48 protein-coding genes (2 of these 48 cut by a window edge) are annotated in these 54,150 nt (G+C 73.6%); 28 read left to right on the top strand and 20 right to left on the bottom strand.

Annotation, left to right across the window (positions count from 1 at the left end):
* Window positions 1–176 carry the 3' portion of a hypothetical protein gene (locus tag ACLBXP_RS06770; protein WP_447666829.1) on the top strand. 73 nt of this gene lie to the left of the window's left edge, so only the last 176 of its 249 coding nucleotides appear in the window; its start codon lies off the left edge, out of view; the stop codon is at window positions 174–176.
* A 53-nt stretch (window positions 177–229) separates the two neighbouring features.
* Window positions 230–427, top strand: a complete 198-nt coding sequence (locus ACLBXP_RS06765) for a hypothetical protein (RefSeq protein WP_447666828.1) — start codon at window positions 230–232, stop codon at window positions 425–427.
* A 36-nt stretch (window positions 428–463) separates the two neighbouring features.
* On the opposite strand, the gene ACLBXP_RS06760 is transcribed toward ACLBXP_RS06765, so the two are convergent.
* Complete coding sequence (locus ACLBXP_RS06760; RefSeq protein WP_447666827.1) at window positions 464–1,684, bottom strand: acyl-CoA dehydrogenase family protein; 1,221 nt, start codon at window positions 1,682–1,684, stop codon at window positions 464–466.
* 334 nt (window positions 1,685–2,018) lie between these two features.
* Between ACLBXP_RS06760 and ACLBXP_RS06755 the strand changes: the two genes are divergently transcribed.
* Entirely contained in the window at window positions 2,019–3,440 is a 1,422-nt protein-coding gene (locus ACLBXP_RS06755; protein ID WP_447666826.1) for an LLM class flavin-dependent oxidoreductase, read from the top strand.
* Window positions 3,441–3,472: 32 nt separating this feature from the next.
* The gene (locus tag ACLBXP_RS06750) at window positions 3,473–4,273 is read left to right on the top strand and encodes a MetQ/NlpA family ABC transporter substrate-binding protein (RefSeq protein WP_447666825.1); all 801 of its coding nucleotides are present in this window, start codon (window positions 3,473–3,475) and stop codon (window positions 4,271–4,273) included.
* Window positions 4,274–4,291: 18 nt separating this feature from the next.
* On the opposite strand, the gene ACLBXP_RS06745 is transcribed toward ACLBXP_RS06750, so the two are convergent.
* The 3 genes from ACLBXP_RS06745 to ACLBXP_RS06735 are packed head-to-tail and all read right to left on the bottom strand — an operon-like array spanning window position 4,292 to window position 6,887.
* Window positions 4,292–5,071 carry a MetQ/NlpA family ABC transporter substrate-binding protein gene (locus ACLBXP_RS06745; protein ID WP_447666824.1) on the bottom strand — a complete coding sequence of 260 codons (780 nt, stop codon included), beginning with the start codon at window positions 5,069–5,071 and terminating at the stop codon, window positions 4,292–4,294.
* A 27-nt stretch (window positions 5,072–5,098) separates the two neighbouring features.
* Window positions 5,099–5,764 carry a methionine ABC transporter permease gene (locus tag ACLBXP_RS06740; RefSeq protein WP_447666823.1) on the bottom strand — a complete coding sequence of 222 codons (666 nt, stop codon included), beginning with the start codon at window positions 5,762–5,764 and terminating at the stop codon, window positions 5,099–5,101.
* A complete protein-coding gene (locus tag ACLBXP_RS06735; protein WP_447666822.1) occupies window positions 5,754–6,887 on the bottom strand; it encodes a methionine ABC transporter ATP-binding protein in 1,134 nt (377 codons plus the stop codon). The genes ACLBXP_RS06740 and ACLBXP_RS06735 overlap by 11 nt, the downstream gene beginning before the upstream one ends.
* A gap of 536 nt (window positions 6,888–7,423) precedes the next feature.
* Here ACLBXP_RS06735 and ACLBXP_RS06730 point away from each other — a divergent pair.
* Genes ACLBXP_RS06730 through ACLBXP_RS06720 form a run of 3 tightly spaced genes read left to right on the top strand, consistent with a single transcriptional unit; the run spans window position 7,424 to window position 10,536 of the window.
* Entirely contained in the window at window positions 7,424–8,413 is a 990-nt protein-coding gene (locus tag ACLBXP_RS06730; RefSeq protein WP_447666821.1) for an aliphatic sulfonate ABC transporter substrate-binding protein, read from the top strand.
* Window positions 8,414–8,417: 4 nt separating this feature from the next.
* Window positions 8,418–9,461 (top strand): LLM class flavin-dependent oxidoreductase, encoded by a 1,044-nt coding sequence (locus ACLBXP_RS06725; protein ID WP_447666820.1) that lies wholly within the window; start codon window positions 8,418–8,420, stop codon window positions 9,459–9,461.
* Between the two features lie 58 nt (window positions 9,462–9,519).
* Complete coding sequence (locus ACLBXP_RS06720; RefSeq protein WP_447666819.1) at window positions 9,520–10,536, top strand: aliphatic sulfonate ABC transporter substrate-binding protein; 1,017 nt, start codon at window positions 9,520–9,522, stop codon at window positions 10,534–10,536.
* A gap of 60 nt (window positions 10,537–10,596) precedes the next feature.
* Here the strand turns inward: ACLBXP_RS06720 and ACLBXP_RS06715 are convergent, their stop codons facing one another.
* The 4 genes from ACLBXP_RS06715 to ACLBXP_RS06700 form a co-directional block, all read right to left on the bottom strand.
* On the bottom strand, window positions 10,597–12,522 hold the full coding sequence (locus tag ACLBXP_RS06715) for a family 2A encapsulin nanocompartment cargo protein cysteine desulfurase (RefSeq protein WP_447666818.1): 1,926 nt from the start codon (window positions 12,520–12,522) through the stop codon (window positions 10,597–10,599).
* A complete protein-coding gene (locus ACLBXP_RS06710) occupies window positions 12,509–13,900 on the bottom strand; it encodes a family 2B encapsulin nanocompartment shell protein (RefSeq protein ID WP_447666817.1) in 1,392 nt (463 codons plus the stop codon). Before ACLBXP_RS06710 ends, ACLBXP_RS06715 begins: the two co-directional genes overlap by 14 nt.
* Before the next feature lie 403 nt (window positions 13,901–14,303).
* Window positions 14,304–15,146, bottom strand: a complete 843-nt coding sequence (gene cysE / locus ACLBXP_RS06705; RefSeq protein WP_447666816.1) for a serine O-acetyltransferase — start codon at window positions 15,144–15,146, stop codon at window positions 14,304–14,306.
* Window positions 15,147–15,225: 79 nt separating this feature from the next.
* Entirely contained in the window at window positions 15,226–15,432 is a 207-nt protein-coding gene (locus tag ACLBXP_RS06700) for a hypothetical protein (RefSeq protein WP_447666815.1), read from the bottom strand.
* Between the two features lie 312 nt (window positions 15,433–15,744).
* Between ACLBXP_RS06700 and ACLBXP_RS06695 the strand changes: the two genes are divergently transcribed.
* The 5 genes from ACLBXP_RS06695 (at window position 15,745) to ACLBXP_RS06675 (ending at window position 18,866) form a co-directional block, all read left to right on the top strand.
* The gene (locus ACLBXP_RS06695; RefSeq protein WP_447667106.1) at window positions 15,745–16,191 is read left to right on the top strand and encodes a YeeE/YedE family protein; all 447 of its coding nucleotides are present in this window, start codon (window positions 15,745–15,747) and stop codon (window positions 16,189–16,191) included.
* Entirely contained in the window at window positions 16,188–16,685 is a 498-nt protein-coding gene (locus ACLBXP_RS06690) for a DUF6691 family protein (protein ID WP_447666814.1), read from the top strand. The genes ACLBXP_RS06695 and ACLBXP_RS06690 overlap by 4 nt, the downstream gene beginning before the upstream one ends.
* Before the next feature lie 87 nt (window positions 16,686–16,772).
* A complete protein-coding gene (locus ACLBXP_RS06685; RefSeq protein ID WP_447666813.1) occupies window positions 16,773–18,239 on the top strand; it encodes a DUF2252 domain-containing protein in 1,467 nt (488 codons plus the stop codon).
* A 235-nt stretch (window positions 18,240–18,474) separates the two neighbouring features.
* On the top strand, window positions 18,475–18,726 hold the full coding sequence (locus ACLBXP_RS06680) for a hypothetical protein (protein WP_447666812.1): 252 nt from the start codon (window positions 18,475–18,477) through the stop codon (window positions 18,724–18,726).
* Window positions 18,726–18,866, top strand: a complete 141-nt coding sequence (locus ACLBXP_RS06675) for a hypothetical protein (protein ID WP_447666811.1) — start codon at window positions 18,726–18,728, stop codon at window positions 18,864–18,866. The genes ACLBXP_RS06680 and ACLBXP_RS06675 overlap by 1 nt, the downstream gene beginning before the upstream one ends.
* 137 nt (window positions 18,867–19,003) lie before the next feature.
* Here the strand turns inward: ACLBXP_RS06675 and ACLBXP_RS06670 are convergent, their stop codons facing one another.
* Both ACLBXP_RS06670 and ACLBXP_RS06665 read right to left on the bottom strand, forming a co-directional pair.
* Window positions 19,004–20,479: a glycosyltransferase family 2 protein gene (locus ACLBXP_RS06670; RefSeq protein WP_447666810.1), complete on the bottom strand. Its 1,476-nt coding sequence runs from the start codon at window positions 20,477–20,479 to the stop codon at window positions 19,004–19,006.
* A complete protein-coding gene (locus ACLBXP_RS06665) occupies window positions 20,479–23,109 on the bottom strand; it encodes a rhamnan synthesis F family protein (protein ID WP_447666809.1) in 2,631 nt (876 codons plus the stop codon). The genes ACLBXP_RS06670 and ACLBXP_RS06665 overlap by 1 nt, the downstream gene beginning before the upstream one ends.
* Before the next feature lie 195 nt (window positions 23,110–23,304).
* Between ACLBXP_RS06665 and ACLBXP_RS06660 the strand changes: the two genes are divergently transcribed.
* The gene (locus ACLBXP_RS06660) at window positions 23,305–24,261 is read left to right on the top strand and encodes a class I SAM-dependent methyltransferase (protein ID WP_447666808.1); all 957 of its coding nucleotides are present in this window, start codon (window positions 23,305–23,307) and stop codon (window positions 24,259–24,261) included.
* 254 nt (window positions 24,262–24,515) lie between these two features.
* Window positions 24,516–25,424, top strand: coding sequence for a calcium-binding protein (locus tag ACLBXP_RS06655; protein ID WP_447666807.1), 909 nt, complete (start codon window positions 24,516–24,518; stop codon window positions 25,422–25,424).
* A gap of 324 nt (window positions 25,425–25,748) precedes the next feature.
* On the opposite strand, the gene ACLBXP_RS06650 is transcribed toward ACLBXP_RS06655, so the two are convergent.
* Window positions 25,749–26,462 carry a DJ-1/PfpI family protein gene (locus ACLBXP_RS06650; protein WP_447666806.1) on the bottom strand — a complete coding sequence of 238 codons (714 nt, stop codon included), beginning with the start codon at window positions 26,460–26,462 and terminating at the stop codon, window positions 25,749–25,751.
* A gap of 105 nt (window positions 26,463–26,567) precedes the next feature.
* Here ACLBXP_RS06650 and ACLBXP_RS06645 point away from each other — a divergent pair, with 105 nt between their 5' ends.
* From ACLBXP_RS06645 to bla, 3 genes are all read left to right on the top strand, one after another.
* On the top strand, window positions 26,568–27,629 hold the full coding sequence (locus tag ACLBXP_RS06645; RefSeq protein ID WP_447666805.1) for a GlxA family transcriptional regulator: 1,062 nt from the start codon (window positions 26,568–26,570) through the stop codon (window positions 27,627–27,629).
* Between the two features lie 159 nt (window positions 27,630–27,788).
* Window positions 27,789–28,889, top strand: coding sequence for a helix-turn-helix transcriptional regulator (locus ACLBXP_RS06640; protein WP_447666804.1), 1,101 nt, complete (start codon window positions 27,789–27,791; stop codon window positions 28,887–28,889).
* A gap of 323 nt (window positions 28,890–29,212) precedes the next feature.
* A complete protein-coding gene (gene bla, locus ACLBXP_RS06635; protein ID WP_447666803.1) occupies window positions 29,213–30,121 on the top strand; it encodes a class A beta-lactamase in 909 nt (302 codons plus the stop codon).
* Between the two features lie 51 nt (window positions 30,122–30,172).
* On the opposite strand, the gene ACLBXP_RS06630 is transcribed toward bla, so the two are convergent.
* Complete coding sequence (locus ACLBXP_RS06630) at window positions 30,173–30,394, bottom strand: hypothetical protein (protein WP_447666802.1); 222 nt, start codon at window positions 30,392–30,394, stop codon at window positions 30,173–30,175.
* A 241-nt stretch (window positions 30,395–30,635) separates the two neighbouring features.
* On the opposite strand from ACLBXP_RS06630, the gene ACLBXP_RS06625 reads away from it, so the two are divergent.
* The 4 genes from ACLBXP_RS06625 to ACLBXP_RS06610 all read left to right on the top strand — a co-directional run bounded on the left by ACLBXP_RS06625 (window position 30,636) and on the right by ACLBXP_RS06610 (window position 36,945).
* Window positions 30,636–32,087, top strand: a complete 1,452-nt coding sequence (locus tag ACLBXP_RS06625) for a TAXI family TRAP transporter solute-binding subunit (RefSeq protein ID WP_447666801.1) — start codon at window positions 30,636–30,638, stop codon at window positions 32,085–32,087.
* A 145-nt stretch (window positions 32,088–32,232) separates the two neighbouring features.
* Window positions 32,233–33,513 carry a family 16 glycosylhydrolase gene (locus ACLBXP_RS06620; protein ID WP_447666800.1) on the top strand — a complete coding sequence of 427 codons (1,281 nt, stop codon included), beginning with the start codon at window positions 32,233–32,235 and terminating at the stop codon, window positions 33,511–33,513.
* A gap of 389 nt (window positions 33,514–33,902) precedes the next feature.
* Window positions 33,903–35,144: an MFS transporter gene (locus ACLBXP_RS06615; RefSeq protein WP_447666799.1), complete on the top strand. Its 1,242-nt coding sequence runs from the start codon at window positions 33,903–33,905 to the stop codon at window positions 35,142–35,144.
* 166 nt (window positions 35,145–35,310) lie between these two features.
* Window positions 35,311–36,945, top strand: a complete 1,635-nt coding sequence (locus ACLBXP_RS06610; protein WP_447666798.1) for an AMP-binding protein — start codon at window positions 35,311–35,313, stop codon at window positions 36,943–36,945.
* Window positions 36,946–37,356: 411 nt separating this feature from the next.
* Here ACLBXP_RS06610 and ACLBXP_RS06605 read toward each other — a convergent pair whose 3' ends face one another.
* The 3 genes from ACLBXP_RS06605 to ACLBXP_RS06595 form a co-directional block, all read right to left on the bottom strand.
* Entirely contained in the window at window positions 37,357–37,821 is a 465-nt protein-coding gene (locus tag ACLBXP_RS06605) for a hypothetical protein (protein ID WP_447666797.1), read from the bottom strand.
* Window positions 37,822–38,644: 823 nt separating this feature from the next.
* Window positions 38,645–40,744: a methyl-accepting chemotaxis protein gene (locus ACLBXP_RS06600; protein ID WP_447666796.1), complete on the bottom strand. Its 2,100-nt coding sequence runs from the start codon at window positions 40,742–40,744 to the stop codon at window positions 38,645–38,647.
* A 186-nt stretch (window positions 40,745–40,930) separates the two neighbouring features.
* A complete protein-coding gene (locus ACLBXP_RS06595) occupies window positions 40,931–41,602 on the bottom strand; it encodes an RraA family protein (protein ID WP_447666795.1) in 672 nt (223 codons plus the stop codon).
* A gap of 319 nt (window positions 41,603–41,921) precedes the next feature.
* Between ACLBXP_RS06595 and ACLBXP_RS06590 the strand changes: the two genes are divergently transcribed.
* The 7 genes from ACLBXP_RS06590 to ACLBXP_RS06560 all read left to right on the top strand — a co-directional run bounded on the left by ACLBXP_RS06590 (window position 41,922) and on the right by ACLBXP_RS06560 (window position 48,846).
* On the top strand, window positions 41,922–42,677 hold the full coding sequence (locus ACLBXP_RS06590) for an ABC transporter ATP-binding protein (RefSeq protein ID WP_447666794.1): 756 nt from the start codon (window positions 41,922–41,924) through the stop codon (window positions 42,675–42,677).
* Complete coding sequence (locus tag ACLBXP_RS06585; RefSeq protein ID WP_447666793.1) at window positions 42,670–43,410, top strand: ABC transporter ATP-binding protein; 741 nt, start codon at window positions 42,670–42,672, stop codon at window positions 43,408–43,410. Before ACLBXP_RS06590 ends, ACLBXP_RS06585 begins: the two co-directional genes overlap by 8 nt.
* 81 nt (window positions 43,411–43,491) lie before the next feature.
* Window positions 43,492–44,706: an ABC transporter substrate-binding protein gene (locus ACLBXP_RS06580; RefSeq protein WP_447666792.1), complete on the top strand. Its 1,215-nt coding sequence runs from the start codon at window positions 43,492–43,494 to the stop codon at window positions 44,704–44,706.
* Window positions 44,707–44,908: 202 nt separating this feature from the next.
* Window positions 44,909–45,796, top strand: a complete 888-nt coding sequence (locus ACLBXP_RS06575; RefSeq protein WP_447666791.1) for a branched-chain amino acid ABC transporter permease — start codon at window positions 44,909–44,911, stop codon at window positions 45,794–45,796.
* Between the two features lie 28 nt (window positions 45,797–45,824).
* Window positions 45,825–46,814 (top strand): branched-chain amino acid ABC transporter permease, encoded by a 990-nt coding sequence (locus ACLBXP_RS06570; protein ID WP_447666790.1) that lies wholly within the window; start codon window positions 45,825–45,827, stop codon window positions 46,812–46,814.
* Window positions 46,815–46,818: 4 nt separating this feature from the next.
* Window positions 46,819–47,586, top strand: a complete 768-nt coding sequence (locus ACLBXP_RS06565; RefSeq protein WP_447666789.1) for an SDR family NAD(P)-dependent oxidoreductase — start codon at window positions 46,819–46,821, stop codon at window positions 47,584–47,586.
* A gap of 84 nt (window positions 47,587–47,670) precedes the next feature.
* On the top strand, window positions 47,671–48,846 hold the full coding sequence (locus ACLBXP_RS06560) for an acetyl-CoA C-acyltransferase (protein ID WP_447666788.1): 1,176 nt from the start codon (window positions 47,671–47,673) through the stop codon (window positions 48,844–48,846).
* A 41-nt stretch (window positions 48,847–48,887) separates the two neighbouring features.
* Here the strand turns inward: ACLBXP_RS06560 and ACLBXP_RS06555 are convergent, their stop codons facing one another.
* The 5 genes from ACLBXP_RS06555 to ACLBXP_RS06535 all read right to left on the bottom strand — a co-directional run.
* Window positions 48,888–50,615, bottom strand: a complete 1,728-nt coding sequence (locus ACLBXP_RS06555) for an AMP-binding protein (RefSeq protein ID WP_447666787.1) — start codon at window positions 50,613–50,615, stop codon at window positions 48,888–48,890.
* A gap of 98 nt (window positions 50,616–50,713) precedes the next feature.
* Window positions 50,714–51,487, bottom strand: a complete 774-nt coding sequence (locus tag ACLBXP_RS06550; protein WP_447666786.1) for an enoyl-CoA hydratase — start codon at window positions 51,485–51,487, stop codon at window positions 50,714–50,716.
* Window positions 51,484–52,392, bottom strand: a complete 909-nt coding sequence (gene mmsB, locus ACLBXP_RS06545; RefSeq protein ID WP_447666785.1) for a 3-hydroxyisobutyrate dehydrogenase — start codon at window positions 52,390–52,392, stop codon at window positions 51,484–51,486. The genes ACLBXP_RS06550 and mmsB overlap by 4 nt, the downstream gene beginning before the upstream one ends.
* Window positions 52,393–52,477: 85 nt before the next feature.
* A complete protein-coding gene (locus tag ACLBXP_RS06540) occupies window positions 52,478–53,548 on the bottom strand; it encodes an enoyl-CoA hydratase/isomerase family protein (RefSeq protein ID WP_447666784.1) in 1,071 nt (356 codons plus the stop codon).
* Window positions 53,545–54,150, bottom strand: partial view of an acyl-CoA dehydrogenase family protein gene (locus ACLBXP_RS06535; protein ID WP_447666783.1) — the 3' portion only. Its footprint extends 537 nt past the window's final position; only the last 606 of its 1,143 coding nucleotides appear in the window; its start codon lies off the right edge, out of view — the gene reads right to left on this strand; it ends in the stop codon at window positions 53,545–53,547. The genes ACLBXP_RS06540 and ACLBXP_RS06535 overlap by 4 nt, the downstream gene beginning before the upstream one ends.

Genomic DNA, 54,150 nt, shown 5'->3' with positions numbered 1-54,150 from the left:
TGATCGGCATCCTGATCGGCCGGCTGTCCGAGGAGAACCCCGAGATCCGCGAGGACGTCCGGCGCGACGCGTCGGTGATGCTGGCCGACATGGCCGGCGGGACGCCCAGCGAGGAGCTGGTCGTCGCCGAGGTGCGTCGCGGCGTCGAGGCGCTGACGAGCGTCTCCGTCGGGTGAGATCCGCGCGGCGGCGGGTTGGCGATCTCGCATTTCCCTCCCATATGGGGGCCATGACCATCGAGATTCCCGCCCCCTACGACATCGAAGTGCTCCCGCTCGAGCGGCCGGCCGGCCATTACTGCTGGGCCTTGCGGAAGAACGGAAAGCTGATCGAGCGCTCCGATCGCCCGCACCTGACCGAGCAGAAGGCCTGGACCAGCGCCCTCAAGGCGCTGGAGAGCAACCAGCAGCCGGGCGCCCGCTGGTAGCACCGGCCCGGGCCGGCGCGCCGCGGCCCATCGACCTCAGGACGCTCCGACGCGGTACTCGCGCGGCGGCCGCGCGCCGCTGACCGCGAACGCGCCGACGATGCGGTCGCGGTAGATGCGCGGGTTGTGCGAAGCGATCGTGCGGGCGTTGCGCCAGTAGCGGTCGAGGCCGAGGCCCGCCTTCACGGCGGAGGCCCCCAGCGCGTCGAACAGGCTCGTCGTCGCCTCGAGCACGAGGTTCGTCACCACGGTGACGGCCTGGTTGACCTCGACGTCGGCGAGGGCGGCCGCCCGCTCGGCCGCCTCCCCGCCGGCCTGGTGTGCCGCGTGGACCCTCTGCAGGGCCTCGGCCGCCTTCAGCACGGCGGCGCCCGCCACGTAGGCGTTGCCGCGCACGCGGCCGACCACCGCCTGCACCTGCGGGTCGTCGGCGGTGCGGCCGGTATTGCCGTGGCTGTAGACCCGGGTGCGCTCGGCGACGAGCCGGGCCACGTCCTCCGCGGCGGCCCGGCCGATGCCGGCGAGCGTCGCGAGGTGCACGAGCTGGAAGAAGGCCATCGCGTAGGGGAAGCGCGCCGGGTCCGGCTTGATCAGCTCGGGCGCCAGGACGACCCCGGTGAACCGCGCGGTCCCGCTCGCGGTGAGCGCCTGCCCGAACCCGTCCCAGTCGTCGACGATCTCGACGCCCGGCGCCCGCGTCGGCACCGCGGCGACGACGGGCTCGCCCGCCTCGTCCTGCGCCGAGAGGTGGATCCAGTCGGCGAAGAGCGAGCCCGTCGTGTAGAACTTGCGCCCGTCCACCACCGGCTCGGCCCCGCGCCGGCGCACCACCGTGCCGAACTGCCCGACCTTCGCCTCGCCGGTCTCCGAGACGCCGCTGCCCACGGTCTCGCCCGCCGCGATCCGGCCGATCCAGCGCTCCCGCCAGGCGGCCGAGGCCGAGCACAGCACGTCCTCGGTGAAGCCGAAATGGGCGCGCAGCGCGTTGGTGACGTTGGAATCGGCCTGCGACAGCTCGATCAGCAGGTTGAACAACTCGGGCAGGCTCGCCCCGTGGCCGCCCCGGTCGCGCGGCAGGCGCAGGGTGGTGAAGCCCGCCTCCCGCAGCCAGCCGATCTCGGCATGGGGCAGGCCGTGCCCGCGATCCCGCTCCACCGCCGTCGCGCGGATCTCCGCGAAGGCCGGCCGGAAGCGCGCGGCCAGCTCCTCGTAGCGCTCGCTCGGGCCGGAGCCCCAGCCCGCATCCGCCTGTGACATCCCTGCTCATCCCGTTCCAACGGCCGCCGGACCGATGGCCCGGGCGGCAACCGATCTGCCGGAGTGCATGAATCCCGTACTTCCCCACTCGACCTCAAGATGAAATTCGCCGAAAACAGCGCGTGATCGGCAATTTGGAAGAGATGTGCTGTCGGTATCGCAGGACCAGGGCTGAAGTTCTGCCGTTCTGCTTGATATCGGAAGAACGTTCTTGTTGATTCCGGTGCCGCGGCGGATACGCTTCAGGGCCTGCGCATCGCCCCGGCGGCGTGCCGCGGTCGCGGCCGTCCGGCTATCCGGGCCCCTCCCCCCGATCTCCCATGACGGATCCCCCATGACGGCACGCCGCGAACTCAGGCTGAACGCGTTCGAGATGGCGGCGCCCGGCCACACCTGGGCCGGCCTGTGGCGCCATCCCCGCGATGCCAGCGCCGACTACAACCGGCTCGACTACTGGACCGCCCTGGCGCGCACCGCCGAGCGCGGCCTGTTCGACGGCGTCTTCCTCGCCGACGTGATCGGGCTCTACGACGTCTACGGCGGCACCGGCGACGCGGCGCTGGCGCGGGCCGCGCAGGCCCCGAACCTCGATCCGTTCCTGGTGGTGCCGGCCATGGCGCAGGCGACGCGCCACCTCGGCTTCGGCGTCACCGCGAACCTCACCTACGAGCACCCCTTCACGTTCACGCGCCGGGTGACGAGCCTCGACCACCTGACGGAGGGGCGGGTCGGCTGGAACATCGTCACCGGCTACCTGGAGAGCGGCGCCCGCGGCATGGGGCTTCCCGGCGCCCGCGCCCACGACGCGCGCTACGAGGCGGGCGAGGACTTCCTGGCGGCCGCCTACAAGCTCTGGGAGGGCAGCTGGGAGGACGGCGCCGTGCGGCGCGACCGGCGGGCGGGCGTCTTCACCGACCCGGCGCGGGTGCACCGCGTGGAGCATGCCGGGCCCTATTACCGCGTGGCCGGCCGCCACCTCGGCGAGCCCTCGCCCCAGCGCACGCCCGTGCTCTATCAGGCCGGCACCTCCTCCCGCGGGCGCCTGTTCGCCGCGCGGCACGCGGAGGCGATCTTCCTCAACGGCCACACCCGGCCCATCGCGGCCCAGGCCGTACGCAGCATCCGCGAGGCCGCGCGGGAGGCCGGCCGCGACCCCTACGACATCCGGATGTTCCTCGGCGCCACCGTGATCGTCGCCCCGACCCGGGCCGAGGCGCTCGACCTGCGCGACTCGTACGCCCGCTACCTCGACGTCGAGGGCCAGCTCGCCCTGGTGTCCGGCTGGACCGGGATCGACCTCGCGGGCCTGAAGCCCGGCGAGGCGCTGGCCTACGCGAAGACCAATGCCATGCGCTCCCTCGTCGAGAACCTGACGGCGCCGGGCGAGCCGCCCTTCACCCTCGCCGACTTCGCCACCTTCGGGCCGCGCGGGGCCCGGGCGCCCTTCATCGTCGGATCGCCCTCGGAGGTCGCCGACGAGCTCCTCGACTGGGCGGAGGCCACGGACGTCGACGGCTTCAACCTGACCCGCGCGGTGGCGCCCGAGACCCTGGAGGCCTTCGTGGACCTCGTGGTGCCCGAGCTGCAGGCCCGCGGCGCGTTCAAGACGGCCTACCGGGAGGGGACCCTTCGCGAAAAGCTCTTCCCCGGGGCCGGCCCCCACCTGCGGGCCAGCCACCCGGGCGCCGGCTACCGACGGGCCCCGGCCCGGCCCGCGGGCGCCCTGTGCGCCGCCGCCCTGCGCGCCGCCTCCTGACCGCCCCTCCCCCGAACCCCCAGGCCCGACCGATGACCGGATTCCCCACGCGCCGCGCCCTCCTCGGGCTCGGCACCGCCCTCCTGGCCCTCGCCGCGGTGCCGGCCCGGGCGGACAAGCCCCTGCGGATCGGCGCGAGCGCCGGCCCGATCGGCCAGACCCTGGCCTTCGCGGCCGACCTCGCCCGCCGCCAGGGACAGGCCGTCGAGATCGTCGAGTTCACCGACTGGGTGACGCCGAACGAGGCCGTGGCGGCCGGCGACCTCGACGCCAACCTGTTCCAGCACGTCCCCTTCCTGCAGGCCGCCGTGAAGGCGCGGGGCTACCGCCTGGAGCCCGTGGCGGGCGTGATCGTGCTGCCGGTCGGCCTGTTCTCGAAGCGCGTGACGAGCCTCGCGGCGGTGCCGGACGGCGCCACGGTCGCGATCGCCAACGATCCCGTCAACGCGGCGCGGGGCCTGCGCCTCCTGCAGACGGCGGGCCTCCTGACGCTCGCGGCGGGCGCCGGCGACGACGCCTCGGTGGCCGACATCGTCGCGAACCCGAAGCGCCTGCGCATCCTGGAGCTCGAGGCCGCCCAGCTGCCCCGGGCCCTCGAGGACGTGACCCTCGCGCAGGTGAGCTTCACCTACCTGTTCGCCTCCGGCGGCGACCCGCACAGCGCCCTGATCACGGACGGGCGGGGCGACCGGCGCTACACGCTGAGCTTCGTCGCCCGGCCCGAGAACCGCGACGACCCGCGCCTCGGCGCCTTCATCGCGACGTTCCGCTCGCCCGAGGTGCGGCGCTACATCGAGACGACCTTCCACGGCTTCCTGGAGCCGGCCTGGTAGGGCCCCCGCGGGGCCCTCTCACCAGCTCGTCAGCACGGCGCCCCCGAAGGTCTGCTCCACGAAGGCCTTCGTCTCGGGGGTGCGGTAGCTCTCGACGAGGGCCCGGACCCAGGGCTGGTCCCGGTCGGCCTCCCGCACGGCGATCAGGTTCACGTAGGGGCCCTTCGGGTCCTCCCGGAGGATCGCGTCGGCGGGCCGCAGGCCGGCGGGCGTCGCGTAGTTGGTGTTGACGGCCGCCGCGTCCACGTCGTCGAGGATGCGGGGCGTCTGCGCCGCCTCGACCTCGACGAAGCGGAGGCGGCGGGGGTTCGCGACGATGTCGGCCACCGTGGGCCGGAAGCCGACCCCGTCCCGCAGCCGGATCACGCCCTTGTCCTGCAGGAGCAGGAGCGAGCGCCCGCCGTTCGTGGGGTCGTTCTGGATCGCGATCGTGCCGCCCTCCGGCACCGCATCGAAGCTCCGGTGGCGCTTCGAGTAGAGGCCGAGGGGGAAGTTCACCGTCGTCGCGACGCCGACGATCCGGTAGCCGCGGTCGGCCCGCTGGTTGTCGAGGTAGGGCTGGTTCTGGAAGGAGTTCGCCTCGATCTCGCCGGCCGCCAGCGCCTCGTTCGGCACGACGTAGTCCGAGAACTCGACGACCTGCAGGTCGAGGCCGTTGCGGGCCGCGACCGGTCGCACGGCCTCCAAGATCTGGGCGTGCGGCCCCGGCGTCGCGCCGATGCGCACGCGCCGCAGGGGCTCGCCGTGCCCGGCCGCGGGCAGAACGAGGAGGGCGAGGAGAGCGAGGGCGCGCAGCATCGTGAAAGGGTCCCTGTGGGCGGGCGCTCAGGCCCGGCGGATGCGCCGGTTGAGGCGGCGGGCGAGGCCCTCGCCCAGCGTCTGCACGGCCTGCACGAGCACGATCAGCACCACCACGACGGCGAGCATCATCTCGGGGCGGAAGCGCTGGTAGCCGTAGCGGATGCCGAGATCGCCGAGGCCCCCGCCCCCGACCGCGCCGACCATGGCCGAGAAGCCGAGCAGCGACACCACCGCCAGGGTCAGCCCGAGCACGATGCCGGGCAGCGCCTCGGGGATCAGCACCTTGCGGACGATCTGGCCCGGGCTCGCCCCGAAGGCGCGGGCCGCCTCGACGAGGCCGTGGTCGACCTCGCGGATCGCGGCCTCCACCAGGCGGGCGATGAAGGGGGTCGCCGCGACCGTCAGCGGCACCGTGGCGGCCATGGTGCCGATCGAGGTGCCGGCGACGAGCCGGGTGAAGGGGATGATCGCCACCACGAGGATGATGAAGGGCGTCGAGCGCGTGGCGTTGACGACGAAGCCGAGCACGGCGTTCGCGACCGGCGCGGCCAGGAGCTCGCCCCGCCGGCTCGTCGCCAGGAAGACGCCGAGCGGCAGGCCGAGCAGGCTGCCGAGCCCGGCGGCGAGCGCCACCATGGTCAGGGTGTCGCCGGTGGCCTGCACCAGCAGGCGGATCATCTCAGGCGACACGCGCTTCCTCCCGGGCGGCTTCCAGGTAGCCGAGGATGTCGGCCTCGATGCCCTGGCCGGCGAGGTAGGCCCGGGCCCGCGCGGCGACGTCGGGGCCCGGGGGCAGGGCGACCGTCAGGGCGCCGAAGGGCTGGCCGCCGATCTCGTCGACGGTGCCGGCCAGGATCGCGGCCTCGATGCCGGTCTCGCGGGCGAGCCGGGCGAGGATCGCCCCGCCCGGGGCGCCGCCCCCCGGCGCCCCCCGGAACGCGAGGCGCAGCACGAGCGCGCCGCCGGGGAGCGGGGCCGGGCTCAGGCGGGCCGCCAGGGCCGGCGGCAGGGTGAGGCCCATCTCGCCCGCGAGCAGGCTGCGGGTGACCTCGGCCCGGGGCCGGGTGAAGACCTCGAGGACGCTGCCGCGCTCCACGATGGCGCCGCCCTCGATCACCGCGACGTGGTCGGCCACCGCGCGGATCACCGACATCTCGTGGGTGATGAGCACGATGGTGAGGCCGAGCTCCCGGTTGATCCGCTTGAGGAGCGCCAGGATCGAGCGGGTGGTCTCCGGGTCGAGGGCCGAGGTCGCCTCGTCGGACAGGAGCACGTCCGGCCCGGTGGCCAGGGCCCGCGCGATGCCGACGCGCTGCTTCTGCCCGCCGGACAGCTCGGCCGGGTAGCGGCCGGCCTGGCCCTCGAGGTCGACGAGGCGCAGCAGCTCCGCCACGCGCTCGCGGATCGCCGGCCCGCGCCAGCCCGCGATCTCCAGCGGCAGGGCGACGTTCTCCGCCGCCGTGCGGGCGGAGAGCAGGTTGAAGTGCTGGAAGATCATGCCGATGCGGGCGCGCACGGCCCGCAGGCCGCGCTCGTCGAGGCCGGAGACCTCCGCCTCGCCCACCACGACGCGGCCGGCGCTCGGGCGCTCCAGGCCGTTGATCAGGCGGATGAGGGTCGACTTGCCGGCGCCCGAGCGCCCGATCACGCCGAGGACCGAGCCGCCCGGCACGGCGAGGTCGATGCCCGAGAGGGCGGGGACCGGCGCGGCGCCCGCGCGCCCCGCATAGGTCTTCGAGACGCCCTCGAAGCGGATCAGGGGCTTTCCGGCGACGGAGGCGGGGTCATGAGCCGAAACCGGCGGGGCTGTCACGATCTGGCCTTGCTCCTGGATCCCGACCGCGCCGGCCCGGCCCGCCGAACGACGGGCGCCGGGGCGCGGGGGAGCTCGAAAGGTCACGATTTATCGCGTCTCGCCTTCGCGCCGGTCAATGAAACGCCCATGCAAAATTACCGCTCGGGGGAGATCGTCCGGGTCGTACCGGGGCCGCGGGCGAGAAGGCTTTTCCGGTGCGCCGAGTCCGGTGCGTCAGGTCCGGCCCGAAAGGTCCGGTGCCGGGCCCGCACGGTTTCGCGGACCGCCCGCACCGATCGCGCCGGAACGGGATCGCTCCGGAATGCCGGATCGGGAGAACGACCCTCTGATCCGGGCGCGAAAATCGAAAGATGCTTTCATTGATCCACCGCAACGGATCAGCTTTATAGAATATGCCAGCCACCGACAGGCATGAAGGCTGCCGCCGAGGCGTTCCAGGTCGCGCGAAGACTGTCCAACTGCCCCGAGCCATCGGGGCGGTGCTGTCCCGTGCCGATCCGCCGAGGCGCGAGGGCCCGGATCCGGAGACGACGATGACCGACGACACCTGGCGCGGAGGGGCTCCGTCCCGGCGGACGATCCTGCGGGCCGGCCTCGGCGCCGCGGCGCTTCTGCCCCTCGGCCCGCCGGCGGCCCGCGCCGCCGAGCGCACCGTGCGCCTGAGCTACCAGCGCTCCTCGACGCTGCTCACCGTGCTCAAGGCCCGCGGCACCCTGGACGAGCGCCTGCGCCCCCTCGGGTTCACCCCGTCCTGGCACCTCTTCACGAACGTCATCGAGCCCATGAACGCGGGCGTGGTCGATCTCCACGCGGACGTCGCCGACGCGGTGCCGATCTTCACCCAGGCGGCCGGCGCGCCCCTCACGTTCTACGCCCGCGAGGTCGGCGCGCCCGCCGCGGAGGCGATCATCGTGCCGGAGGCCTCGCCGATCCGCGAGGTGGCCGACCTGAAGGGCAGGACCGTCGGGGTCTCCCGGGGCTCCGGCTGCCACTTCGTGCTGGCCGCGGCCCTCAAGCGGGCGGGCCTCAGCTTCGCCGACATCCGGCCCGCCTACCTGCAGGCGCCCGAGGGCCTCGCGGCGTTCGAGCAGGGGGGCCTCGACGCCTGGGTGATCTGGGACCCGTTCCTCGCCATCACGCAGGCGAAGCGGCCCGTGCGGGTCGTGGCGGACGCCACGGGGCTGTCGAGCTACCACCGCTACTACCTCGCCAACGATGCCTTCGTGGCCGCGCATCCGGAGGTGGTGGCGACCGTCTACGAGGCCCTCGCGGAGGCCGGGCGCTGGGTGAAGGCGGAGCCCGATGCGGCGGTGGCCCTCCTCGCGCCGATCTGGGGCGACCTGCCGCCGGCGGTCGTCGCGACGGTCAACCGGCGGCGGACCTACGCGGTGACGCCCGTCGAGCGGGCCGAGCTCGGCGAGCAGCAGGCGATCGCCGACACCTTCCACGAGGCGAAGCTGATCCCCCGCGCCCTCGACGCCGCGGCGGTGCGGATCTGGCAGCCGCCGGCGGGCCGGGGCTGAGCCGATGACGGAGGCACCCCGCTTCGGCATCTGGGCCGCCGTCCACGGCTCCCGCGCGGCCCACCACGACCCCGACGAGCCCGACGATGCGAGCTGGGAGCGCAACCGCGCCCTGGTGCTGGAGGCCGAGGCGCTGGGCTTCGACGCGGTGCTGGTCGCCCAGCACACGATGAACCCCTACGACCCGGACCGCGACCAGCTGGAGGCCTGGACCGCCTCCGCCGCGCTGGCGGCGCTGACCCGGCGCATCGAGATCATCGCGGCCGTCAAGCCGGGGCTCTACCACCCGGTCGTCCTCGCCAAGATGGCGCTCCAGATCGAGCACGTCGCGCGGGGCCGCTTCGCGCTGAACCTCGTGAATGCCTGGAACCGGGCGGAGTTCGAGCAGGCCGGGCTGCCCTTCCCGCCCCACGACGAGCGCTACGCCTACGGGCGGGAGTGGATCGGCCTCGTCGACCGCCTGATGCGGGGCGAGCGGGTCAGCGTCGCGGGCCGGCACTTCCAGGTCGAGGATTACCGCCTGCGGCCGGCCGGCACCTACCGGCCGCGGCCGCGCATCTACCTCGGCGGCGAATCCGAGCCGGCGCGGGCGCTCGCGGCGGACCACGCCGACGTCTGGTTCATCAACGGCCAGCCCCTCGCGGAGGTCGCCGCCCTCATCGCGGACGTGGCCCGCCGGCCGGCCGCGAACGGGCCGCTCCGCTACGGGCTCTCGGCCTTCGTGATCGCCCGCGCCACCGACGCGGAGGCGCAGGCCGAGCACGCGCGCCTCCTCGCCCTCGCGCAGCGCGACGCGGCCCTGCGCGCCGACACCCGCGCCCGCACGGACGCGGCGAGCGCGATGTTCGCCAAGACCGACGCCGCGGCCGCCCGGCACGTCGGCACCAACGGCGGCACCGCGGCCGGCCTGGTCGGCAGCTACGAGACGGTGGCGGCGCGCATCCGCGCCTTCCACGCCGCCGGCATCGGGCTGTTCATGCTGCAGTTCCAGCCCTTCGAGGCGGAGATGCGCCGCTTCGCCGAGCAGGTGCTGCCGCGCCTGCGCTAGAGCACGCTCGCGGATCCCCGATTCCGGGCGGACCCCCTCCCAGCCAGCCAACGGACCCATGACCCAGCACTCTTCCCGGCACTCTTCCCGGCACCCTTCCCATCACCCCTCCCGCCGGACGCTCCTCGCCGCCGCTGCCGGCGCTGCCGCCTTGGCCGCCCCGGCCCTGGTCGGGCTCCCCCGTCCGGCGCTCGCCGCCCGGAGCCTCCGGATCGGCTACCAGCGCTCCTCGACGCTGATCGCGCTGCTGCGCCAGGACGGCAGCCTGGAGGCGGCGCTCGCGCCGCTCGGCGCGAGCCTGTCCTGGCACGAGTTCACCAGCGGCCTGCCGATCATGGAGGCCCTGAACGCCGGGCAGATCGACGTCTCGGCCGACGTGGCGGATACGGTTCCGGTCTTCGCGCAGGCGGCCGGGGCGCGGATCACCTACCTGGCCCAGGAGGCGCCCTCCCCCGAGGCGCAGGCGATCCTGGTGCCGGAGGGCGCGGCGGCCCGCTCGGTCGCCGACCTCAAGGGCCGCCGCGTCGCGGTGACCAAGGGGGCCGGCAGCCACTTCCTGCTGCTCGCGGCGCTCTCCGAGGCCGGCCTGTCCTTCCGGGACATCGCGCCGGCCTACCTCACCCCCGCGGACGGGCGCGCGGCGCTGGCGAGCGGCGGCGTCGAGGCCTGGGTCGCCTGGGACCCCTTCCTGTCCGCCGCCCGGCAGCAATCGGGCGCCCGGGTGCTGCGGGACGGGACCGGCCTGTCGCTCTACAAGCGCTACTACCTCGCCGCCGATTCCTACGTCGCCGAGAACGGCCCCGTGCTCGGCACCCTGTTCGCCAAGCTCGCCGAGACGGGGGCCTGGGTGAAGGCCAACCCGGACGCCGCCGCGGCGCGGCTCGCGCCGCTCTGGAAGATCGAGGCGGACGTGATCGTCCGGGCCAACGCCCGCCGCAGCTACCGGGTGGAGCCCGTGACGCGGGCCGGCCTCGCCGAGCAGCAGACGATCGCCGACACGTTCCGGGCCGAGGGCCTCCTGCCGCGGCCCGTGGACACCGCGGCCCTCGCCCTCTGGGAGCCCCCCTCGCGCTGAGCCCTTCCCCGGATCGCGGGCCGCTCCCCCGCGGCGCCGAGGGGCGCCGCGGGGCTCGTCTCATGAGCGCAGAAGGGTGTGCAGCGCCCGCAGGAAGACGTCGACCTCCGCGCGGGTGTTGTAGAAGGCCAGCGAGGCGCGCACCGACTGGTCGACCCCGAAGCGGCGCAGCGCCGGCAGGGCGCAATGGTGGCCCGAGCGCACCGCGATGCCGTGCGCGTCGAGGTGGTGGGCCACCGCCTCGTTCTCCTGCCCGGCGATCGTGAAGGACATGACGCTCGCCTTCTCCCGCGCCGTGCCGATGAGGCGCAGGCCCTTCACCTCGGAGAGGCCGCCTTGCGCGTATTCGAGGAGGTCGTGCTCGTAGGCCGCGATGGCCGCCAGGCCGACGCCCTCCAGGTAGTCGAGCGCCGCCCCGAGGCCGACCGCCCCGGCGATGTCCGGCGTGCCCGCCTCGAACTTCTCCGGCGCGCCCTTGTAGACGGTCCTCGTGAAGGTGACGTCCTCGATCATGTGGCCGCCGCCCTGCCAGGGCGGCATCGCCGCGAGGAGGTGCGCCTTGCCGTAGAGCGCGCCGATCCCGGTCGGGCCGAACACCTTGTGGCCGGAGAAGACCAGGAAGTCGGCGTCGAGCGCCTGCACGTCCAGCGGCATGTGCGGCGAGGATTGCGCCGCGTCGACCAGCACCGGCACCCCGTAGGCATGGGCGAGCGCGATGATCTCCCGGACCGGGTTCACGGTGCCGAGGGCGTTCGCCACGTGCGTCACCGAGACGATCCGGGTGCGCCCCGACAGGAGCGCGGCGTACTGCTCGAAGATGATCTCGCCCCGGTCGTTGACCGGGATCACCCGGAGCGTCGCGCCCGTGGCCTGGGCGAGCATCTGCCAGGGCACGATGTTGGCGTGGTGCTCGATCGTCGAGACGACGATCTCGTCGCCCGGGCCGATGTTGGCGCGCCCGTAGGAATTGGCGACGAGGTTGATCGCCTCCGTGGTGCCGCGCAGGAAGACGATCTCGTCCTTGGACGGGGCGTTGAGGAAGCGGCGCACCGCCTCGCGGCCGCCCTCGAACAGGTCGGTGGAGCGGGCCGCCAGCGTGTGCGCGGCCCGGTGGATGTTCGAGTTGTGGCGGCCGTAGAACGCGGAGGTGGCGTCGATCACGGCCTGCGGCTTGTGGGTGGTCGCGGCGTTGTCGAGCCAGACCAGCGGGTGCCCGTTGACGCTCTGGTGGAGCGCCGGGAAGTCCCGGCGGACGCGCTCCACGTCGAAGGGCGCCGCCACCGGGCTCGACCCGTGCGCGCCCGCCCGCGGGGCGGGACCGGCGTGCCGCGCCGGCTCGACCCGCGGGGCGGCCGGCGCCTTGCGGGCGGGGGCGGGCCCGAGGTTCAGGAAGTAGTAGTCGGACGCGGGCGCCTCGGGCGCCCGCGACGGGCGGCCGGTCCGGGAGACGCTCTCCTGCGCGGCGTCGACGCCCGCGCGCGACGGGTCGGCCGGCACCAGGGCAGGGCTCAGCGCGTGCGCGAAGGCGTTGGCGCGCGGGTGGTCTGCGGCGACCTGCCGGTGCAGCTCCGGGCCGCCGGGCAGCGCGTGCGCGAGGGCGGGCACGCTTGGTAACGCCAAGTCCGGCAGCGCCAAGTCCGGCAGCGTCGGGCCCGGGAGGCCGGGCAGCCCGACGGGCTGCGCGCCGAAGGACCGCGCGGCGAGGGCGCCCGCGTCCGGCTGCAGGCCGGAGGGCTGCCCCCCGGCCGGCGCCGACGGAATGCCGATCGCGCCGCTCGGGAGCGGCGCCCCGCCGGGCCCCTGGGGCAGGCCGTCCAGGGCCTGCGGCACCTGCGGGCCGGCGGGGAGCGCCGGCGCGAAGGGCTGGCTCGCGGCCTGTCCCAGCCCGTAGATCTCGCGGGCGAGGCGGCCGACGAGGTCGGCGTGAGCGAGGTCCCCGGCGCTGCCCGCCGGGACGCCGGCCGGGAACGCCTCAGGCGTAGTCATGGTAGTTGCCGAGCAGCACGTTATCGAGGCGGGCGATCGCGTCCTCGACCAGCACGGCGGCCGAGAAGTAGCGGGTCACGAGGTGCGAGGCGATCGAGTGGTCGTTGGTGCCCATGTAGCGCACCGACAGGCCGGGCTCGATCTCGCCGGTCACCCCCGATTTCTGCAGGCCGACCACGCCCTGCTCCCCCTCGCCGACGCGCAGCAGCAGGATCGAGGTGGTCTGCGCCCCCGTCACCGGGTCGATGTCGATCGGCAGCTTGTCGCTCGCCACGAGCGGCACGCCGCGCCAGGTCAGGAAGGGCGCGCCGAACAGGTGGACCACCACCGGCGGGACGCCGCGGCGGGTCGCCTCCCGCCCGAAGGCCGCGATGGCGCGGGGGTGGGCCACGAAGAAGGCGGGCTTCTTCCAGACGAGGGTCAGGAGCTCGTCGAGGTCGTCCGGGGTCGGCGGGCCGCCGCGGGTCGGGATGCGCTGGCGCGGCCCGGCCTCGTGCAGCAGGCCGAACTGCGAGTTGTTGAGGAGCTCCCACTCCTCACGCTCCTTCACCGCGTCGACGGTGAGGCGGATCTGCTCGCGCAGCTGGTCGATCTCGTTGGAGTAGAGGTCGGTGACGCGGGTGTGGGTGTTGAGGATCGTCTGGATCGTCGAGAGGTGGTACTCGCGCGGATCGATCTCGTAGTCGACGAAGGTGGTGGGCAGGCGCGGCTCGCCCGCGTGGACCGCCAGCAGCTCGATGCCCTGCTCGCCGTGGGAGTTGGTGTGGCCCTTCAGCCGGTCGCGCTCCTCCTGGTACTGGCCGATGCGCGAGCGGAACGCCTCGTCCTCGATGGCGGCGCGGTCGAGCGTCAGCAGCGTCACCGCCGAGAGGGCCCTCACGGCCGGCGCCGGCGCGGTCTCGCCGAGGAGGTCGCCGTCGCCGAAGTAGTCGCCCCGCGTGGCGAGCCCCTGGCGCAGGCGGCCCTTGTAGGGGCCCGACAGGGTCAGCTCGACGGTCCCGTCCGCGACCACCACCAGGCTGCGGCCGCCCGAGCCCTCCTCCTGGATGACCTCTCCGGCCTTGTGCCGGCTCTCCGTGAACCGGTCGGCGAGGGCCGCGAGCTCGGCGTCGCCGAACCGGCTGAACAGGGGCACCGCGCGCAGGGAGGCGGGCCGGACCGCCCGGCCCTTCTCCTCCGTGGCGAGATCGATGCGGCCGGGCTTGGCCAGCACGACGGCGCGGCGGTTGACGCGGTAGACGCCGCCGGGGACGTCCACGAAGGGCAGGAGCCGCAGGAGCCAGCGCGGCGTGTTGGCCGCATTCTGGACGGAGGTGACGGTCGCCGTCGCAAGATTGCGTGCCGCCGAGGCGCTCACGCTCAGACCCGGTCCGCTCATCGTTGGTCCTCTCCTTCGTCTCTCGTTCGGGGGCGCGATCTGGTTCGGAGCGCGCAAGTCTCCGCGCAAAAGTCTCCGCGGGCCAATCGCAGTCGATCCGACGCGACGAACCGCACGGAACCTTACGGATCCGATCAGTTTGAATTACGAACTCAGTCTCGAGGCAGTTCTGGCGAACTCAAGCCTCGGCGCGGCAGGGATAAGCTTGGACGGTAGCCAGGGTCAACGGAATGATCTTCTGAATTCAGGCCACTCCATAAGAGAACGATCTCCGCCTATCGTCGCGAGGTGGAATCGTCTGCCAAGAATGGGCCGATTCCGAGAACAGAATTCTTCGGATCGGGTCTTTCGGAAAAGCGGGGCGATGGACGTCCTCGGGGGAGGATTTTCCCCGGCGCCGGGCTCAGATGCCTTCGCCGAAGAACTGGTCCATCGTGAGGGCCGGGGCCTCGTCGCGCGGCACGCGCGACACCACCCGGGCGGGGACGCCCGCGACGGTGGTGTGGGGCGGCACCTCGTGCAGCACGACCGCCGCGGCGGCGACCTTCGCGCCCTCCCCCACCCGGATGTTGCCGAGCACCTTGGCACCGACGCTCAGCAGCACCCCGCGCGCGATCTTCGGGTGCCGGTCGCCGCTCTCCTTGCCGTTGCCCCCGAGGGTGACCGACTGGAGAATCGAGACGTCGTCGGCGATCACCGTGGTCTCGCCGATGACGACGCCGGTCGCGTGGTCGATGAACACGCCCGAGCCGATGCGGGCGGCCGGGTGGATGTCGCAGCCGAACACCTCGGAGATCCGGCTCTGGACGTGAAGGGCGAGCGTCGCCCGGCCCTGGTGCCAGAGCCAGTGCGCCACCCGGTAGCCCTCGAGGGCCGCGAGCCCCTTGTAGAACAGGAACGGGTCGAGGTAGCGCCGGCAGGTCGGGTCGCGCTCGCGGATGGCGACGAGGTCGCGCACCGCGTGCGCCCCCGCATGCGGGTCGGCCTCGAAGGCGGACAGGCAGAGGTCGCGCATCGACAGCCGGGCGAGGTCGCCGTCCCCGAGCCTGTGGGCGAGGCGGTAGGCGAAGGCCTGGGCGAGGCTGCGCTGGTCGAGGATGGTCGCCTGGATGATCCCGGCATAGAGGGGCTCCTCGATGAGGGCCGCCTCGGCCTCGGCGCGCAGGGCCGCCCAGACGTCCGCCTCCGCCGTGCTGCGGCTCGTCGCGCGCAGGGGCAACGGGATCGCCACGGAGGCGCCGGTCATGGCTGCGGTTCCGGCCGTCGTTCGGGGCGGCTTGCCCGGCGCATCCCCGGCGGCGTGCGACCGGGCGCGCGGACCGGCATCAGAGGACCCGCCGGAACAGGGCGGGCAGGTAGCGCTGCAGGGTCTCGTGCCCCTCGAACTTGACGTCGATGGTCGGGGAGCGGCTGCCGAGCCCGTGGATCCCGACGATCCGGCCCCGGGCATGGCGCCAGATCCCCAGGACCTCGGCGAGATCCAGGCGCTCGAAGGTCACCTGGTCGCCGGGCGTCATCGACGCTGAAGCCATGGCGTTGTCCTCCGTGAAGGGGCCGGGCGCGGCGGCGCGGCGGCGTGCGGGCGATGTCGGGAAGCGGTCCGCTCCGGGGCTCGGGAAAGCTCTTCCGGGCGGCGGCGGGGATGGGAGAAGGTTTCGGTCGCGGGATGGGTCAAGGGCAGCAAGTTTGTTCGCTAAGGCTTTGTATTTGCTCGATAATTACTGACGAAACGCGATTTGGCAAGGCTTGTTCCGAGGAGCCTCCCGCGCTAGGCCTGCCGGGTCGGACGCCCGGCGTCCGCACAACGCCCGGGATCCTCCATGAGCGCGGACATGAGCGCATACATGAGCGCATACCTGCCACCGCTCGCAGGCGGCGTACTGATCGGCCTCTCGGCCGCGATGCTCCTCATCCTGAACGGCCGCATCGCGGGGATCAGCGGGATCCTCGGCGGCCTCCTCTCGGGCCTCCTCTCGGGCCTCTTCCCGGGTCGCGCGGCGGATCCGGGCCGCCGGCTCGCCGACCTCGCCTTCCTCCTCGGCCTGGTCCTGGGGCCGCCGGTCCTCGCCGTCCTCGCGGGCCGCTGGCCGGAGATGCGGCCGGTGGCGGACCTGCCGGTGCTCGCGCTCGCCGGCCTCCTGGTCGGCTTCGGAACCCGGCTCGGCTCCGGCTGCACCTCCGGGCACGGCGTCTGCGGCCTCGCCCGGCTCTCGCCGCGCTCGCTTGCCGCGGTGCCGGTCTTCCTGGGAAGCGGGATGCTGACGGTCGCCGCCGTCCGCCTGCTGGCGTGAGCGCGGTGCCCCGCGCCCTCGCGGCCCTCGCCGCGGGCCTCCTCTTCGGGATCGGCCTCGCGCTGTCGGGGATGCTCGATCCGGCGCGCGTGCGCGGCTTCCTCGATGTCGCGGGTGCCTGGGACCCGAGCCTCGCCTTCGTGCTCGGGGGCGCCGTCACCGTCTCGGGGCTCGGCTACGCGCTCGCCCGCCGGTCGGCGCGCCCGGTCCTGGCCGCGCGCTTCGACCTGCCGGCCAGGACCCGGATCGACCGGCCGCTGCTCCTCGGGGCCGCGCTGTTCGGGGTCGGCTGGGGCCTGTCGGGCCTCTGCCCCGGGCCCGCCGTCGCGGCGCTCTCGACCGGCTCCACCCCCGTCCTCGTCTTCGCCGGTGCGATGCTCGCCGGCATGGCGATCCACCGGGTTGTCGATCGGGCCGCGGATCAGGCCGTGGATCAGGCGACGAGTTCGCGCGAAGCCGGAGCCCGGCCACCCCGCGTCGGAACGTTGGATTAACGGCACGGCTTTTACGTGTCGGCCGCTCGGGCGCGGATTTCGCGTCGTCCGCAGCGATCAGGCCAGCCGCGTCGAGGATCACCCCACTTGGACCACCCGGATCACCAGCCCGAGGCCCCGGCCGACATCGCCGAGGTCGTGCTCGAACCCCTCGCGGATTTCCCGCACATCAGCCTCCGGGAGTCCGGCGAGCCCTGGGACAAGCGGCGCGCCGCCGGCAAGGCCCTGCGCGAGGCCGTCCCCCACGCGCGCCTCGCCGAGCCGCCCGCGACCGACGGGCGGCCGGACCCGGTCACGCTGATCGAGGGCGCGCATGCGGGGCGCCAGGAGCACCTCGTCCCCTTGCGCGTCGCGCGGATGGCGCGCTCCCCCTTCGCCTTCCTGCGCGGCGCCGCCCACGTCATGGCCTGGGACCTCGCCCAGGTGCCCACCACCGGCATCGAGGTCGTCATCGACGGCGACGCGCACGTGGCGAATTTCGGCCTGTTCGGCACGCCCCAGCAGGACGTGGTGCTCGACCTGAACGACTTCGACGAGGTCACGATCGGCCCCTGGGAATGGGACCTCAAGCGCCTCGTCGCCAGCATCGTGGTGGCCGCGCGCGAGGAGGGGAACGGGCCGGGCGAGCAGCACCGGGCGGTCCTCGCGGCCGTGAGCGGCTACCAGCGCACCGTCGCGGACCTGGCGCCGTGCGGCTCCCTCGACGTGTGGAACCGAGCGACCCGGGCGCACGAGCTCGACTTCGAGGCCATGAAGATCGATCCCGCCTCCCAGGCGATCGTCCGCAAGGCCGTCGAGAAGGCGCGGCGGCGCAACAACCGGAGCCTGCTCGATCAGGTCTGCGAGCGCCGGGTCGACGGCGGCTGGCGCTTCCAGGAGCAGCCGCCGATCCTCACCCGGGTCGACGACGACCTGCGCGAGGCGGTGATCTCCGGCCTCGAGCGCTACGCCGAGACCCTGCCGCGGGAGCGGCGCTTCATGCTGAGCCGCTACCACGTCGTCGACGTCGCCCACCGCGTCGTCGGCGTGGGCAGCGTCGGCACGCGCGCCTACCTCGCCCTGCTCTGCGGCAACTCCGACCAGGACGCCCTCTTCCTCCAGGTCAAGGAAGCGGTGACCCCCGCCCTCGCCCCGTACCTGCCGGGCATGCCGCACCCCTACAGCGCCCACGAGGGCGAGCGGGTCATCTACGGCCAGCGCCTCCTGCAGGGCGTGGGCGATCCCCTCCTCGGCTGGACCACGATCGCGGAGCGCCCCTACTACGTGCGGCAGATGAAGAACATGAAGGGCGACATCCCGTCGAGCTGCATGACGGGCCGGCCCCTGCAGTTCTTCTCCTTCGCCTACGGCGCGCTGCTCGCGCGGGCGCACGCCCGCACGGGCGACGCGGCGGCCATCGCCGGCTATTGCGGGGGCGAGCACAGCACCAGCCTCGGCGAGGCGCTGGCGGCCTGGGCGCAGGCCTACGCGGACCGGAACGCGGCGGACCACGCGGCCTTCGTGGAGGCCATCGGGGCGGGCCGGCTCGCGGCCGCGGAGGATCCGCAGCTCTAGAGCACGATGCGGAAAAGTGGAATCCGGTTTTCCGAAATCATCGTGCGACCATAAAGAGATAGAGCGTGCTGCTGTGTCCGTGGAAAAAGCAGCACGCTCTAGGGGGCCGACGCCCCGCGCCGCGATTGTCACCACCTCAGACGCGATCCGGACGGCCGGGCGGTTGCCAAGCTTGGCCATATGGGCCAGTCTCTACCTAAGTAGTTCGTCCGATGAACCTTGGGCCGGAGGCATGATGCGGGTCAATCACGAGCGACGCCTGCTCCAGAAGGCCGCGGATGCGGTCGATCGGCAGGTTTCGGTGCGGCAGCGGCCGGACAGTTCTTGGCCCGGGGACCACAGCCGGCTCGTCGCCCTCGAGAGCCGGGGGGATGTACGCCTGGTCGGCCAGCAGACCGACCGGAATGCCGGCGAGATCTTCGCCGTCTGGCAGATCACCGAGCGCGGCCTGACCGCGCTCGCGCACCTCTCGGCCCGGGGCGCCTGATGGCCTCGATCAAGGTCCGGGTGGGGACCGACGGCACCTTCGCGGTCTACCAGAACGGACACGCCCTCTGCTCCGGCCTCACCCGCGCGCAGGCGGAGCGCCTCGCCGCGGTGCTGCGCTGGGTCGAGCCCGTCCTGTAGGGGGCGCCAGGCCCCGGTCAGGGGCCTCAGAGCCTGTTTGAGGCGTTGTTCCAACGCGGCACCTCAGGATGAGGGGGATGGGCTGGACAACGGCCACCGGTCCGACAACCCTTTGCTGTCATGAATCAAACAGGCTCTCAGGCGCCGGGCACCGCCCAGGCCGCGACCCCGGGCCTCGGCATCACCGCGTCGGTGTCGTCCCGGAGCTGGGGGCTGAAGCTCGGGTCCTCGGTCAGCACGTCGTCCCAGCGCCGCAGGAAGGCGAGCACCTGGTCGCCAGGCGCGACGTGGGCGTGGCGCGAGGCCTTCTCGTGGTGGATCATCTCGGCATACGGCGTGTAGACGATGCGGTAGCCCAGCATCCGCAGCCGGAAGCACAGGTCCACGTCGTTGAAGTCCAGGCTGAAGCCCTCGTCGAAGCCGTTGGCCGCCTCCAGGACCGACCGGCGCGTGGCGAACACCGCCCCCGTCACCGCCGAGCAGTCGCGCTGCTTCAGGGCCCAGTCGTCGTAGGTCGGCGCGTCGGCCGCCTGCAGGTACCAGGGGTGGGCGCAGACGCCGTAGATGCCCCCGAACATGCCCGCGTGCTGGATGCGCCCGTCCGGGTAGAGCAGGCGGGCCCCGACCCCGCCGACCTCCGGGTCCGTCGCGAAGGTGAGCAGGGCCTCGATCCAGCCGGGGGCCCGCACGACGATGTCGTCGTTCATCAGGATCAGGTGCTCGGTCTCGGCGAGCCGCCAGAGGCGGTTCATCTTGGCGGCGTAGTTGAACCGCTCGCCGGGCGGCAGGGGGGTGTGGACGCGGGCCAGCGCGAAGGGGTCGCGCCGGCCCGCGTAGGCGGCGTCGTCGGCCAGGTCGTCGCCGACGAGGACGCGGATGCGCCCGGGCGGGTAGGTGCTGGCGGCCAGGCTGTCGAGGAACCGGACGATGTGCGGAGGCTCGCCGGCGGCCGGCGCGCTCTGGCGCGTCGGGATCACCAGCGTCACCGGCGGCGGATCGGCCAGCGGGCGGTAGAGCTCGACGCTGTCCCGGGTGCGCCCCGGCCTGTGCCGGAGGGACGGGTCGTTGGCGCGCAGCCAGGCATCGAGGGCGGGGCCGCGGGCCGCCGGGGAGACCCGGGGGCGCGGCGCCGGGGCGGCCGTGAGGGTGTGGGGGATGCGCGCGAGGCCGATCCCGTCCGCCAGCGCGTCGAGGCAGAGGCGGAACCAGCCGGCCTCCTCGGAGGCCTGGAGCCCGTCCGGCCGCAGGCGCCGCAGGGCCGTCGTGCGGATCACGAGCGGGAAGGCGACGTAGTCCGAGGACAGGAGCAGCGCCGGGTTCAGGTCCGGCTTGCAGAAGGGCTCGGGCGCGGCCTCGCCCCGCCCCGTCACCGCGTCGTCGGCGTAGAAGATCCCGGCATCCGGGCGCTGGCTCAGGACCGGCCGGACGAGCGCCGCGACGTCCGGGTGGACCCGGCACCGCGCGGGGGCGACGAAGAGCACGTGGCTGCGGGATTCGAGGAGCCCGGCCGGCAGCGGGCGCACGGGCCGCAGGGCTTCGTCCAGCGGGACGGGCACGATCTCGGCGGGCCAGGCGATCCCCCAGGCCCGGCGCCGCGCATCCTGTCCCGCCATCACGCCGCATCCTCCGCACGATCGGCCGGGCCGGGGGCGGCCTCCAGCGCCCGCAGGGCGGCCTGCATGGACCGGGCGACGGCCTCGGCCGAGAACATCGCCCGGATCCGGGCCCGCGCGGCCTCGGCGAGGCGGGCGCCGTCGGGGCCCGCGACCGTCGCGGCCGCCGCCGCCAGCTGCCGGGCGAGGTCCGCCTCGTCGACCCGGCCCCACAGGGAGCCGCGCAGGTAGGGCCCGTGCGACTGCGCGAGGGCGGCGACCTCGGCCCGGACGGGGAAGCCGCAGCTCGCGTCGAGGAAGTCGCGGCTCCCGCCGAAATCCGTGGCGACGACCGCCTTGCCGAGCTCCATCGCCTCCGCGATGGTCAGGCCGAAGCCCTCCGAGGCGTGCGGCGAGGCGTAGATGTCCGCCATCCGGAAGAGGCCGTCGAGCTCCAGCCGCGCCATCGGCCGGTCGATCAGGACGACATGCTCCGCCGCCGCGGCGAGGGCGGCGAGCTCCCGGCCCGCCTCGCCCGATTCCGACAGGTGCTTGGTCTTGAGGACGAGCTGCCAGCCGGCGCCCGCGAGGCCGGAGGCCGCGAAGGCGCGCACCAGCGCCTCCGGGTTCTTGCGCGCCAGGAAGCTCGATCCGTCGAAGGCGTAGAGGACGATCCGGCGCGCGGGATCGAGGCCGAAGGTCGCGCGCACCCGCCCGGCGAGGCCCGGATCCGCCGGCCCGGGGGCCTCGTTCTCCACCACGTGGGGCACGACCGAGACCGGGATGTCGGTCACCGCGCGGAAGATCTCGGCGCAGAACGCGCTCGGCGTCCAGATGGCGTCCAGGCCGTCGAGGGTCTTCAGCCACCCGTCCGGGACGTGCGAGGTCTCCCAGACGAGGAGGCCGATCCGCCGCCGGGCCGCGGCGATCAGCGCCCGCTGGTCGTCGTTCAGCAGCTCCTCCCAGCTCCCGCCGTTGAGGTGGACCACGACCGCGTCGGGCGCGCCCGTGAAGGCCGGCGCCTGCCAGGCCGGCGCCACCCGGCCGTGGACGTGGAAGGGCCGCGTGACCGGGTGGACGCCGACGCGCCAGGGCGTCCGGTGGAGGGCCCGCAGGTAGCCGCGCGCCGCGACCCCGAGGCCGTTGGCGTAGGTGAGCGGCGCCACGAAGGCGAGGCGGGGCGGGCCCGGCCGGCGCGGCGCCTCGAGATCGGCCCAGGCCAGGGTGCCCGCATCGGCGCCGGCGTGCGCGTAGGTCGGCTCCAGCCGGTGAAGATCGAAGCCGCGGCCCTCCAGGGCCGACAGCACCGCCGCGCCGCCCTTGTCCCGGTGCTCCCCGAGGACCAGGGAGGCCTTGATGAACGGGAAGCCCTGCGCCAGCAGGTCGTCCCAGGCGTAGATCGTGCGGTTGTCGGGCAGGTTGTCGAGGTCGGGGATCGGGAACAGCGCGGCGGCCGTGAAGCCGCTCGCCTGCATCCGCACGCTGAAGGTGGTCTCGTACTCGGTGATGACGTCGTTCTTGTCCTCCATCGCCTTCACCGAGAGGACGAACCGGCTGAACGCGTAGGAGGCGAGGCAGCGCGCCTTGATGGCGATGAAGAAGCTCTGCAGGTGCCAGGAGCCGTAGTGGTTGTCGGTGAGCCCGACGAGGTCCTCCTCCGCCCCGTCGATCCGGTCGAGGAGGCCCGCGAAGGCCGCCCGGTCGAGGGGGCCGATGATGCTGTCGTTCGTGAGGTAGAGGACGCGCGAGGCCATGAGGTCCTCGTCGATCGACAGGACATGGGCCCAGGCCGCGAAGTCGAAGCCGCTGTTCTCCCGCACGTAGACGGCGGTGCAGAGGTCGAGGATCGCGGCCGGCACCGCGCTGCGGCGGCGGTCCGCCGCGACGATGAGGACGACGTCCGTCCCGGCCTCCCGCAGGGCCTCCGCGTAGGGGCCGACATGGCCCTTCAGGCGGCCGGCCGGCGCGTGGGTGACGAGGAGGGCCGTGCGGGCGCCGGTGCGGGGCGCCCGCTTCAGGCAGGTGATGCGCGCATCGGCCGCCGGCGGCGGCAGGCCGGCGCCGCCGCTGCGGGAGGGCTGGCGCCGGTGCTGCCGCTGCCGGCCGACCGTGAAGTAGTGGACGAGGGGGTTTGCCGCGACCTCGGCGGGATCGAGGTAGGTCGCGGCGTACCAGGTCGCGTCGAAGTCGGGCCCCGGGTGGTTGCCGGGGTTGGCCAGGAAGTGGAGCAGCGGGTTCTCGCTTCCGGCGCGGCCCTGCAGGTAGCGGTTCACGTACCACTTGGTGCGGAACAGCGGGTTCGGGTTGCGGCCCTCGCGCCAGCCGTGCTCGACGAAGTGCAGCAGCGGGTTCGTGCCCCCGCGGGCCACGTCCGGGTTCTCGGCGAGGTAGGCGTCGCCGTGGAAGAGCGGGTGCGGCCAGCGGCCCTCGCGGCCCCCGTGCTGGAGGTAATGCACGAGAAGGTTGAGGCCCTTGGCGCCCTGCAGGTCCGGGTAGCGGGCCCGGTACCAGGCGGGATCGAACAGGCCGGAGGCCTCGATCAATGCGCGCTGGCGCGCGAAACCCGGCACCGGGTTCCGACGCCGGATCAGGCGCGGCAGGACGCGGGGCAGGAGGCGGGGCAGGAGGCGCGTCGGTCTGCGTGTCGTCATCCGGGCCCTCGATGCCCTCGGGGAGCGCCGCGAGCAGGAAGGGGGCGGGTGATAGGCCGGATTCGGACGCCTGTCCACGAAGTGCGTCCGGCGCGCCACCCACGCGTGTCCGGCCGCTGTCCGGCGCGGGGTTCCGCGCGGCGGCCCGGGGGTGTAGGGGCCTCCGGCGGAACGGGGCCGCACGAGGAGTCGGTTTTGGCGCAGGGGGCGGACAACCAGCCGGAGAGCGAGCCGTTCGACGAGGCGCGCTACCTCGGCCACAACGTCGACGTGTACATCGCGGTGCAGGCCGGGCAGTTCGAATCCGGGCGGCAGCACTACGAGCTGTTCGGCCGGCGCGAGGGCCGGCCGTTCCCGGCGCGGGGGCCCGGCATCGCGGAGCTGCGCGCCGCCAAGATGGCGCGGCTGCGCCCGCACCTGCGCACCGACATGCCCTGCCGCTGGGACGGGGACAAGGCCGACTTCCTGACCCCGGAGCTGCGCGCCGCCACCCGGATCAGCGACACCGCGGCGGTCTCCCAGAACGGCTACGACGGCCCGATGCTCGACCTCGTGGCCCGCTACCCCGACGGGCTGGTGCTCGATTGCGGGGCGGGCTCCCGGCCCGTCTACTTCGGCAACGTCGTCAACTACGAGATCGTCGACTATCCCTCGACGGACGTGCTCGGGGTCGGCGAGGCGCTGCCCTTCCGGGACGGGACCTTCGACGCGGTGATCTCGGTGGCGGTGCTCGAGCACGTCCGCGACCCGTTCCGCTGCGCCGCCGAGATCGCCCGCGTGCTCAAGCCCGGCGGCCGGCTCTACTGCTGCGTGCCCTTCCTGCAGCCCTACCACGGCTACCCGCACCACTACTTCAACGCCACGCCCCAGGGCATCCGGCGCCTGTTCGAGGACGCGCTCACGGTGGAGGATGTCCGGGTCCTCGGCTCGACGCACCCGGTCTGGGCGCTGCAGTGGATGCTCGGCGTCTGGGCGCAGGGCCTGCCGCCCGAGTCCCGCAAGGCCTTCCGCCGGATGCGGGTCTCGGACCTCCTGCGGGCGCCCCTCGACCAGCTCCCCCTGCCCCATTGCCGGGACCTGCCCCACGAGGTCCAGCTCGCGATCGCCAGCGCGACGGTGCTGACCGCCCGCAAGCCGCCCGCCGGGGCCTGAGGCGGGCCGCGCGGGCGAGGGCCCTCTAAAACGCTCGAAATAGAGCGCTCGACTTGCAAAGCACAGCGCCGCGGTCCTCGAAGACGCGGATGGATAGGGTTAAATAGAGCCCCAGCATCCGTCGCCCGTCCGCCGGGCGGTTGCGGGGCCGATGTGGAGGAATACCGAGGCCGGAACTGGAATTTCAACTGCAGGTTGCAGACTCGGTTGTCCCACCGTAGCGGCGGGACAGCGTGGTGTAGGAGTGCAACTTCATGGCCTCGACCAACACGAACGCGTCCGACTCCCTCCTCGGCGTCCTCGACCTCGGCTCCCTCCTGAACGGCGTCACGCAGAACGGCCTCCTCGACCTCGGCGTGGTGGCGAACCTGCCCGGCGTGCTCAACCTCAACGGCAACGTCGCCGTGCTGGCCCCGAGCGGCCAGCTCCTCGACGTCGACGCGGACCTCCAGCTCCTGAACGGCACGAACCTCGGCGATCTGATCGGCGCGGTCCTCGGCGGCGGCCTGATCTTCGGCAACGACGGCAACGACACGGTGAACGGCAACAACGGCAACGACGTCGTCGACGGCGGCGCCGGCAACGACTCGCTCCTCGGCGCGGGCGGCAACGACACCCTGATCGGCGCCGGCGGCGACGACTTCGCGGACGGCGGCTCGGGCGACGACCTGATCTTCGGCAACCGCGGCCGGGACACCATCGTGGGCACCGGCGGCCGCGACACGGTGTTCGGCGGCCAGGAGGCCGACCTCATCAACTACGCGTCCTCGCCCGACGGCGCGATCCTGCTCGGCAACATCGGCAACGACCTGATCTACGGCGGCACCGGGGCCGACTCGATCTTCGGCGGCCAGGACGACGACCGGGTCTTCGCCGGCGCGGGCGACGACATCATCAACGGCGACCTCGGCAACGACATCCTGACCGGCGGCGCCGGCGCCGACCGGTTCGTGTTCAACGCCCCGATCGACGGCCGCACCAGCGGCGCCGACCGGATCACCGACTTCAGCGCCGCCTCGGGGGACCGCCTGGTCCTGAACGGCCAGGGCTACGTCGTCGGCAGCGACGGCAGCGGCAACGCGGTCCTCAGCCTCTCGAGCGGCGGCACCGTGACCCTCGAGGGCATCGCGGCGGGCGCGGTCACCACGGGCTTCTTCGCCTGAGGCATCCCCGATCCGGAATCCCGCGCGGAGGAGGCCCCGCGCGGAGAGGGGGCCCCGTGGCCGCAAGGCCGCGGGGCTTCGTCGTGTGGGGGCCACGGGGCTGAGGGGCGCAGCCGAAGGAGGGCACCAGGTTCCGCGCGATCCCTGGAGGGCTCCTTCGAGGCCCCCTGGCGGGGGCACCTCAGGATGAGGGGGTGGATGGGAGAAACCGTCCCTCATGCCAACCCGCGACCTCATCCTGAGGTGCGCAGCGAAGCGGAGCCTCGAAGGAGGCCTCCAGGGATCGCCGAGGCCGCGGGCGGGATCGTCCGGCCGAACGGGCGCTCAATCCGCCGGCCCGGAGAGGCGGGCGGCGCGGGCCCGGCGGCCGGGCTCGAGGCGGGCGCGGGCGCGGGCCAGCACCGCCGGGGGGGCGAGCTCCGGGCGGCCCGAGCCGTAGGGCGGGGCGGGGGCGTATTCGAGGACGAGCCCGGCCGCCTCCGCCTCCAGGGGGCCGACGAGCTCGGCCGCGAGGGTCAGCGCGAAGTCGATGCCGGCGGTCACGCCGCCGCCGGTGACCACGTTGCCGTCGCGCACCACCCGCTCCTCCGAGGGGATCGCCCCGAAGGCGGGCAGGAAGTCCCGCGCGTTCCAGTGCGTGGCGGCGCGCCGCCCCCGCAGCAGCCCCGCCGCCCCGAGGACCAGGGCTCCGGTGCAGACGGCGGTGACGAAGCGCGCCCCGGCCGCCTGCCGGCGCACGAAGTCGAGCACGACCGCGTCGTCGAGGAGCGCGAGCGTGCCGGCACCGCCCGGGACGCAGATCACGTCGAGGGGCGGGCAGTCCGCGAAGGTCGTGGTCGGGGCCAGCACGAGGCCGGTCGAGCTCGCCACGGGCGCCGGGCTCGCCGCCGCGAGGTGGAGCCGCGTGCCGGGCAGGGAGGCGAACACCTCGTAGGGCGCCGTCAGGTCGAGCTGCTGCACGTCCGGGAACAGGACGAAGCCGATCTCGATCGGGGCCCCGGCGGGTTCGGATGCGTGGATGTCGGTTGCGTCGGTCATGGATCTCCCGGAGGTTCGTGCGGGGGCCTGGGGCCTGGGCGGGGGATCCGGCACCCGCCCCGGGCGATGGACAGGCGCAGGGTAGCGGCGCATCCTCCGGCCGAAATGCCAATCCCCCCACCGTTCCGGCCAACGGCGCCGCACGCCGTCGAGATCCTGGTCTTCCCGGGGGTGCAGCTCCTCGACGTCGCGGGACCCCTCCAGGCCTTCGCGAGCGCCAACGATCTGGCGGACCGGGCGGGGGCGGCGCCCGCCTACGCCCTGCGGGTCGTCTCCGAGGCCGGCGGGACGGTGACCGCCTCGGCGGGGCTCGGCCTCGCCACCGCGCCGCTGCCGGACCCGGGGGAGCCCCTCGGCACCCTGCTGGTGCCGGGGGGCGCCGGCGTCCACGACGCCCTTCGGCGGCCCGCCCTGCGGGCCTGGGTGGCGCGGCGGGCGGGGGCGGCGGAGCGGGTCGTCTCCGTCTGCACCGGCGCGTTCCTGCTGGCGGAGGCCGGGCTCCTCGACGGGCGCCGGGCGGCGACGCACTGGGATGCCTGCGCGCGCCTCGCCGCGCGCTATCCGGCCGTGCGGGTGGAGGCGGACCCGATCTTCCTGCGGGACGGGCCGGTCTGGACCTCGGCGGGCGTCACCGCCGGCATCGACCTCGCCCTGGCGCTCATCGAGGCGGATCTCGGCCGCGCGGCGGCGCTCGCTGTGGCGCGCCACCTCGTGGTCTTCCTGAAGCGCCCGGGCGGGCAGGCGCAGTTCTCCGCGGCCCTGGCCCTCCAGAGCGCCGGGAATCGGGCGGGGGATCGCGCCGAGGACCGCTTCGGCGCCCTCCACGCCTGGATGGCCGAGCACCTCGCGGGCGACCTCTCGGTGCCGAGCCTCGCCGCGCAGGCCGGCATGAGCCTGCGCAGCTTCGCCCGCCGCTACCGGGCCGTCACCGGGCGCACGCCCGCGGCCGCCGCCGAGAGCATGCGCGTCGAGGCGGCGCGCCGCCTCCTCACCGACACCGGCCTGCCCCTGAAGCGGATCGCCGCCCGCTGCGGCCTCGGCTCGGAGGAGACCCTGCGCCGCCTCTTCCAGCGCCACCTCGCGGTGAGCCCCGGCACCTACCGGGCCCGCTTCTCCGCCGGGCCGGAGCGAGCCCGGGGCGACCCCCCGCCCCGGCCGTTCCCGTGAGACCGAACGGAGCATCCGGCCCGTGTTCGGAGGCGGCAAAGATCAGGTTTCGCCGGTTTCATTGGCGCGGGTCCGGGCGGATGATCAGGTTCGATTGGACGAGCGGGCGGACCCAGCTTAGACTGAGCAGTAATTGCTCATCTTCGCGAGGCGGTGACCGTGAGGCCCTTCAGCGCCGATGCCCTGGCCGATTTCTCGCTGCGCCTCGGCGAAGTGGTGGTCGATCCGCTCCGCTGGACGGCGATGCTCGACGCGCTGTCCGAGCTCACGGGCTCCGCCGGCGGCGCCCTGCTGCAGAGCGACGTCCGCACCGCCGACATCCCCCGCAGCGCCGTCCTCGAGCCGCTGTTCCGCCGCTACTTCGGCGAGGGCTGGCACGTCCGCGACCTGCGGGCCCGGGGGGTGGAGCTGGTGGCGCGCGGCATCGTGGTCGGCGACGACGACCTGATGACCGAGGAGGAGATGCGCCGCGAGCCCTACTACGCGGACCTCCTCGCCCCCGCGGGCTACAAGTGGTTCGCGGGCATCGGCTTCCGGGCGGGCGCGGCGCCCTGGGTGCTGACCCTGCAGCGCACCGCGGGCCAGGGCGCCTTCACGCGCGGCGAGAAGGCCGTGCTCGCCGGGCTCTCGGACCGGCTCTCCGAGGTCGCGACCCTGTCGGAGGCGGTGGGGCGGGCCTCCCTGCTGGCCATGGGCAGCGCCTTCGACGCGGTGCGCCAGCCCGCGATCCTGCTCCAGGCCTCCGGCACCGTGCTCCTCGTCAACGCCGCCGCCGACGCCCTGCTGCGCGACGCCCTGCGGGTGGTGAACCGGCGCCTCGTCGCCCGCGAGCGCCGGGTGGCCGAGGCCCTCGACGCCCTGACGGGGGCGGTGCGCACCCGCATCGACGGCACGCCCCTGAACCTGCCTCCCCTGGTGGTGCCCCGCCCCGGGCGCCGGCCCCTGGTGGTGCGGGCGGTGGCGGTGGACGGGGAGGCCCGCTCGCCCTTCCTGGGGGCCCGCGCCGTCCTGCTCCTCACCGACCTCGACGCCGCGCCGGAGCCCCGGGCGCCGGACCGCATCCGGGCCGCCTTCGGCCTCTCGCCGGCCGAGGCGCGCCTCGCCGCCCGGCTCGCGGCGGGCGCCAGCCTGCAGGAGGCCGCTGACGCCCTGGGCGTGACCCACGCCACCGCCCGCGGCCAGCTGAAGGCCGTGCTGGCCAAGACCGGCACCCACCGCCAGAGCGCGCTGATCGAGCTCGTCCACCGCCTGCCGCCGTGAGGCCCGCTCGACCGCGAAGCCTCGAAGGAGGCCTCCAGGGAGCGCGGAGGGTTCTGGAGGGCTCCTTCGAGGCCCCCTGCGGGGTCACCTCAGGATGAGGCGGGTGGATGGGATCCGCCGTCCGGGTTCCCCCAGCCCGCGACCTCATCCTGAGGTGCGCAGCGAAGCGAAGCCTCGAAGGAGGCCTCCAGGGAGCACAGAGGGTCCTGGCACTCTCCTCCAATGCCTCCGGGGGGCACCTCGGCTGCGCGGGTCGGATCGTCCGGCCTCACTTCCGACATCGCGGGGGCGCCGACTCGTCGGGCACCGGAGCCCGGAGCGCCATGCTCGACAGACGCCGCCTCGTCCTCGCCCTCGGGGCGGGCCTCCTCGCCCCGCCGGCCCGCGCCGCGCCGGAGCCCGGCCGGGACCCGGAACCGGACCTGGAACCGGCGCTCGCCCGGATCGAGGCGGAGAGCGGCGGCCGGCTCGGGGTGGCGATCCTCGATGCCGGCTCCGGCCGCGTCGTCGGCCACCGGGCCGACGAGCGCTTCCCCCTGTGCAGCACCTTCAAGCTCCTGGCCGCGGCCGCGATCCTCGCCCGCGTCGAGGCCGGGCGGGAGCGCCTGGAACGGTCCGTGCCCTACACGGCCGCGATGATCGTGCCCGATTCGCCGGTGACGCAGGCGCGGCTCGGCACGGGGGGCCTGCCCGCGGGCGAGGGCGCGATGCCGCTCGACGCGCTCTGCGCGGCCGCCATCACCCGGAGCGACAACACCGCCGGCAACCTGCTGCTCGACGCCATCGGCGGGCCGGCGGGGCTCACCGCCTACCTGCGGGGGCTCGGCGACCCGGTGACCCGCCTCGACCGGATCGAGCCCGACCTCAACGAGGCCGCCCCCGGCGACCCGCGCGACACCACCACGCCGGCCGCGATGCTGGCGAGCCTGCGCCGCCTGCTCCTCGGCGACGCCCTGTCGCCGGACGGGCGCGCCCGCCTCACGGGCTGGCTCCTCGACAACCGCACCGGGGACGCGCGCCTGCGCGCGCGGCTGCCGCCGGGCTGGCGGGTCGGGGACAAGACGGGCTCGGGGGCGTTCGGCACCACCAACGACGTCGGCCTGATCCGGCCGCCCGACGGGGCGCCGATCCTCGCCGCCATCTACCTCACGCAGACCACGGCGGCGGCGGAGGCCCGCAACGCGACGGTCGCGGCGGTGGGGCGGGTCCTGGCCGGGCTGCGGCCGGCCTGAAGCCGGCCGCAGCGAGGGGGCCGGCCTGACGGCCGACCACAGCGAGGGGCCTCAGTTCGGCATCAGCTCGGCGTAGCGGGCGGCGATCACCGCCGCCCAGGCGGCGCCCATCAGGCCGATCAGGCCGAGGCCGATCCGGGTGGAGTGCCGGTTGCGGTCGCGGGCGTCGGACTTCGCCGCAGGCGTGACGGGGGTGGGCTCGGTGGCGGCGCGCGCGGCCGGGGCCGTGCTGTGCGCGGGCGTCTCGTTCGCGGCGAGGCGTTCGTCGTGCATGGGGCGTCCGTCTCCGACTGGTTTCGGGGTCTCGTGGGGATCGCGGGCGGCCGGCCCGGCCGCCGGTCACGGGGCAAGGAACGCACCAGCCCCCGCCGGGTTCGCTGCAGTGCAAAATAAGGCGCGGCCCGCGCGGTCGCCAAGAGCGGGAGCGCACGTGGGAAGGCGCAGCGGAACGGACAGGCCCCGTCCGCGCGTTCCTGGCGGTGCGGGTCGGCGGTTGGGCCGACGGGAGGGCGGGATGCGCGGGCTCCGGATGCGGCGGGAGGTGGTGTTCCTCGCGGTCGCGGTGCTGCTCGCAGCCGCCGCCGGGCTCGTCCTCTACCTCTCCCGCGCCACCACCCTCACGGTGGCGGTCGCGCCGAGCGGGGGCACCGAGCCCGCCCTGCTGCGGGCCTACGCGGAGGCGCTCGCCCGCCAGCGCAAGGCGGTGCGCCTCAAAATCCTGCCCTTCGACGGGGTGCGCGAGAGCGCCGAGGCCCTGCAGGCGGGCCGGGCCGACCTCGCCGTGGTCCGGCCCGACGTGCTGATGCCCGGCAACGGGCTGACCCTCGCGATCCTGCGCGAGCAGGCCCTCGTGGTCGCCGGCCCCGAGGGCGGACCCGTGCGGGCCTTCCCGGACCTCGCCCGGCGCCGCCTCGGCATCCTGGCCGAGCGCACCGCCGACTGGGCGCTGATCCGCGAGGCGATCGTCCACCAGGGCTTCGGCCTCCTCACCGAGGCCTCCGCGGGGCCGGTGCCGCCCCGCAGCGTCGCCCTGGTGCCGGTGGCGGAGGGCGACCTCGCCAAGGCCTTCGCGGAGCGGCGCATCGATGCCGTCGCCCTGGTGACCACGCCGACGACGCCCGCCGCCCGCCGCGCCGTCGCCCTGGTGCGGGAGGCCGGCCGCGGCCGCCGGCCCACGCTCCTCGGCGTGCCGGACCCGCCGGCCCTCCTCGCGCGGCTGCCCCGCCTCCAGGCCGTGACGATTCCGGCGGGCCTCTACGGCGGCAACCCGCGGATCCCCGAGGAGGACCTCGCGACGGTGGGGGCCTCCTACCGGCTGATGGCCCGCGAGACCCTGTCGCGCAGCCTCGCCGCGGAGGTCACCGAGAACCTGTTCGAGATGCGCAGCGCGCTCTCCGACGCGGTACCGGCCGCCAACCTGATCGCGGCGCCGGCCTACGACACCACCGCGGCGGCGACCTCGGCCCGGCTGCCGATCCACCCGGGCGCGATCGACTACTTCGAGCGCGAGCAGGAGAGCTTCATCGAGCGCTACGAGACCTGGATCTACCTGCTGGCCTTCCTAGGCGGCGGGCTCGGCTCGGGGTTCGCGTGGCTGCGCCAGCGCCTGTCGCGCCTGCGCCGCGAGCGCATCGAGATCGCCACCGAGCGTCTCCTGGAGATCCGCGGGGCGGCCGGGCGGACGACGGACCCCGCCCGCCTCGCGGCGTTGGCCGACGAGATCGACGCGCTCGCCGCCAACATCGCCCGCTTCGCCCTCAACCGCCCGGCCGAGCCCCGCACCATGAGCGCGGCCGGCATCGCCATCGACGCCGCCCGCTCGACGGTGCGGCGCGCCCTGGAACAGCCGGGAAGCCCGCAGGCGGGTTCCGCCCGACCCGGGCCGGACCGGCCGGCCCCGGAGCCGCGGGCGGCTGGCAAGGACTTGGTCCAGGGCCTCGGGCGCGGGCTCCGGGCGGTGGACTGAGGCGCCCGCCGCCCCGTCCGGGCGCCCGCCTCGGTACTTTGCCGCAAGGAACGCCCCACGGACGGCCAACTTCAATCAGTAGTTGTAATCAGCAGGATCCCGGGCCCGCCGCTCGACAGCGCGGCGGCGCCCCGAGTGCTAACCCATGCCGATCGACCCGAACGACCTCGCCCGCACCGCCGTGCTCACCTACGACGCCGAGTTCGACACCTTCGACCTCTGGGACGGCAGCACGGGCCTCGACACGGCCGGCGGCCCGCAATGGGCCTGGAGCACCAGCGCCACCGGCACGATGCCCTACAACCAGGAACAGCAGTTCTACGTCCGCGCCGACGCGGCGGCCGCGGCGGGGCTGCCGAACCCGTTCAGCGTTGCGGACGGGGTGCTGACGATCCGCGCGGCGCCCGCCGATCCGGCGCTCGGTGCGAGCCTCGGCGGCCAGGCCTACACGTCGGGGCTGATCAACACCTTCCACGACTTCAGCCAAACCTACGGCTACTTCGAGATGCGGGCCGAGCTGCCGGCCGGCCAGGGCATCTGGCCGGCCTTCTGGCTCCTGCCGACCGACGGGTCCTGGCCGCCGGAGATCGACGTGATGGAGGTGCTGGGCGACGCGCCGGGCACGCTCTACACCACGGTCCACAGCGAGGCCTCCGGGGCGGTCGCCTTCCCGGACGGCCGCTACCAGAGCCAGGGCATCACGCAGGTCGGCGACACGAGCGACGGCTTCCACACCTACGGGGTCGACTGGCAGCCCGACAGCCTCACCTGGTACTTCGACGGCCGGGAGGTCTACCGCACCGCGACGCCGGCCGACCTCGACGGGCCGATGTACATGATCGCGAACCTCGCGGTCGGCGGCACCTGGCCGGGGAGCCCGGACGCCACGACGCCGTTCCCGGCCGAGATGCGCATCGACTACCTGCGCGCCTACCGGGCGGTGACGGGCGACGCGCCCGGCTTCGACCCGGTCTACCACCTCTACGACGCGGGAACGGGCCAGCACTTCTTCACGGCGAACCCCGAGGAGCGGGACGCCGTGGCGCAGCTCTACCCGGGCTACGCGGAGCAGGGCGTCGCCTGGGCGGCCCCGGAGCCGGGGGCCGGCACGCAGGACGTGTTCCGCTTCCTCGACACCCGCACGGGCGACCGCTTCTACACCCAGAGCGCGGCCGAGCGGGACTACATCCTCGGCACGCTGCCGGACTACGCCTTCGAGGGCGTCGCCTTCCAGGCCTTCGCGGACCCGGCTGCGGCGGGCGCCGCCGCGGTGACCGTGGAGCGCTTCGTCAACACGCAGACGGGCCGGCACTACTTCGCCTCCAGCGAGGCCGAGGCCGCCCACCTGGAGGGCGGCGCCGCCGGCCCCGGCTGGACCCTGGAGGGCCCCGCCTTCACCCTCGCCGCACCGGCGGCGATGGGGTGAGGCGCCCCGCCCCTACCGTAAGGTCCGCGGAACCGCGACGGGCCCCCTCTCCCGGGCGGGAGAGGTCTGCTTTCGCAGAAAGCCGGGTGAGGGACCTCGGGCTTCCGAATGAAGCACTACGGCCGAGCCATATCCGGCGCTCCCTGATCCCTCACCCTGTCCCTCTCCCGCTCGGGAGAGGGGACCCGCGCCACGTCCCGAAGAGGCGCAGCTACCGCAACGGACCCCCTCTCCCGTGCGGGAGAGGGCCGGGGTGAGGGACCGGGGGTTTCCGGACGAAGCACCGCCCTGTGCCCCTCCGGCACCTTCTTGCCCCACCACGGTCCGCCGTAGGATAAGCTGCCCCGGCGGCCGCCCCGGCAGCGAGGCTTCGCCGGCAAGGAGCCCGCGTGAGCCCCACCATCCCCCCCGATCGGCCCGCCCCCGCCTTCGTGCCCGACTCGCCCGCGGCCTGGCGGCGCCTGCTGATCGCGCTGGCCATCGGCACGGTCGGCAGCGTCGGCACGTGGTCGGTCGTGGTGGTGCTGCCGGGGGTGCAGGCCGACCTCGGCGGCACCCGGGCCGCCGCGTCGACGGCCTACACCCTGGCGATGGTCGGCTTCGGCCTCGGCGGCGTCCTGACGGGGCGCCTGACCGACCGCCTCGGCATCATCCCCGCCATGGCGATGGGCGTCCTGTCCCTGGTCGCCGGCTTCCTCGGCGCCGGCCTCGCGACGGCGCTGTGGGCCTTCGCGCTCGCCTACCTGTTCGTCGGGCTCGGCGCGTCGGCGACCTTCGCGCCGCTGATGGCGGAGGCGTCGCACTGGTTCGTGCGCCGGCGCGGGATCGCGGTGGGGATCGCGGCCAGCGGCTACTACCTCTCCGGCGCCCTCTGGCCGCCGCTGATCGAGCGGGCGGTCGCCCGCTACGGCTGGCCGGTGACGCACGTCGCCCTCGGCCTCCTCTGCGGGGCCGCGATGACGGGGCTCGTGCTCCTCCTGCGCTCCAGCCTCGACGGGGCGGGGGGCCGCCGGCCCGGCGCGGCGCGGCCTCCGGGCGTCGATCTCGGCCTCGGCCCCAACGCGCTGACGGGCGTCCTCTCGGTGGCGAGCTTCGCCTGCTGCGTGGCGATGGCGATCCCGCAGGTCCACATCGTCGCCTATTGCGGCGACCTCGGCTACGGCGTCGCCCGCGGGGCCGAGATGCTGTCCCTGATGCTGGCCTTCGGCATCGTCAGCCGGATCGGCTCGGGCGTCCTGGCCGACCGGCTCGGCGGGCTCGCGACCCTGCTGATCGGCTCGGTGGCGCAGGCCCTCGCCCTCAGCCTGTACCTCGTCTTCGACGGGCTCACGCCGCTCTACGTGGTGTCCGCCCTGTTCGGCCTGTTCCAGGGCGGCATCGTGCCGAGCTACGCCATCATCGTGCGCGAGACGATGCCCGCGGCCGAGGCGGCGACCCGCGTCGCCACGGTGATCATGGTCTCGCTCCTCGGCATGTCGTTCGGCGGCTGGATCTCCGGCGCGATCTTCGACGCGACCGGCTCGTACCGGGCGGCCTTCGTGAACGGGCTGTCCTGGAACGCGCTGAACGCCGGGATCGTGCTGCTCCTGCTGCTGCGCGCCCGCGCCCGCGCCCGCACCGCGCCGGCCTGAGCCGGCTTGACTCGCGCCCTCCCCCCGCGGCCAACTCGGGGGGACAGGGCCCGACGTCCCCGCGAGAGGGACGGGGCCGGAGGACGAGCCCCGGATGCCCCGCCGTGCACGCTGACGCCATCGGACCCCTGCCGACGATCGCCCCGGGCGCCTCGGGCGGCCCCGCATGAGCCAGGGCGACCCGCACCCGTTCGAGGCCGGGCTCGGCCGCGGCCCCGCGAACCACGTCCCTCTCACCCCGGTGAGCTTCCTCGCCCGGGCGGCCGAGGCGTTCGGGGACGCCGTGGCGGTGATCGACGGCGACCGGCGCCTCAGCTACGCGGAGCTCGACGCCCGCTGCCGGCGCCTCGCCCGGGGGCTCGCGGGCCGCGGCGTCGGCCGCCTCGACACCGTGGCGATCCTTTCCGGCAACATCCCCGAGATGATCGAGGCGCATTTCGGGGTGCCGCGGCTCGGCGCCGTGCTGAACCCCCTCAACACCCGCCTCGACCCGGCGGGCATCGCCTTCTGCCTGCGCCACGGCGGGGCGCGGGTGCTGATCGTCGACGGCGACTACGCGTCCCTCGCGGCCGAGGCCCTGGGGCTGATGGAGGCGCCGCCCCGCGTCGTGGCCGTGGCGGGGACGATCCCCGACGCCCTCCCCTACGAGGACCTGCTCGCCGAGGGCGCCCTGGCCGAGGGCGACGCCTCGGAGGACGCCTTCGCCGAGCCTTCGGACGAGTGGCAGTCGCTCTGCCTGCTCTACACCTCCGGCACCACCGGCGACCCCAAGGGCGCCGTCTACAGCCACCGGGGCGCCTACCTGCAGGCGCTCGGCAACGCCCTGACCTTCGGCCTCGGTCCCGGCTCGGTCTATCTCTGGACCCTGCCGATGTTCCACTGCAGCGGCTGGTCCTACCCCTGGGCGGTGGTGGCGGCCGGGGGCACCCAGGTCTGCCTGCGCAAGGTCGAGCCCGCCGCGATCTTCCGGCTCGTGTCCGAGCACGGCGTCACCCACCTGTGCGGCGCGCCGATCGTGCTCTCGATGATCGCGAACGCGCCCGCCGAGGCCCGCCTCCCCCTCCCCCACCCCGTGCGGGTCGCCACCGGGGGCGCCGCCCCGGCCTCGACGACGCTCCGGGCCATGGAGGATCTGGGCTTCCGGGTGACGCACCTCTACGGCGCCACCGAGAGCTACGGGCCCGCCACGCTCTGCCTGTTCGACCCCGCCTGGGCGGCGCTGCCGGCCCCGGAGCGCTACGCCCGCATGGCCCGCCAGGGGGTGGCGCTCGCCACCCTGGAGGGCTTGCGCGTCGCCGACCCGGCGACCGACGCGCCGGTGCCGCGGGACGGCGCCACGGTCGGCGAGATCCACCTGCGCGGCAACACCGTGATGAAGGGCTACCTGAAGAACCCGGCCGCCACCGGGGCGGCGCTCGCCGGCGGCTGGTACCGGACGGGCGACCTCGCCGTGCGCCACCCGGACGGGGCGGTGGAGATCAAGGACCGGGCGAAGGACATCATCATCTCGGGCGGCGAGAACATCTCGAGCCTCGAGGTCGAGGAGGTGCTGACCCAGCACCCCGCCGTGATGCTCGCCGCCGTGGTGGCGCGGCCCGACGCCACCTGGGGCGAGAGCCCCTGCGCCTTCCTGGAGCTGAAGCCCGGCGCGACGGCCGAGGCCGGGGAGGTCACGGCCTTCTGCCGCGCGCGGATGGCCCGCTTCAAGGTGCCCCGCACGGTGGTGTTCGGCCCCCTGCCGAAGACCGCCACGGGCAAGATCCAGAAGTTCGTCCTGCGCGAGCGGGCGCGGGAGTTGTAGGCGCGGGCGGGCCGCGGGCCCGTGTGGCGCCAGAGCTTGACCTGTCCGTCGGCCCTGACGGCGGTTCTTGTGCGCTGCGAGGTCGGCCCGACTCCGCAGACGCGCTTTCCGGCCAACCCAAACCCAGATCGGCTGTTCGCCTGAGGGGAAATGTTCGAGTTGTGCAAGGCAGCGCTTGAGTCAGCGCTTGAGGCAGCGCGAGATTCCGGCGATGCGAGGGATTGCGTTGGCGGGGGCCGCACGGAGGGTGGAACGAGCGAAATATGATGCTACGGAAAGCTGTTGCGTACGGGCTAACCCGATCGCTCACGCCAGCTCGGACGCAGAGATGCATCGCTGAAGTCGAGAGGCGGAAGGCCTGGTTGTTTCAGAAGATCAATATTACTAAATATTAATTTGTTCCATGGGTAATCAGTCGTCTTTTTTATTGCGAATCCCTGGGATTACTTTGACAACCCAGCTGATATCCTGAGCCTTTCCCGTAAGAGCAGCAATCATTATTCCAAAGACTACAACGGCGGCCATAAAAAGCGCGATACCTGCCCAAAAACCGGCATTGACTATCGTTACGGTCGAGCAAATGATGATCGTGCAGGCCACAAGTCCGGCAATGATGGCGCCGGTGATAAACTTCTTTGTGTCTTGCTTGACTACAAACTTCGTACCTTCAATGAGTTGATTGGCAATTTCGGGGCTGTGGACCGCCATCTTCTCTAAAGCCGCCATACTCGGCTGATGAATGTTGACCTCATCAGTCCGGACGTGGACATTCTGGATGAGAGTGCCGGGGCCCGTTTGGCCGAACCGTGCGGACGGCTCAGCAGTCGGCTCTGGAGTTGCGGCCGGAGGGACGAAGTCCCCTTCGCTGCTGTTCAAGTTCGATCGCCTGAGCTAGTGCGCCATTGACGTTTATCATCCTAGCAAGCGCACGCTCGAAGTCATCAGTGCGAGAATGACCGAGCGCAGCCCTGAGGGCGCGCACGAACCCACGCAACGAGAGGACGTCAACAACGCCCTCGCGCACCGGGTCGGGCGTAGTGATCTGAATGACGTACTCCTCCTGCGCAACACGGCGCTCGGAGAGAGTCGGGTTTTCAGCCAGCACGGAGTTTCCCTACCGTCAGATCCAGGTCGTCAGAGCATTCCGTTGTGCGAGGAAGCATATTGGTTTTGATTGCCTGTTGACAACCCCGCCGAACGGCGCATCGCAAACAAAGTCGCCAACGGCGTGTTGGTAAAATAATCAAATCTTTCAGCGGTTTAGATTGACGATGTCGGTCCCGGCCAGCGGCATCCGATCGTGATGTGCGCGGACGCGCATTACGGAGGCGGCACATGACCGACGTCGCGGGATAGGATGGCCGCAACACTTTCGAGTTCGGTCATCATGGCGCTCGCGACGCTCGCTTCGCACAGCCGTCGACGCACGCAGAACGAAGCCGCGAAGGCCGGCAATTTTCCAGCGAGGGTCCGGGCGATGGCGACGGACGCGGCCAAGGGCGATCCTGCCCTACCTTTTCGCCCTGTAGCGCCGCCTTTGGAATTGGGAGCAAACGTCGCCAGACCGAATCCTCACCTGTCCCTGAGGCGTCCGCTTCAAGGTGCCCCGCACGGTGGTGTTCGGCCCCCTGCCGAAGACCGCCACGGGCAAGATCCAGAAGTTCGTCCTGCGCGAGTGGGCCCGCGACCTGTAGGCGCCTCAGGCGGCCCGGACGGTGTCGAGGAAGCGCCGGACCTCGGCCGAGAGGTGCTCGGACTGGTGCGACAGGTCGGTGGCGGAGGCGAGCACCTGGGCCGCCGCGGTCCCCGTCTCCTCCGAGGCCTGGGCGACCCCCGCGATGCTGCCGGTCACCGCGCTCGTGCCCGCGGAGGCCTCCGCGACGTTGCGCACGATCTCCTGCGTCGCGGCCCCCTGCTGCTCGACGGCCGCCGCGATGCTCGTCGCGTACTGGTCGATCTCGCGGATGCGGCCGGTGATCGCGTCGATGGCGGTCACCGCCTGACCGGTCACGCCCTGGATCTCGCCGATCTGCGCGGTGATGTCCTCGGCCGCGCGCGTCGTCTGGTTGGCGAGCGCCTTGACCTCGGCGGCCACCACCGCGAAGCCGCGGCCGGCCTCGCCCGCGCGGGCCGCCTCGATCGTCGCGTTGAGCGCCAGCAGGTTCGTCTGGCCGGCGATGCTCGCGATCAGCCCGACCATGTCGCCGACCCGGGCCGAGGTCGCCCGCATCGTCTCCACGAGGCGCGCGGTCAGGTCCGCCGTCCCGACCGCGTCCCGGGCGAGGCCCGCGGACCGGTGCACCTGCTCGCCGATCTCCCGGATGGAGGCGCCGAGCTCCTCGGCGGCGGCCGCCACCGTGCCGACGTTCGAGGCCGCGGCCTCGGCGCCCCGAGCGGCGGTGGTGGATCGCGCGGCGGTCTGCACCGCGGTCGCGCTCATCTGCTGGGCCGTGGCCTGGAGCTCGGTCGCCGCCGAGGACACCAGGCCGACGATGCCCCCGACGGCGGAATCGAACCCGTCGGCCATCTGCCGCATCCCGGCCCGGCGCTCGTCCTCGGCCGAGGCGCGCGCCCGCGTCGCCTCCGCCTCGAGGTCGCGCGTGCGGACCAGGTTGTCCTTGAAGACCGCGACCGCCGCCGCCATCGCGCCGATCTCGTCGCGGCGGCCGCCGTGGGGCACGGCCACGTCGAGCCGTCCCCGGCTCAGATCGCGCATGGCGGCCGTCATCCGGCCGAGCGGCCCGATGACGCGGACCTGCACCATCGCCAGGGCGCCGAGGCTCAGGAGCAGGGCGAGGACGGCGAGGCCGCCCAGGGTGATCATCTGCGCGCGCGCCTCCGCGGCGAGCCCCTCGGCCAGCACCACCGTGCGGTTCATCGCCTCGGCCGCGACGGACATGATGGCGCGCAACCGCTCCAGGTTGCCCTTCTGGAACTCGGCCACGCTCACGCCGCCGTCGCCCCCGGCATCGAGGCTCGCGCGGACCGCCTGGCGCAGGGCCGCCGCCTCAGGCGAGAACACGGCCTTCTCGGCCGCCTCCAGGCTCGGGGCCAGGGCCTGCGCCGAGGGGCTGCGCGCCGCCTCGCTGCGGACCAGCCGCCAGTGGGCGTCCGCCTGGCCGAACTGCGTCGCGATGGCGTCCGCCGCCTCCGGGGAGACCGGCGCCTTCCGCATGATCGTCTGGCTGATGAAGGTGTAGCCGGGCCCGGCCGCGGAGCGGGCGCGCCAGGCGTTCAGCTTCACGTCGATCTCCGTCCGCAGGGCGGGCGCGAGGCTCTTCATCCGGTCGCCGAGGTCGTCGGACAGGCGCTCGAGGGCCCGCTGCGTCAGGTCGACCTGCGCCAGGAACCGGGTCGTGGCGCCCTTGTCCCGGAGGGTGCGCTCCTTGTCCGCTTCCGCGTCCAGCGCGGTCCGGGAGCCGGCGAGCGCGTCGTACGCGCGCCGGACCGTGGCGAGGGTCTCGTGCAGGCGCTCGTCCACGAAGTGCGTGCCCTTGTCGAGGAGGTCCGCCAGGCCGGCGGCGAACTCGCCGCGGGAGCGCACCAGGTTCTGCCGGAAGGCCGCCATCTGCGTCGCATCGGCCATCAGGTAGCTGGCGCTGTAGCCCGCCTCGAAGCGCAGGGCCTGGAGCGTGTTCAGCGTGGCCTGGTCGGCACGGGCATCCCAGGCGACCAGCTCGAGGTTCGCCGACTTCTCCCAGGCGGACCACGAGCGCCAGCCCGCATCCGCGACCACCAGCAGGCCGAGGAGGCCGACGCTGGCGCCGAGGCAGGCCCGAATGGAGAGGCGTAATTGCATTGCAAGGGACCTGTTTTGCGTAGGTTGTGTCTTCGGTGCCGAATTCGTTGCTCCCACAATGATGTCGCACTGGTTTCCAAAGTATTGACCGGGCGGCGAGCCGGGAGGATTCGGCAAGGCCGAGCCGCATCGGGCCCCGCGCACGTCGTTCCCGGGATCGGACCGTACGGCCGGCCCCCGCGGACCTCAGGCCTCGGCGGGTGGCGCGAGCCCGAAGGTCTCGCGCACCGAGCGGCCGGCGGCGAGGCTCGCCTCCCAGGCGGCCTCGCGGGCGAGCTTCGCCTCGGCGTCGCCGATGCGGGCTCGCACCGTGGCGGGCGCCAGCGCGACGAGGCCGTCGTCGTCGCCGATCACGAGGTCGCCCGGCGCGACGCTCCGGCCGCCGACGACGACCGCCGCGTTGACGGCGCCCCGCTCGGCCGAGGCGGGGCCCCGGGGCGTGATCCAGCGGGCGAAGACCGGCAGGTCGTCCCAGGCCGCGAGCGCGGCGACGTCGCGGATCGCCCCGTCGCAGACGAGGCCGCAGCCGCCGCGGCGGCGCAGGTGCCCGCCCACGATCTCGCCGATCATCGCGGTCTCGGCGTGGCCGCCGGCGGCGATCACCAGCACGTCGCCGGGCCCGACGATCTCGACGGCGTGCAGCACGGCGCCGAAATCCGGGGGCTCGCAGAAGGCGGTCACCGCCCGGCCGAACAGGCGGGGCTGGCGGCCCGGCGGGTTGAGCGGCCGCAGGGCGGGGTCGATCTGCCCGGCGTCGCGGGCGAGGTCCACCGCCACCGCGACCGGCACCGGCCGCCACCGCGCGATCTCGGCCTCCGTGAGGGCGTCGGCGGGGGCGGGGTGGATCGTGACGGGCATCGGCTCGGTCTCCGGGCCCGCCGGCCGGACCCTTCCGGGGCCAGGATCGGCCGTCCCCGGCACGCCCGCAACCCCCGCAGGGCCGTCAGCCGGCTCCGGGCCTCCGGGCCTTGACGGCACGCAGGCGTTGTCAGGCGCCTGCCCGCGCCGGCCCTTGCGCACCCGGCGGCCATCGGCTCTTGAGGACCGGCCGGGACGGCGGTCACCTTCGGGCGGGAGCGCGGAAGAATTCCGTTGCGGCGCGTCGGGGCCCTGATAGCCTGCGCGGCGAATAATAATAAGCATGGACCGCCGAAGGCGGCCGTATCCGGGAGGCAGGATGAGCGATATCGCTCTGGAGACCGAAGACCTGACGATGGAGTTCCGGGGCTTCCGCGCCGTCAACGGCGTGGCCCTGAAGGTCCGCCGCGGCACGATCCACGCCCTGATCGGCCCGAACGGGGCCGGCAAGACGACCTGCTTCAACCTGCTCACCAAGTTCCTCACGCCCACCGCCGGCACCATCCGCTACGAGGGCCGCGACATCACCCGCACCAGGCCCGCGGACGTCGCCCGCCTCGGCCTCGTGCGCTCCTTCCAGATCTCGGCGGTGTTCCCCCACCTCACCGTGAAGGAGAACGTCCGCATCGCCCTCCAGCGGCACAAGCGCGGCGACAGCTTCGACTTCTGGCGCTCCGAGCGGGTGCTGCGGGCCCTCGACGCGGAGGCGCTGGCCCTCGTCGAGGCGGTGGGCCTGCAGGCCTTCGCCGACACGCTGGCCGTGGAGCTCTCCTACGGCCGCAAGCGGGCGCTGGAGATCGCCACGACGCTCGCCCTCGACCCCGCGATGCTGCTCCTCGACGAGCCGATGGCGGGGATGGGCCGGGAGGACGTGGACCGCACGGCGGAGCTGATCCGACGGATCTCGAAGGACCGCACCATCCTGATGGTGGAGCACAACCTCTCCGTGGTGGCCTCCCTGTCGGACCACATCACCGTGCTGGCGCGGGGCAAGATCCTCGCCGAGGGCACCTACGCCGTCGTCTCGAAGGACCCCCGCGTGGTCGAGGCCTACATCGGAGCCGGTCATGCCTGAGGCCGCAGCGATGGAGCGCCCCGCGGCCGCCACCGGGCCCGGCCTGAGGATCGAGGGGCTGGAGGGCTGGTACGGCGAGAGCCACGTCCTGCACGGCATGAGCCTCGACATGGCGCCCGGCGAGGTGGTGACGCTCCTCGGGCGCAACGGCGCGGGCAAGACCACGACGCTGCGCGCCATCATCGGCATCCTCGGCAAGCGCACGGGCTCGGTGCGCTACGGCGACGTCGAGACCATCGGGATGTCCTCGCGGGCCATCGCCCGGCTCGGCCTCGGCTACGTGCCCGAGGAGCGGGGCATCTTCGCGAGCCTCTCGGTCTACGAGAACCTGATGCTGCCCCCCCGGGTGAAGCCCGGCGGCATGTCGGTGCGCGAGATCTACGACCTGTTCCCGAACCTCGAGGAGCGGTCCCAGAGTCAGGGCACCAAGCTCTCGGGGGGCGAGCAGCAGATGCTCGCCATCGGCCGCATCCTGAGGACCGGCGCCAAGCTGATCCTGCTCGACGAGCCGACGGAGGGCCTCGCCCCCGTCATCGTGCAGCAGATCGGCCGCACCATCGCCCGGCTCAAGACGGAGGGCTACACCATCCTCCTCGTGGAGCAGAACTTCCGCTTCGCCCAGACGGTGGCCGACCGGCACTTCGTGGTCGAGCAGGGCCGGGTGGTCGACTGCATCCCGAATGCCGAGCTTGACGCCAATATCGACAAGCTCCACGCTTACCTCGGGGTCTGAGGGCTCGCCGTAAGGGCCCGCAGCAGAACGAGAAACTGCATTTTCCGCGCGGGGGGGACGCGCCAGGAGGAGAGGACACCGATGCGGAACGGATTGGGGCTCGTCGCAGTGCTCGGCGCGCTGGCGGCAGGATGCGGCGGCGCGGCGGCGCAGGACCTCGTGCCGGTCAAGATCGGCGTGCTGAACGACCGCTCCGGGGTCTACTCGGACATCTCGGGCGAGGGCTCGGTGGTGGCCGCCCGCATGGCGCTGGAGGACTTCAAGCCGGCCGAGCACGGGCTCAAGGTCGAGATCGTCGCCGCCGACCACCAGAACAAGCCCGACGTCGGCTCGGCCATCGCCCGGCAATGGTACGACCGCGACGGCGTCGACGTGATCATGGACGTGGTCACCTCCTCGGTGGCGCTCGCCGTCAACCAGGTGACCCGCGAGAAGAACAAGGTCCACATCAACTCGGGCGCCGGCAGCGCCGACCTCACGGGCTCGCAGTGCACCCCCAACACGGTGCACTGGACCTACGACACTGCGGCGCTCGCCAACGGCACCGGCGGCGCCATGGTGAAGCGCGGCGGCGACACCTGGTACTTCATCTCGGCCGACTACGCCTTCGGCCAGGCGCTGCAGCGCGACACCTCGGCTGTGGTGACGAAGAACGGCGGCAAGGTGATCGGCTCGGTCAAGACGCCGTTCCCGAACTCCGACTTCTCCTCCTTCCTGCTGCAGGCGCAGGGCTCGGGCGCCAAGGTGATCGGGCTCGCCAACGCGGGCGGCGACACCATCAGCGCGGTCAAGCAGGCCGGCGAGTTCGGCATCACGGAGGGCGGCCAGGCGCTCGCGGGCCTCCTGATCTTCTCCTCCGACATCCACTCGCTCACCACCAAGGTGGCCCAGGGCCTCGTGCTCACCGAGCCGTTCTACTGGGACCTCAACGACAACACCCGCGCCTTCTCGGAGCGCTTCGCGAAGCTCTTTTCCGGCAAGAAGCCCACCGCCGCCCAGGCCGGCGTCTACGCGGGCACGATCCACTACCTGAAGGCCGTCGAGGCGCTGAAGTCGGCGAAGGACGGCGGCGCCACCGTCGCCAAGATGAAGGCGATGCCCACCGACGACCCGCTGTTCGGCAAGGGCGAGATCCGCGCCGACGGGCGCAAGATCCACGACATGTACCTGTTCGAGGTGAAGAAGCCCGCCGAGTCGAAGGGCGAGTGGGACCTCTACAAGCTGCTGGCCACCATCCCCGGCAAGGAGGCCTTCCGCCCCCTCGACCAGGGCGGCTGCCCCCTGGTGAAGGGCTGAGAGCGCGCACGCATCGCGGGCCGCCCGGCCCGCATGACCAACCCTGCGACCTCGGGATGAGGTCGCGGGCGGGATGAGCGGAGCCGCTTGGCGCGGGGGGGCATCACCCCGCCGGGCGGCTTCGAACCAGGCCGGTCGGGCGCTTTTCCGCGCCCGGCCCCACCAGGCGAGACGACGAGGCGATGCGGAGACGCCGGACACCATGACGACGATCTTCGGGGTTCCGACCCAGGCCCTGTTCGGCCAGCTCCTCCTGGGGCTGATCAACGGCTCGTTCTACGCGATGCTCTCGCTGGGGCTCGCGATCATCTTCGGGCTCCTCAACATCATCAACTTCGCCCACGGGGCGCAGTACATGATGGGCGCCTTCGTGGCCTGGATGCTCCTGAACTACGCCGGGCTCGGCTACTGGTGGGCGCTGATCCTCGCCCCGCTGGCGGTCGGCGTGTTCGGCGTGGTGCTGGAGCGGCTCCTGATCGCGCGGCTCTACAAGCTCGACCACCTCTACGGCCTGCTCCTCACCTTCGGCCTGGCGCTGATCATCCAGGGCCTGTTCCGCAACCAGTACGGCGTGTCGGGCCTGCCCTACGCGATCCCGCCGGAGCTCGCGGGCGGGCAGCGCCTGCCCTTCATGTTCCTGCCGAACTACCGCGGCTGGATCGTCGCCTTCTCCCTCGTGGTCTGCCTCGCCACCTGGCTCGTCATCGAGAAGACCAAGCTCGGCGCGTATCTCCGCGCCGCCACCGAGAACCCGACGCTGGTCCAGGCCTTCGGGGTGAACGTGCCGCTCCTCCTGACGCTGACCTACGGCTTCGGGGTGGCGCTCGCCGCGCTCGCGGGCGTGCTCGCCGCCCCGGTCTACTCGGTGAACCCGAACATGGGCGCCGACATCATCATCGTGGTCTTCGCGGTCGTCGTGATCGGCGGCATGGGCTCGATCCTCGGCTCGATCCTCACGGGCTTCGCCCTCGGGCTCGTGGAGGGCCTGACCAAGGTTTTCTACCCCGAGGCCTCGGCCACCGCGATCTTCGTGATCATGGTGCTGGTGCTGCTCGTGAAACCCGCCGGCCTGTTCGGCAAGACGGCCTGACTCAACACGGCCTGAGGAGGATCCACCGATGGCCCACGCCGCCGCGCCCGCCGACGCCAGCCCCATCGCCGCCGCCCTGCCCGAGGGGCGGGACGCCAAGGCGCTCCACCGCACCGTCTTCCTCGGCATCGCCGTGACCCTCGCGGTGCTGCCCTTCGTGCTCTACCCCGTCTTCCTCATGAAGGTCCTGTGCTTCGCGCTGTTCGCGCTGGCCTTCAACCTGCTGCTGGGCTACGGCGGCCTGCTCTCGTTCGGGCACGCCGCCTATTTCGGCATGGCGAGCTACGTCTCGGCCTACGCGGCCAAGCACTGGGGCGTCACGCCCGAGGTCGCGATCCTCGCCGGCACCCTCGCGGCGGCGCTCCTCGGGCTCGTGTTCGGGTCGCTGGCCATCCGCCGCCAGGGCATCTACTTCGCGATGATCACCCTGGCGCTCGCCCAGATGGTGTTCTTCTTCTCGCTGCAGGCGAAGTTCACCGGCGGCGAGGACGGGATCCAGGCGGTGCCCCGCGGCCAGCTCTTCGGGGTCCTGAGCCTCGCCGACGACCGGGCGCTCTACGGCCTCGTGGCGCTGATCTTCCTCGGCGGGATGCTGCTCATCTACCGTATCATCCACTCGCCCTTCGGGCAGGTGCTCAAGGCGATCCGCGACAACGAGCCCCGCGCGATCTCGCTCGGCTACCGCACCACCCGCTACAAGCTCGCGGTGTTCGTGCTCTCGACGACGCTCGCAGGTCTCGCCGGCGCCACCAAGGCGATCGTGTTCCAGCTCGCCTCCCTCACCGACGTGCACTGGTCGATGTCCGGCGAGGTGGTGCTGATGACGCTGGTGGGCGGCATGGGCACGGTGTTCGGGCCGATCGCCGGCGCCTTCGTGATCGTCGCGATGGAGAACTACCTCGCGGAGTTCGGCGCCTGGGTGACGATCATCCAGGGCTGCGTCTTCGTGGTCTGCGTGCTCGTCTTCCGCGAGGGCATCGTCGGGCTGATCGCCCGCCTGATCCGCAAGCCCCTGTAGGCCGATGCGCATCGACGGCAGCGTCGTCCTCGTCACCGGCGCGGCCTCGGGCCTCGGCGCCGCCACCGCCCGGCGGCTCGCCGCGGGGGGCGCCCGCGTGGTGCTCGCCGACCGCGACGGGGCGGGGGCGGCCGCGCAGGCCGCGGCGATCGGCCCCGCGGCGCGGGCGATCGAGACGGACGTCACCCGGGAGGCGGACGGGCGGGCCGCCGTGGCGCTCGCCCGCGACGCCTTCGGGGGGCTCGGCGCCCTCGTGACCTGCGCGGGCGTCGCGACAAGCGAGCGGGTGCTCGGCCGCGAGGGGCCCCACGACCTCGCGGCCTTCGCCCGGACGGTGGAGATCAACCTCGTCGGCACCTTCAACATGGTCCGCCTCGCCGCGGAGGCGATGGCGGCGGGGGAGCCGGACGCCGGGGGCGAGCGCGGCGTCATCGTCAGCACCGCCTCGGTGGCGGCCTTCGACGGGCAGGTGGGCCAGGCCGCCTACGCGGCCTCGAAGGGGGGCGTGGCGGCCATGACCCTGCCGCTGGCCCGCGAGCTCGCCCGCTTCGGCATCCGGGTGGTGGCGATCGCGCCCGGCGTGTTCGAGACGCCGATGATGGCCGCGATGCCGGAGGCGGTGCGCGCGTCCCTCGGCGCCGCCGTGCCCTTCCCGCCCCGACTCGGCCGCCCGGAGGAGTTCGCCGCCCTCGTCGGCCACGCGCTGGAGAACCCGATGCTCAACGGTGAGGTCATCCGCCTCGACGGGGCCCTGCGGATGGGTGCGCGCTGAGGCGTCCTCCTCCGGGGTGAGGGACCCGGCGCTTCCGGGTATGCTGCCGAGACCCCCGAGATTTCTCGACCCCGGAGACGCCCCATGCAGGACCCGATCGTCATCGCCGGCGCCGCCCGCACCCCGATGGGGGCGCTCCAGGGCGCGCTCGCCGAGGTGCCGGCGCCTCGCCTCGGGTCCGCCGCGATCGCCGCGGCGCTGGCGCGGGCGGGGCTCGCGCCGGAGGCCGTCGAGGAGGTTCTGTTCGGCTGCGTGCTGCCGGCCGGCCAGGGGCAGGCTCCGGCCCGGCAGGCGGCGCTCGGGGCCGGGCTGCCGCTCTCGGCCGGGGCCACCACGGTCAACAAGATGTGCGGCTCCGGCATGAAGGCCGTGATGCTCGGCCACGACGCCATCGCGGCGGGGAGCGCGGGCATCGTGGTGGCGGGGGGCCAGGAGAGCATGACCAACGCCCCCTACCTCCTCGACCGGGCCCGGGGCGGCTACCGGATGGGCCACGGGCAGGTGCGCGACCACATGTTCCTCGACGGGCTGGAGGACGCCTACGACCGCGGCCGCCTGATGGGCACCTTCGCGGAGGATTGCGCGCAAGCCTACCAGTTCACCCGCGAGGCGCAGGACGCCTACGCGCTGGCCTCCCTCGCCCGGGCCCGCGCCGCGATGGCCGAGGGGCGCTTCGCGGCGGAGATCGTGCCCGTCGAGGCTGGCCGCGCCGGAACGGTCGCGGAGGACGAGCAGCCCCCCAAAGCCCGGCCCGACAAGATCCCGTCGCTCCGCCCCGCCTTCCGGGAGGGCGGCACCGTGACGGCGGCCAACGCCAGCTCGATCTCGGATGGGGCGGCGGCCCTGGTGCTGATGCGCCTCTCCGAGGCCGAGCGGCGGGGGCTGACGCCGCTGGCGGCGATCCGCGGCCACGCCACCCACGCGCAGGCCCCGGCCCTGTTCACCACGGCGCCGGTCGGGGCGATGCGCCGGCTCCTGGAGCGGGTCGGCTGGGCGGCGGGCGACGTCGACCTCTACGAGATCAACGAGGCCTTCGCGGTGGTCGCCATGGCGGCGATGCGCGACCTCGACCTGCCCCACGAGCGGGTCAACGTGAACGGCGGCGCCTGCGCGCTGGGCCATCCGATCGGCGCCTCGGGCGCCCGCATCCTCGTGACGCTCCTCGCCGCGCTCGCCCACCACGGCCTCACCCGCGGCGTCGCGAGCCTCTGCATCGGCGGCGGCGAGGCGACCGCGGTGGCGGTGGAGCGGCTTGGCTGAGGAGCGGCTTGGCTGAGGGCGGCGCCGCGGCGCCGCCCCCGTCAATCCGCCTTCGGCGCCTCGCCCCCGCGCGCCAGCTCGGGGAAGTCGGCCTGCGCGAAGGCGGTGCCGCGGAAGCCGTCGTCGGTGCGGCCCTCGTGCTCCAGGCGGCGGAGCTGCACGCGGCGGATCTTGCCCGAGATGGTCTTGGGCAGGTCGGTGACGAACTCGATCCCGCGCAGGCGCTTGAAGGGCGCGAGGCGCGCGTTGGTGAAGCGGAAGATCGCGAGCGCGGTGTCCCGGTCGGGCCTGGCGCCCGCCACGAGGGAGACGTAGGCCTTCGGGATGGCCGAGCGGATCGGGTCGGGCGCGGGGATCACCGCGGCCTCGGCCACCGCCTCGTGCTCGATCAGCACGCTCTCGAGCTCGAACGGGCTGATGCGGTAGCCCGAGGACTTGAACACGTCGTCCGAGCGGCCCACGAAGGTGAGGGTGCCGTCCGCCTCCCGGAAGGCGACGTCGCCGGTGCGGTAGACCGCGCCCTCCACCGGCGCGAGGCCCCCGTCCTCCCGCTGGTAGCCCTGCATCAGCCCGGCCGGGCGATCCTCGCCGAGGGCGAGGCAGACCTCCCCCTCCTCCGCCGGCTGGTCGTCGAGGTCGAGCACGCGCACCCGGTAGCCCGGCAGGGGCCGGCCCATGGCGCCGACCTTCAGGGGCTGGCCCGGCGTGTTGGCGATCTGCGCCGTGGTCTCGGTCTGGCCGTAGCCGTCCCGGATCGTCAGCCCCCAGGCCTCGCGGATGCGCGCGATCACCTCGGGGTTGAGGGGCTCGCCCGCGGCGCAGACCTCGCGCAGGGCGAGCGCGTGGGCGGTCAGCTCCTCCTGGATCACGAGGCGCCAGACGGTGGGGGGCGCGCACAGGGTGGTGACGCCGCAGCGGGCCATCACGGCCAGGAGGGCGGGCGCGCTGAACGGCGCCTGGTTGCACACGAAGATGGTCGCGCCGGCGTTCCAGGGCGCGAAGAATGAGGACCAGGCGTGCTTCGCCCAGCCCGGCGAGGAGACGTTGAGGTGCACGTCGCCGGGCTTGAGCCCGAGCCAATACATGGTCGAGAGGGCGCCGACCGGGTAGCTGCGGTGGCTGTGCCGGACGAGCTTCGGCTTCGCCGTGGTGCCGGAGGTGAAGTAGAGGAGCAGCGGGTCCTCGGCGGCCGTGGGGGCGTCCGGCGCGAAGGCCTCAGGCGCGGCCTCGCTCGCCGCGTAGGGGTGCCAGCCCGGCGCCTCGGCGCCGACCAGGACCTTGACGACCGCGTCCGCGCCGAGGGCGTCGAACTTCGCGACCTGGTCGGGGCCCGCCACGATCATCCGGGCGCGGCCGCGGTCGAGACGGTCGGCGACCTCCTCGGCGGTGAGGAGCGTGGTGGCGGGGATCACCACGGCGCCGAGCTTCATCGCCGCCAGCATGGTCTCCCACAGCGCCGGCACGTTGCCGAGGAGGAGCAGCAGGTGGTCGCCGCGGCGCAGGCCGAGGTCCCGCAGGTGGTTGGCGACCTGCGACGAGCGCCGGCTCATCTGCGCGAAGCTGACCCGGGTCTCGGCGCCCGTGGCGGCGTCGACGATCCAGAGGGCCGGCCGGTCGCGGCTCTCGGGAGCCGCGGCGAGGTCGGCGTCGAACCAGTCGAGCGCCCAGTTGAAGGGCACCGCCTCCGGCCAGCGGAAGCCCGCATAGGCAGCCGCGTAGTCGGTGCGGTGCTCTAGAAGGAAATCACGGGCCTCCCGAAAGCTGGGCATCTGCGTTCTCCCTGAATCTTCTTGAGATCTTGGTCGTCTTCTTGGGATCTTGATTGTCTTCTTGGGATCTTGGTCGTGTCGCCGGGGAGAAGCGCCCCTCAGCGATGCGCGAAGTCGGGCTTCCGCTTCTCCACGAAGGCGCTCATGCCCTCCTTCTGGTCGGCCAGCGCGAACATCGCGTGGAAGACCCGGCGCTCGAAGCGGATGCCCTCGCTGAGGCTGACCTCGCCCGCGCGGTTGACCGCCTCCTTGGTCATCATGGCGACGGGCAGCGACATGCCCGCGATGGTCTCGGCCGTGCGCAGGGCGTCCGCGAGGAGGTCGTCCGCCGGCACCACCCGGGCGACGAGGCCGGCCCGCTCGGCCTCGGCCGCGTCCATGGTGCGGCCGGTCAGGCACATCTCCATGGCCTTGGCCTTGCCGACCGCCCGGGTGAGGCGCTGGCTGCCGCCGATGCCCGGCATCACCCCGAGCTTGATCTCGGGCTGGCCGAACACGGCCGTGTCGGCGGCGAGCACCACGTCGCACATCAGGGCGAGCTCGCAGCCGCCGCCGAGGGCGTAGCCCGCCACCGCGGCGAGCGTCGGCGTGCGCAGGGCCGCGAACCGCTCCCACTGCGCGAAGAAGTCCTCGGCGTACATGCTGGGGTAGTCCGCCGCCTGCATCTCCTTGATGTCGGCGCCCGCCGCGAAGGCCTTCGGGGAGCCGGTGACCACGATGCAGCCGATGCCGGGGTCGGCGTCGGCCGCGGTCGTTGCCGCGATCAGCTCCTCCGTGAGCTGCCGGTTGAGGGCGTTGAGCGCCTTCGGTCGGTTGAGCGTGACGAGGAGGACGCGCCCGCGCGTCTCGGTGAGGATCGTCTCGTGGCTCATCGGCCCTCCCCCGTCCCGTCCGTGCCCTGGCCGCGCAGCAGGCCGATCATCGCGGAGAAATCCGCCCCGCCCTGCCCCTGGGCGTCGAGGAGCGCGTAGAGCTGCGCCGCATGCGCGCCGAGGGGCGTCGCCGCCCCGGCGGCGGCCGCGGCGGCCTGCGCGAGGCGCAGGTCCTTCAGCATCAGGCCCGCGGCGAAGCCCGGCCGGTAGCCGCTGTTGGCGGGCGAGGTCGGCACGGGGCCGGGCACCGGGCAGTAGCTCGTCAGCGACCAGCACTGGCCGGAGGAGACCGAGGCGACGTCGAACAAGGCCTGGTGCGACAGCCCGAGGCGCTCGCCGAGCGCGAAGGCCTCGCAGACGCCGATCATCGAGATGCCGAGGATCATGTTGTTGCAGATCTTGGCGGCCTGCCCCGCCCCGGCCTCGCCGCAGTGGAAGACGTTCTTGCCCATCGCCTTCAGGATCGGCTCGGCCCGCCCGAAGGCCTCGCCGCCGCCGCCGGCCATGAAGGTGAGGGTGCCGGCCCTGGCGCCGCCGGTGCCGCCCGAGACCGGGGCGTCGATCGCCGGGCAGCCGCGGGCCTCCGCGATGGCGTGCGCGCGCCGGGCGCTCTCGACGTCGATCGTCGAGGAATCGATGAGCAGCGTGCCGGGGGCGACCACCCCGGAAAGCTCCGTCCAGACGCCGACCACGTGGCGGCCGGCCGGCAGCATGGTGACGACGACGGACGCGCCCTCGGCGGCGGCCAGCGCCGAACCCACGGCCTCGACGCCCTCCGCCGCGGCGGCCGCGAGGCTCGCCTGGGCGAGGTCGAACCCGCGGACCCGGTAGCCCGCCCGCGCGAGGTTCGCCGCCATGGGCCCGCCCATGTTGCCGAGCCCGATGAATCCGATGGTCTCAGCCATCCCGACTTCCTCCCGTTGTCCGAACCTGGATCGATGATCCCGGCATCCGAAAACCCCTCCCGCGCCGCGCGAGGGGACCCGCGCCCTACCCGTGCGCCGCCGGGAAGGCCGGCGCCGTGCGGCGCTCGCTCAGCCAGCGGTCGATCCGGGCCGGGTCGACCGCCTCGAGGGTGGCGGGATTCCAGCGGAAGGCCCGGTCCTTGTCGATCACCACCGACCGGATGCCCTCGCGCAGGTCGCCCTCCGCGAGCACCGCGAGGCAGGCGTGCAGCTCGCGCTCCAGGCACGCCTCGAGGGTCGGCGCGTCGCGGCCGAGGCGGAGCAGGCGGAGCGTGAAGACGAGGGCGGCCGGGGCCTTGGCGCGCAGGCTCGCGGCGGCGGCGCGCGCGAAGTCCGAGCCGTCCGCGTCGAGGGCGGCGAGGATCCCGGCCACGTCGTCGCTCGCGAAGCAGCGGTCGATCAGGGCGCGGTGCGCGGCGAGCGGCGCCGGGCCCGGCACCTGCGCGTGCGCGTCGATCACCGCCTGCACGGCCGCGTGGTCGGCGTTCCGCGGCAGGGCCGCCAGGGCCTCGGCCAGCGCAGGCAGCGCCGATACGGGGACCAGGGTGTCGGCGAGGCCGCACAGGATGGCGTCGGCCGCCCCCACCGCCTCGCCGGTCAGGCCCAGATAGGTGCCGAGCTCCCCCGGCGCCCGGGGCAGGAGCCAGGTGCCGCCGACGTCCGGGATGAAGCCGATGCCGGTCTCCGGCATGGCGATGCGCGAGCGCTCGGTGACGAGGCGGTGGCGGGCATGGCCGCTGAGCCCGATGCCGCCCCCCATGGTGATCCCGTCCATCACGGCGACGAACGGCTTCGCGTAGCGCGCGATGCCGGCGTCGAGGCGGTACTCGTCCCGCCAGAAGGTGGCGGCCTCCTCGGCGCTGCCCTCGTAGAGCGCACGCAGGTCGCCCCCCGCGCAGAGGCCGCGCTCGCCCTCGCCCGTCAGCAGCACCGCCGCGATGGCCGGATCCTCCGCGAACCCGGCGAGCGCCGGCCCGATGGCGTGGACCATGTCGAGCGTCAGGGCGTTGAGCGCCCGCGGCCGGTTCAGGCGGATGCGCCCGAGGCGGCCCACCCGCTCCACGATGATCTCGTCCGTGCCGATCGCGTCCGTCATCGGCCCCCCAGCAGAGCGCGGGCGATGATCACCCGCATGATCTCGTTCGTGCCCTCCAGGATCTGGTGCACGCGCAGGTCCCGGACGATCTTCTCGACCCCGTAATCGGCGAGGTAGCCGTAGCCGCCGTGGAGCTGCAGGGCGTCGTTGGCCACCCCGAAGGCCGCGTCGGTGACGTGGCGCTTGGCCATGGCGCTGAGCCGGCCGGCCTCAGGGGCCTTGGCGTCGAGGGCGGCGGCGGCCCGCCACAGGAAGGTGCGGGCGACCTCGATCTCGGTCGCCATGTCGGCCAGCCGGAACTGCAGGGCCTGGAAGTCGGCGAGGCGCTGCCCGAAGGCCCGGCGCTCGCCCGTGTAGGCCAGCGCCTTGTCGAGGGCGGCCTGCGCGCCGCCGAGGGAACAGGCCGCGATGTTGAGGCGCCCCCCGTCGAGGCCCGCCATGGCGTAGCCGAAGCCCGCGCCCTCCGGGCCCAGGCGGTTCTCCGCGGGCACCACCGCGTCGTCGAAGATCACGGCGCGGGTCGGCTGGGCGTTCCAGCCCATCTTGCGCTCCTCGGCCCCGAAGGAGAGGCCCGGCGTGTCCCGCGGCACCACGAGCGCCGA

This window comes from Methylobacterium sp. A54F, from assembly GCF_053346035.1.
Note: the sequence above shows the minus strand (reverse complement) of the source record. Positions and strands in the feature narration are given on the sequence as shown.

Bases quoted from the DNA above. Each gene is read 5' to 3' on its own strand.
- ACLBXP_RS06765 (WP_447666828.1), top strand. From the start codon at position 230: ATGACCATCGAGATTCCCGCCCCCTACGACATCGAAGTGCTCCCGCTC.
- ACLBXP_RS06760 (WP_447666827.1), bottom strand. From the start codon at position 1,684: ATGTCACAGGCGGATGCGGGCTGGGGCTCCGGCCCGAGCGAGCGCTAC.
- ACLBXP_RS06755 (WP_447666826.1), top strand. From the start codon at position 2,019: ATGACGGCACGCCGCGAACTCAGGCTGAACGCGTTCGAGATGGCGGCG.
- ACLBXP_RS06750 (WP_447666825.1), top strand. From the start codon at position 3,473: ATGACCGGATTCCCCACGCGCCGCGCCCTCCTCGGGCTCGGCACCGCC.
- ACLBXP_RS06745 (WP_447666824.1), bottom strand. From the start codon at position 5,071: ATGCTGCGCGCCCTCGCTCTCCTCGCCCTCCTCGTTCTGCCCGCGGCC.
- ACLBXP_RS06730 (WP_447666821.1), top strand. From the start codon at position 7,424: ATGACCGACGACACCTGGCGCGGAGGGGCTCCGTCCCGGCGGACGATC.
- ACLBXP_RS06725 (WP_447666820.1), top strand. From the start codon at position 8,418: ATGACGGAGGCACCCCGCTTCGGCATCTGGGCCGCCGTCCACGGCTCC.
- ACLBXP_RS06720 (WP_447666819.1), top strand. From the start codon at position 9,520: ATGACCCAGCACTCTTCCCGGCACTCTTCCCGGCACCCTTCCCATCAC.
- ACLBXP_RS06715 (WP_447666818.1), bottom strand. From the start codon at position 12,522: ATGACTACGCCTGAGGCGTTCCCGGCCGGCGTCCCGGCGGGCAGCGCC.
- ACLBXP_RS06710 (WP_447666817.1), bottom strand. From the start codon at position 13,900: ATGAGCGGACCGGGTCTGAGCGTGAGCGCCTCGGCGGCACGCAATCTT.
- cysE (WP_447666816.1), bottom strand. From the start codon at position 15,146: ATGACCGGCGCCTCCGTGGCGATCCCGTTGCCCCTGCGCGCGACGAGC.
- ACLBXP_RS06700 (WP_447666815.1), bottom strand. From the start codon at position 15,432: ATGGCTTCAGCGTCGATGACGCCCGGCGACCAGGTGACCTTCGAGCGC.
- ACLBXP_RS06695 (WP_447667106.1), top strand. From the start codon at position 15,745: ATGAGCGCATACCTGCCACCGCTCGCAGGCGGCGTACTGATCGGCCTC.
- ACLBXP_RS06680 (WP_447666812.1), top strand. From the start codon at position 18,475: ATGCGGGTCAATCACGAGCGACGCCTGCTCCAGAAGGCCGCGGATGCG.
- ACLBXP_RS06675 (WP_447666811.1), top strand. From the start codon at position 18,726: ATGGCCTCGATCAAGGTCCGGGTGGGGACCGACGGCACCTTCGCGGTC.
- ACLBXP_RS06670 (WP_447666810.1), bottom strand. From the start codon at position 20,479: ATGGCGGGACAGGATGCGCGGCGCCGGGCCTGGGGGATCGCCTGGCCC.
- ACLBXP_RS06665 (WP_447666809.1), bottom strand. From the start codon at position 23,109: ATGACGACACGCAGACCGACGCGCCTCCTGCCCCGCCTCCTGCCCCGC.
- ACLBXP_RS06655 (WP_447666807.1), top strand. From the start codon at position 24,516: ATGGCCTCGACCAACACGAACGCGTCCGACTCCCTCCTCGGCGTCCTC.
- ACLBXP_RS06650 (WP_447666806.1), bottom strand. From the start codon at position 26,462: ATGACCGACGCAACCGACATCCACGCATCCGAACCCGCCGGGGCCCCG.
- ACLBXP_RS06645 (WP_447666805.1), top strand. From the start codon at position 26,568: ATGCCAATCCCCCCACCGTTCCGGCCAACGGCGCCGCACGCCGTCGAG.
- bla (WP_447666803.1), top strand. From the start codon at position 29,213: ATGCTCGACAGACGCCGCCTCGTCCTCGCCCTCGGGGCGGGCCTCCTC.
- ACLBXP_RS06630 (WP_447666802.1), bottom strand. From the start codon at position 30,394: ATGCACGACGAACGCCTCGCCGCGAACGAGACGCCCGCGCACAGCACG.
- ACLBXP_RS06625 (WP_447666801.1), top strand. From the start codon at position 30,636: ATGCGCGGGCTCCGGATGCGGCGGGAGGTGGTGTTCCTCGCGGTCGCG.
- ACLBXP_RS06620 (WP_447666800.1), top strand. From the start codon at position 32,233: ATGCCGATCGACCCGAACGACCTCGCCCGCACCGCCGTGCTCACCTAC.
- ACLBXP_RS06610 (WP_447666798.1), top strand. From the start codon at position 35,311: ATGAGCCAGGGCGACCCGCACCCGTTCGAGGCCGGGCTCGGCCGCGGC.
- ACLBXP_RS06600 (WP_447666796.1), bottom strand. From the start codon at position 40,744: ATGCAATTACGCCTCTCCATTCGGGCCTGCCTCGGCGCCAGCGTCGGC.
- ACLBXP_RS06595 (WP_447666795.1), bottom strand. From the start codon at position 41,602: ATGCCCGTCACGATCCACCCCGCCCCCGCCGACGCCCTCACGGAGGCC.
- ACLBXP_RS06590 (WP_447666794.1), top strand. From the start codon at position 41,922: ATGAGCGATATCGCTCTGGAGACCGAAGACCTGACGATGGAGTTCCGG.
- ACLBXP_RS06585 (WP_447666793.1), top strand. From the start codon at position 42,670: ATGCCTGAGGCCGCAGCGATGGAGCGCCCCGCGGCCGCCACCGGGCCC.
- ACLBXP_RS06580 (WP_447666792.1), top strand. From the start codon at position 43,492: ATGCGGAACGGATTGGGGCTCGTCGCAGTGCTCGGCGCGCTGGCGGCA.
- ACLBXP_RS06575 (WP_447666791.1), top strand. From the start codon at position 44,909: ATGACGACGATCTTCGGGGTTCCGACCCAGGCCCTGTTCGGCCAGCTC.
- ACLBXP_RS06570 (WP_447666790.1), top strand. From the start codon at position 45,825: ATGGCCCACGCCGCCGCGCCCGCCGACGCCAGCCCCATCGCCGCCGCC.
- ACLBXP_RS06565 (WP_447666789.1), top strand. From the start codon at position 46,819: ATGCGCATCGACGGCAGCGTCGTCCTCGTCACCGGCGCGGCCTCGGGC.
- ACLBXP_RS06560 (WP_447666788.1), top strand. From the start codon at position 47,671: ATGCAGGACCCGATCGTCATCGCCGGCGCCGCCCGCACCCCGATGGGG.
- ACLBXP_RS06555 (WP_447666787.1), bottom strand. From the start codon at position 50,615: ATGCCCAGCTTTCGGGAGGCCCGTGATTTCCTTCTAGAGCACCGCACC.
- ACLBXP_RS06550 (WP_447666786.1), bottom strand. From the start codon at position 51,487: ATGAGCCACGAGACGATCCTCACCGAGACGCGCGGGCGCGTCCTCCTC.
- mmsB (WP_447666785.1), bottom strand. From the start codon at position 52,392: ATGGCTGAGACCATCGGATTCATCGGGCTCGGCAACATGGGCGGGCCC.
- ACLBXP_RS06540 (WP_447666784.1), bottom strand. From the start codon at position 53,548: ATGACGGACGCGATCGGCACGGACGAGATCATCGTGGAGCGGGTGGGC.